This window comes from Niveispirillum sp. GW835-FHT14G11, assembly GCF_058793615.1.
The window spans coordinates 310,227-367,897 of sequence record NZ_JBXAFZ010000002.1 but is presented as its reverse complement, the minus strand read 5'-3'; the positions used below and the strand labels follow the sequence as shown (position 1 = coordinate 367,897).

At 64.6% G+C, this 57,671-nt stretch carries 27 protein-coding genes (1 of these 27 only partly in view); 15 read left to right on the top strand and 12 right to left on the bottom strand.

The features are described 5' to 3' along the window. Window positions 1-1,186: the 3' portion of an FAD-dependent monooxygenase gene (locus AC1Q7F_RS05085; RefSeq protein ID WP_492504460.1), read on the top strand. The gene continues 2 nt to the left of window position 1, outside the view; the window shows 1,186 of its 1,188 coding nt (coding positions 3-1,188); the start codon is cut by the window's left edge — 1 of its three bases falls inside, at window position 1; it ends in the stop codon at window positions 1,184-1,186. 54 nt (window positions 1,187-1,240) lie between these two features. Then, window positions 1,241-2,413, top strand: a complete 1,173-nt coding sequence (locus AC1Q7F_RS05080) for an alpha/beta hydrolase family protein (protein ID WP_492504458.1) — start codon at window positions 1,241-1,243, stop codon at window positions 2,411-2,413. A 180-nt stretch (window positions 2,414-2,593) separates the two neighbouring features. Here the strand turns inward: AC1Q7F_RS05080 and AC1Q7F_RS05075 are convergent, their stop codons facing one another. Further along, window positions 2,594-3,121, bottom strand: coding sequence for a VOC family protein (locus tag AC1Q7F_RS05075; RefSeq protein WP_492504456.1), 528 nt, complete (start codon window positions 3,119-3,121; stop codon window positions 2,594-2,596). Window positions 3,122-3,202: 81 nt separating this feature from the next. Here AC1Q7F_RS05075 and AC1Q7F_RS05070 point away from each other — a divergent pair, with 81 nt between their 5' ends. Then, the gene (locus AC1Q7F_RS05070) at window positions 3,203-3,979 is read left to right on the top strand and encodes a helix-turn-helix transcriptional regulator (protein ID WP_492504454.1); all 777 of its coding nucleotides are present in this window, start codon (window positions 3,203-3,205) and stop codon (window positions 3,977-3,979) included. On the opposite strand, the gene AC1Q7F_RS05065 is transcribed toward AC1Q7F_RS05070, so the two are convergent. Further along, entirely contained in the window at window positions 3,963-4,841 is an 879-nt protein-coding gene (locus tag AC1Q7F_RS05065) for a LysR family transcriptional regulator (protein ID WP_492504452.1), read from the bottom strand. The genes AC1Q7F_RS05070 and AC1Q7F_RS05065 overlap by 17 nt on opposite strands. A 124-nt stretch (window positions 4,842-4,965) precedes the next feature. Between AC1Q7F_RS05065 and AC1Q7F_RS05060 the strand changes: the two genes are divergently transcribed. The 9 genes from AC1Q7F_RS05060 to AC1Q7F_RS05020 all read left to right on the top strand — a co-directional run bounded on the left by AC1Q7F_RS05060 (window position 4,966) and on the right by AC1Q7F_RS05020 (window position 18,272). Further along, entirely contained in the window at window positions 4,966-5,787 is an 822-nt protein-coding gene (locus AC1Q7F_RS05060; protein ID WP_492504450.1) for an alpha/beta fold hydrolase, read from the top strand. 12 nt (window positions 5,788-5,799) lie between these two features. Further along, a complete protein-coding gene (locus tag AC1Q7F_RS05055; RefSeq protein ID WP_492504448.1) occupies window positions 5,800-6,990 on the top strand; it encodes an LLM class flavin-dependent oxidoreductase in 1,191 nt (396 codons plus the stop codon). A gap of 13 nt (window positions 6,991-7,003) precedes the next feature. Continuing rightward, a complete protein-coding gene (locus AC1Q7F_RS05050) occupies window positions 7,004-7,966 on the top strand; it encodes an alpha/beta hydrolase (RefSeq protein ID WP_492504446.1) in 963 nt (320 codons plus the stop codon). Then, the gene (locus tag AC1Q7F_RS05045; protein ID WP_492504444.1) at window positions 7,963-8,352 is read left to right on the top strand and encodes a carboxymuconolactone decarboxylase family protein; all 390 of its coding nucleotides are present in this window, start codon (window positions 7,963-7,965) and stop codon (window positions 8,350-8,352) included. Before AC1Q7F_RS05050 ends, AC1Q7F_RS05045 begins: the two co-directional genes overlap by 4 nt. Then, window positions 8,342-8,863, top strand: coding sequence for a flavin reductase family protein (locus AC1Q7F_RS05040; protein WP_492504442.1), 522 nt, complete (start codon window positions 8,342-8,344; stop codon window positions 8,861-8,863). Before AC1Q7F_RS05045 ends, AC1Q7F_RS05040 begins: the two co-directional genes overlap by 11 nt. Window positions 8,864-9,161: 298 nt before the next feature. Further along, a complete protein-coding gene (locus tag AC1Q7F_RS05035) occupies window positions 9,162-10,577 on the top strand; it encodes an efflux RND transporter periplasmic adaptor subunit (protein WP_492504440.1) in 1,416 nt (471 codons plus the stop codon). Then, the gene (locus AC1Q7F_RS05030) at window positions 10,574-13,717 is read left to right on the top strand and encodes an efflux RND transporter permease subunit (RefSeq protein ID WP_492504439.1); all 3,144 of its coding nucleotides are present in this window, start codon (window positions 10,574-10,576) and stop codon (window positions 13,715-13,717) included. The genes AC1Q7F_RS05035 and AC1Q7F_RS05030 overlap by 4 nt, the downstream gene beginning before the upstream one ends. Before the next feature lie 1,151 nt (window positions 13,718-14,868). Beyond that, on the top strand, window positions 14,869-17,670 hold the full coding sequence (locus tag AC1Q7F_RS05025) for an N-6 DNA methylase (RefSeq protein ID WP_492504437.1): 2,802 nt from the start codon (window positions 14,869-14,871) through the stop codon (window positions 17,668-17,670). Between the two features lie 56 nt (window positions 17,671-17,726). Next, window positions 17,727-18,272: an RES family NAD+ phosphorylase gene (locus tag AC1Q7F_RS05020; protein WP_492504435.1), complete on the top strand. Its 546-nt coding sequence runs from the start codon at window positions 17,727-17,729 to the stop codon at window positions 18,270-18,272. Between the two features lie 113 nt (window positions 18,273-18,385). Here the strand turns inward: AC1Q7F_RS05020 and AC1Q7F_RS05015 are convergent, their stop codons facing one another. The 5 genes from AC1Q7F_RS05015 to AC1Q7F_RS04995 all read right to left on the bottom strand — a co-directional run bounded on the left by AC1Q7F_RS05015 (window position 18,386) and on the right by AC1Q7F_RS04995 (window position 25,716). Beyond that, complete coding sequence (locus tag AC1Q7F_RS05015; protein WP_492504433.1) at window positions 18,386-19,198, bottom strand: transglutaminase-like domain-containing protein; 813 nt, start codon at window positions 19,196-19,198, stop codon at window positions 18,386-18,388. Window positions 19,199-19,453: 255 nt separating this feature from the next. Further along, a complete protein-coding gene (locus tag AC1Q7F_RS05010) occupies window positions 19,454-21,148 on the bottom strand; it encodes a glycoside hydrolase family 43 protein (protein WP_492504431.1) in 1,695 nt (564 codons plus the stop codon). A gap of 171 nt (window positions 21,149-21,319) precedes the next feature. Then, complete coding sequence (locus tag AC1Q7F_RS05005; protein WP_492504429.1) at window positions 21,320-23,248, bottom strand: glycoside hydrolase family 97 protein; 1,929 nt, start codon at window positions 23,246-23,248, stop codon at window positions 21,320-21,322. Next, window positions 23,245-24,429 carry a glycoside hydrolase family 88 protein gene (locus AC1Q7F_RS05000; protein ID WP_492504427.1) on the bottom strand — a complete coding sequence of 395 codons (1,185 nt, stop codon included), beginning with the start codon at window positions 24,427-24,429 and terminating at the stop codon, window positions 23,245-23,247. The genes AC1Q7F_RS05005 and AC1Q7F_RS05000 overlap by 4 nt, the downstream gene beginning before the upstream one ends. 9 nt (window positions 24,430-24,438) lie before the next feature. After that, window positions 24,439-25,716, bottom strand: a complete 1,278-nt coding sequence (locus tag AC1Q7F_RS04995; RefSeq protein WP_492504425.1) for an oligosaccharide MFS transporter — start codon at window positions 25,714-25,716, stop codon at window positions 24,439-24,441. A gap of 198 nt (window positions 25,717-25,914) precedes the next feature. Here AC1Q7F_RS04995 and AC1Q7F_RS04990 point away from each other — a divergent pair, with 198 nt between their 5' ends. The 3 genes from AC1Q7F_RS04990 (at window position 25,915) to AC1Q7F_RS04980 (ending at window position 31,565) form a co-directional block, all read left to right on the top strand. Then, complete coding sequence (locus tag AC1Q7F_RS04990) at window positions 25,915-26,997, top strand: LacI family DNA-binding transcriptional regulator (RefSeq protein ID WP_492504423.1); 1,083 nt, start codon at window positions 25,915-25,917, stop codon at window positions 26,995-26,997. After that, on the top strand, window positions 26,994-28,370 hold the full coding sequence (locus tag AC1Q7F_RS04985; protein WP_492504421.1) for a glycosyl hydrolase family 28 protein: 1,377 nt from the start codon (window positions 26,994-26,996) through the stop codon (window positions 28,368-28,370). Before AC1Q7F_RS04990 ends, AC1Q7F_RS04985 begins: the two co-directional genes overlap by 4 nt. A gap of 276 nt (window positions 28,371-28,646) precedes the next feature. Next, window positions 28,647-31,565, top strand: coding sequence for a TonB-dependent receptor (locus tag AC1Q7F_RS04980; protein WP_492504419.1), 2,919 nt, complete (start codon window positions 28,647-28,649; stop codon window positions 31,563-31,565). 333 nt (window positions 31,566-31,898) lie between these two features. Here AC1Q7F_RS04980 and AC1Q7F_RS04975 read toward each other — a convergent pair whose 3' ends face one another. The 5 genes from AC1Q7F_RS04975 to AC1Q7F_RS04955 all read right to left on the bottom strand — a co-directional run bounded on the left by AC1Q7F_RS04975 (window position 31,899) and on the right by AC1Q7F_RS04955 (window position 57,537). Next, complete coding sequence (locus AC1Q7F_RS04975) at window positions 31,899-33,755, bottom strand: O-linked N-acetylglucosamine transferase, SPINDLY family protein (protein WP_492504417.1); 1,857 nt, start codon at window positions 33,753-33,755, stop codon at window positions 31,899-31,901. Further along, a complete protein-coding gene (locus AC1Q7F_RS04970; RefSeq protein WP_492504416.1) occupies window positions 33,752-35,566 on the bottom strand; it encodes a glycosyltransferase in 1,815 nt (604 codons plus the stop codon). Before AC1Q7F_RS04970 ends, AC1Q7F_RS04975 begins: the two co-directional genes overlap by 4 nt. A 5-nt stretch (window positions 35,567-35,571) precedes the next feature. Beyond that, the gene (rfaD, locus tag AC1Q7F_RS04965; protein WP_492504904.1) at window positions 35,572-36,555 is read right to left on the bottom strand and encodes an ADP-glyceromanno-heptose 6-epimerase; all 984 of its coding nucleotides are present in this window, start codon (window positions 36,553-36,555) and stop codon (window positions 35,572-35,574) included. Window positions 36,556-36,582: 27 nt separating this feature from the next. Continuing rightward, window positions 36,583-37,755, bottom strand: a complete 1,173-nt coding sequence (locus AC1Q7F_RS04960) for a glycosyltransferase family 4 protein (protein ID WP_492504414.1) — start codon at window positions 37,753-37,755, stop codon at window positions 36,583-36,585. A 90-nt stretch (window positions 37,756-37,845) separates the two neighbouring features. Next, a complete protein-coding gene (locus AC1Q7F_RS04955; RefSeq protein WP_492504412.1) occupies window positions 37,846-57,537 on the bottom strand; it encodes a Calx-beta domain-containing protein in 19,692 nt (6,563 codons plus the stop codon). Window positions 57,538-57,671: the final 134 nt, after the last annotated feature.

Below are 57,671 nucleotides of genomic sequence, written 5' to 3'. Positions count from 1 at the left end.
GCGGATAGCCATTGTCGGGGCCGGGATGGGCGGATTGACCGCCGCACTGGCGCTTTTGCAGCGCGGGTACGACGTCACTGTCTATGAACAGGCCGAGGAATTGCGGGAGGTCGGGGCCGGGCTGCAGGTCAGCGCCAACGGCACCCGCGTGTTCGATGCCCTGGGCATCTTGGACCCGGTGCTGGCGCAATCCTTCTGCCCGGTGGGCAAGGAAATCCGGCTGTGGAGCACGGGCCAGACCTGGAAGCTGTTCGACCTGGGGCCGCAATCGGTGGAACGCTATGGCGCCCCCTACATCACCATCCACCGCAACGACCTGCACAGCGTGCTGGCGGCGGCCGTCCGCGCGGTGAAGCCCGACGCGATCCAACTGGCGTCCCGCTGTGTGGATGTGGAGCAAGGATCGGGCGGGGTGATGCTGTCTTTCGCGGGCAAGCCGTCGCAGCGCCATGACCTGTTGATCGGCGCCGACGGGGTGCATTCCATCATCCGGCAGAAGCTGTTCGGGGAGATGGAGGCCACATTCACCGGCATCGTGGCCTGGCGCGGCGTCATCCCCATGGAAAAGCTGCCGGCGCATCTGGTGCGCGATGTCGGCATCAACTGGATCGGGCCGGGCGGCCATATCGTCAATTATCCGATCCGGCGCGGGGAACTGATGAACTTCTCCAGCGTGGTGGAGAACCAGGATTGGAAGACGGAATCCTGGTCCAGCCCGTCGACGGTGGAAGCCTGTCTGGCCGATTATCCCGGCTGGCACGAGGATGTGCACACCTATATCCACGCCATTCCGCAACCGTTCCGCTGGGCGCTGCTGTCGCGCAAGCCGCTGGAGAACTGGACCGCCGGCCGCGTCACGCTTCTGGGAGATGCGGCGCATCCGATGCTGCCCTTCCTGGCGTCGGGTGCCTCGATGGCGATCGAGGATGCCTATGTCCTGGCCCGCGCGCTGGAGGCCTATGGCGATGATCATGTCCGGGCCCTGACGGCCTATCAGGGCGCGCGCATCGCCCGCACGACGCGGGTAGTGCAGGGGGCGGCGTCCAATGCCGAACGCTTCCACAATCCGGCCCTGGCCAGTGCCGAGGGCGCGCAGGCCTATGTCGACCGGGAATGGGACCCACAGAAGGTCGCGGAACGCTACGAATGGCTGTTCCGCCATGATGTGACGACGGTGCCGCTGTAACGCCCAAAGGGGGTCCGGCACCCGCAAGATGCAGAGAAATCGGAGAGGGATGAGATGTCTCAGACGACGGCCTGGATCAGGCAGCCGCAGGTGGTGAGCTTCCCCGACATTCGGGGCTTCAGCGAGACCTATGGGTTCGCGGGCAATTCGGGCAAGGTCAATCTGGAGGGGCAGTTGCTGTGCCCGGCCGGGGAGCGGGCGCGGACGGTCTATGTGTTCATGCATCCGACCTCGACGCTTCAGCTTCTGCCCATGCCCATGGCATTGGCCGACCGGGGGCTGCATGTTCTGTGCGCGGCCAGCCGCTATCCGCGCAATGACAACGCCCTGATCATGGAGAAGGTGGCTATCGACCTTGGCCGCTGGATCGCGCATGCGCGCGAGGTGCTGGGCTATGAACGGGTGGTGCTGGTCGGCTGGTCGGGCGGCGGGTCGCTGTCGCTGTTCTATCAGGCGCAGGCGGAAAAACCGACCATCACCCATACGCCGGCCGGCGATGCGGTGGACCTGACGACGGCCGGTCTGTCGCCCGCCGATGGGGTGATCTTCATCGCCGCCCACCTGTCGCGGGCGGAAACGCTGACCGAATGGCTGGACCCGTCGGTGATTGATGAGCTGGACCCTGACCATCGCGATATCGAATTCGACATCTATGCCGAGGAATGCCCCAACAAGGCGCCGTTCAGTGCCGATTTCATTGCGGCGTTCAGGGCACGGCAGGTGGCGCGCAACCGCCGCATCACGTCCTGGTGTCAGGAACAGCTGGACCGGCTGCGCACGAAGGGCGGGGCGGAACAGGAACGGGCTTTCGTCGTCCATCGCACCATGTGCGACGTGCGCTGGCTGGACCCGACGATCGAACCCAGCGAGCGGCGGCCGGGATGGTCCTATATGGGCGATCCGCGCACGGTGAATGTCGGGCCGGTGGGCCTGGCGCGCTTCTGCACGTTGCGGTCATGGCTGAGCCAGTGGAGCTATGACCTCTCCAACGCCAAGGGGCCAATGAATGCCGCCAAGATCCACCGCACGCCGGTGCTGCAGATCGAAAACACGGCCGACGATGCGGTGCCGGCATCGCATAATCCGATGATCCATGCGGCGCTGGCCACGCCGGACAAGGAGTATCACCGGATCGTCGGCGCCACGCATTACTATATCGGCCAGCCCGAACATCTGGAGACCTGCATGGGCCTGATCTTGGACTGGAGCCGGAAGAAGGGGTTTTGAAGGGGGAAAGCGCCTATTTCCGCCTTCCCGGCGAAGGCCGGGACCCAGGGGCCAAGTGCTCGACCTTTCAGCCGCGTTTATCGAAGCAGCGTTGAGGTTTGGTCCTGTGACCCTGGGTCCCGGCCTTCGCCGGGAAGGCGAAAAGGGTATGAATGACGACGTGAAGAGACAATGGGGCGCTTACGGACCCCGCGCCTTCAGCCGCGCCGCCTTGTCCGCCGTCCACTTGTCCAGATCGGCGCGTGCCGTGCGGGCGGCCTCATCGACATAGCCAGGGGCTTCGGTGCGGGTGGTGACTTCCAGCCGCAACCCGTTGGGATCGAAGAAGTAGATCGACTTCACGAATTCGTGATCGACCAGGCCCAGGACTTCCACCCCATGCGCCTTCAGCCGGTCGCGCATGGCCAGGACGTCGTCCACCGACCCGGTCTCCATCGCGAAATGCTGCACCCAGCCGGGGGTGTTGGGCGAGGGTAACGGCATCTGGTTTTCGCCCAGGTCGAAGAAGGCGATGTAGGATCCGTCCCGCATGGCGAAGAACATATGGGCGTAGGGCTTTTCCTCGCCCGTGCTGGGCACCCGGTCGGCGGTCATGCAATTGACCAGCGGCAGGCCGAGAATATCTTCGTAGAAATGCCTTGTCTCTTCCGCGTCGCGGCAGGGATAGGCGTAATGGTACAGGCCCTTGATCGGCGGCGGCGTGGACATGGCGGATCTCCCTTGCTTTGGTTGATTGTATCTTAGGGCGGATGAAGGTTGGCTTCGTCCCCCCGGTGGGAGGACAGGAAGATGGCGATGCGCGACGATATCGGCATGCTGGCCGGCATGGTGGCCACGGTCGGTTCCCCGGAATTTCCGGCCCGGTTCCTGTCGGCCCTGGAAACGCTGTGCGGGGCGCGGCTGTTCTCCGCCTTCAGCTTCCAGGGGGCGGGCGCGCCACGCACCCTGTTCGCGGAGGGGGAGTGCCGGGGCGCGCCGGACTTTGCCCGCACGGCCTCCACCGCCTATTCCCGCCGGTACTGGTGCCGCGACAGTGACGTGCGCCGCGCGGCCCATGGCGTCAGCGTGGTGCGGACCCGCGCCGGCGATATTGCCGATCCCGATTACCGCCGCACCTGTTACGAGGATGGCGGGATCGGGGAGCGGCTGAGTATCCAGGCCGCCGGCCGGCATCCGCTGGTCGCCAATGGCTATCGCGCCGCCAGTGACGGCGACTTCCGGCCGGGCGATATCGCCCGGCTGGAGGATCTGGCACCGCTGCTGATGGCTTCCCTGTCCCGCCATGTCGAACTGTCGGCCTGCCGGGCCGGCGATGAAACGCCGGCCTTGGTGCGGCAGACCCTGCTGTCTGCCAACGCAGGCTTGAGCGCGCGGGAGGCGGAGGTGGCGGCGGGCTTCATCCTGGGCCGGACCCAGGGGGAAATCGGGACAGAGACCGGCCTGACGCTGTCCAGCATCATCACCTATCGTCGCCGCGCCTATTGCAAGCTGGGCGTGATGGACAAACAGGAATTGCTGGCGGCGTATCGGCAGTTGCGGTTGGGCGCGTCTACCGCATCGCGTTGACGAAGCGCAGGACAGCCGGTGACGGGTCGGATTTGCGCCAGGCGAGGTGCAGACGGAAGGACACGCCCAGATCCTCCACCTCACGCAACACCACGCCCTGGCGCGGAGTGCCGCCGGTTTTCTGGGTGAAGCCGATGCCCATGCCGACGGCGACAAGCGACAACAGGATGCTATCGGTTGCCGTTTCCTGCACGATGTTGGGCGAGAAACCGTGGGACAGGCAGGCCTGCATCAGCCGGTCGAAATAGCGCGGCTGTGGCTTGCGGGCAGGGAAGAGGAAGCGTTCATCGGCCAGATCCTTCATATGGATCGGGCGCTGGGCCAGGGGATGATCCTCGTACAAGGCCAGCACGATCTCGCTGCTGCCCAGTTCGCAGCTGTCCAGCAGGCCCAGGCTTTCATCCGACAGATGAATGTCATAGACGATGGCCACATCCACCGTGCCGTTGCGTAGCCCGTCGATCTGGTTCATCGAACTCATCGGCAGCAGGTTCAGTTCGACCAGCGGTTCGTCCAGGCGGAACTGAAGCAGCTTGGCCGGGATATCGGGGTGGCGGGACGCCAGCTCGCTAAAGCCGATCTGGACGGAGCCGACCTGACCCGTGGCATAGCTTTTGGCCCGCGCCACGGAGCGCTGCAGCTTTTCCAGGATGGCGTTGGTATCTTCCAGGAAGGCCCGGCCCGCCGGTGACAGGCGCACACCGCGCGGCAGCCGTTCGAACAGTTGCACGCCCAGCTCCTCCTCCAGATCACGGACCTGCCGTGTCAGGGCCGGCTGGGCGATATGGATGGCCTGCGCGGCGCGACCGAAGTGCTCCTCGCGTGCAACTGCTTGAAAATAACGGAGATGCCGAAGTTCCATGGGCAATTGATACCGTGCCGGCATCGGTTCTGCAAGACAAAGAATTGGACGGTTAAGCCTTCCGCCGGCCAGTAATTGGGCAACGTCAATCATGCGCAAAAGCGTTCAAGAAAGGTCATGGCGGATGAATAGCGAAGCGGCGGACGCCCTCTCCCCCTCCGGAACGCGGTTCCTGCAAGTGGGCGATGTGCGTCTGGAAATGCTGGTGAAAGGCGAGGGCAGGCCCCTGCTGCTGCTGCACGGCATGGATGGGGTCGAGGCCCTGGCACCGTTGATCGACCGGCTTTGCGCCGCCTACCGGGTCTATGCCCCCTCCCATCCCGGTTTTGGCGGTTCCGATCTGCCGCGGTCTTTCTCCACGGTCGATGATCTGGGCTATTTCTATCTGGACCTGCTTGATCAACTGGACCTGCGCGATGTCGTGCTTGCCGGCTTCTCGTTCGGCGGCTGGGTCGCGGCGGAGATGCTGGTCAAGAATAGCGGGCGTATCGCCCTGTCCGTGCTGGGGGCGCCCTTCGGGATTGAGACGGCGGACCGCAAGACGCGCCGCGTTGTGGACATCTTTGTCCAGGATGGCGGTACGGTGGAACGGAAGTCGCAGGTGACGCCGATGCCGAAGCTGGATCTGTCCGCCTTGCCGGACGACGTGCTGGAACGTCGGGTGCGCAATGCCGAGGCGACGATGCTGTTCGGCTGGTCGCCCTATATGTGCAATCCCAAGCTGCGCCACCGGCTGCACCGCATCACCACCCCCACCCTGGTGCTGTGGGGGGAGGAGGATGCCATCGCGTCGCTGGATTATGGCCGCGACTATGCCGCCCTGATCCCCGGTGCCGGGTTCGAGACCATCACCGGCTGCGGCCATCGCATCTATGTCGATCGTCCCGATGCAGCGGCGAGCAGCATCGACAATTTCGCCCAGCGCGCCGTTACGGCAGCGGCTTGAGGAGCCCCCATCATGAAAGTCTGGCAATTCAGCGAACAGGCCTATCATCCCGCCTTCGAGGTGCCGGGGCCGATGCGCATCACTTTGGCCCAGAACCATTGTGATCCGGTCGAGGCGGGCCGCCTGATCAACCGCTACCTTGATGAGTATGTCCTGGCGGATGAGCTGGGCTTCAACATCATGATCAATGAGCATCATGCGGCGGCGACCTGCATGTCGACCTCCTGCATGACGACACTGGCCATCCTGGCGCGGCAGACGCGCAACGCCCGCCTGCTGGCGCTCGGTATTCCCATCGGCAACCGCGCCAATCCGGTGCGGGTGGCGGAAGAAATCGCCATGGCCGACGTCATCTCCAACGGTCGTCTGGAGGTGGGGCTGGTCAAGGGTGCCGCCTATGAGGTGTTCATGTCCAACCGCCAGCCGGTCCGGTTCATGGACCGGTTCTGGGAGGCGCATGACCTGATCAAGGAAGCGCTGAGCAATCAGGGTGAGAATTTCTCCTGGGACGGGGAATTCTTCAACTATCGCGCCGTCAGCCTGTGGCCCCGCCCCATCCAGCAGCCCACGCCCCCTATCTGGATGACGGCATCCAGCGGCAGCAGTGCGGCACAGCAGGCCAGATTGGGTTATGTCTGCGCCACCTTCCTGTCCGGTGCCGTGGCGCGGTCGGTGTTCGATGCCTACCGCAAGGCCTATCAGGAAGCGCACGGCCGGCCGGCATCGGAAGACCGGCTGGGCTATCTGGGCTTGGTTTCCGTCGCCCATGACCGCAAGACGGCGTTCGCACGGGCGGAACAGATGAAGGCCTATTTTACCACGGCGGCCCGGCTGGACCCGCAATTCCGCAATCCGGCGGGGTTCACATCGGTGAAGGACAATGTCCGCCTGCTGAAGGCCGGCCCCAACGCCATCCGTCCGCGCTTGCGCGATGGCAGCCCGCTGCCGTCCGACCCGACCATCGAGCAATATATCGATGCCGGCCTGATGTTTGTGGGCACGCCCGACGATGTGTTCGGGCAGATCAGCCGCTTCTATGCCGATGTCGGTGGGTTCGGCAACCTGCTGATGATGGGTCAGGCCGGTACGCTGGGTCACGTGGAGACGGTGGAGAACCTGTCTTTGTTCGCCAAAGAGGTCATGCCGCGCCTGTCAGAGCTGTCGGTCGCGGCACCTGACGTCAGGTACGAGGCCTTTGCCTGAGCGGGGTGACGCCATGACGGACGTCCCGGTTTTGCTGGCGGAGGGGATGGAGGCCTATCTGGCTGCCTTCCGTGCGGCGCAATCCCCGGCGGGGGGGACGCTGGCCGGCGCCCGCCTGTCCTCCGACCTGGGCGCCGACGCCTTCGCCCGGCCACCGGTGCCGGGCCTGCGGCGACATGCCAGCTTCATCGTGCTGCCGGGGCGGGAGATCGCGGTTACCATCCTGCATCCGGGCCGCACGGTCGAACGGCCGGGCATCTGCTATTTCCATGGCGGCGGCTTCGCTTTCGGCAGCATCGAGACCTTCGACATCGTGGCCCAGGCATTGGCGGAGGAGACGGGGGCCGTCGTGGTCAGCGTGCAGTACCGCCGGCTGCCGGAAAATTCCTACCACGCGGCGCAGGAGGATTGCTTCGCCGCCTTCCAATGGTTCGTCACCCATGCGGCGCTGCTGGGTGTCGATCCCAGGCGTATCGCGGTGGCGGGTGACAGTGTCGGCGCCCTGTTCGCCACTGTCACGGCGATCATGGCCCGCGATGCCGGGCTGTCCATCCGGCCCATCTGCCAAGTGCTCATGTATGGTGCCTACGCCCTGACGCCGGGGCGGCCCTCCTACCTGCGGGGGCGCGATCCGCTGTTGAGCGCGCAACGGGTGGAGGATTTCGTCCGGCTCTATCGGCAGTCGCAGGATGGCGAACCGTTCCACCCGCCGCCTTTGTCGGTACCGGACCTGTCCGGGCTGCCGCCGGCTTTGCTGATCGGGGCGGAGCATGACCCGCTCCGGGAGGAGGGGGACGAATATGCTGACCTTCTGCGGGCGGCGGGCGTCCGGGCCGAGGTGATGACCGCACCCGGCATGATCCACGGCTTCCTGCGCGCGGTGGCCCTGTCGCCCGCCGCTGCACGCGTCATGAAAGCCTTGGCCAAAGCAATAGGGCCTTCTCTGTGGCCCGATAATCAGGAGGAAACAGCATGAGTTCGTCCCACGATACCGAAGCCGCCGAACGTGGCCGGGCGCTGCGTGAACAAATCTTCGGGCCTGAAGGCATGAAGAGCCATATCGATGCCGATGATTTCACCATGCCCCTGCAGGATGCCGTCACCCGCATCTGCTTTGGCGAGGTGTGGAGCCGGCCGGCCCTGTCGCTGAAGATCCGGTCCATGCTGACCATCGCCATCCTGGTGGGGCAGACGCGTCCGGCCCAGCTGCGCAACCATGTGAAGGGCGCCATCGCCAATGGCGTGACCAAGGAGGAGATCCGCGAGATCCTTCTGCATGCTACGCTCTATGCCGGGTTGCCGGCCGGTGCCGACAGCTGGCGGGAGGCGGCCGCAGCCTTGAGGGAAATCGATGCCTACTGATATCATCACCGCCAATGACCCGGCCCTGGTCGCGGCCGCCTTACGCAAGGGATTGCGCAGTCTGGCCAAGGCTGTGGTGGTCATCACCTGCCAGTATCAGGGCCAGCGCCACGCCATGACGGCGACGGCGGTCAGCGAACTCAGCATGGACCCGCCCTCCATGCTGATCTGCGTGAACAGGACGGCCAGCCTGTTCGAGCCCCTGTCGCAGGGGGCGGATTTCTGCATCAACATCCTGGGCGCCCACCAGGCCGACATTTCCAGCCTGTGTGCGGGCAAGGAGAAGGGGGAGGCGCGGTTCGCGATCGGTGACTGGCGGCAATCCGCCTTGGGTCACGCCTATCTGGCCGATGCCCAGGCCAGCTTCTTCTGCCGCAACGTGGCGAACACCGTCTATGGCACCCACGGCGTGTTCATCGGCGAGGTGCTGGAGGTGATCGACCTCAGCCCCATCAACCCGCTGGTCTATATGGATGGCCGGTATGGGCGTTTCGCGGCGGGGCAGGGCTGAGCATTGCGTCGGGTGACGGCACGGGAACGCGGGCGCCTGCGGGCGCAGGGGTGATCCGGCCTGCCCCGCTCCGGTTGCCCTGCGGCGAAATCCGCGATCAATCGTCAAAGCAGCGAAAATGTGACGATCCCAACCATTGGCTTTCCAGCCATCCCAGACGCTATCCCCAGCATTTCCGCCATTCCACGCGCTGGCACGCCGGCTGCAATCGGTCCCCGCAATGGCGGGACCGGCACCGGGGAAGGTGTGGCCCGCCGATGCGATGCAGTGGCGGCAAGCCGGAAGACGGGGGACGGGTATGGAAAAGGTCGCGGTGATGCAGATGGGGCGGCACTGGGCGCTGCGCGGCTGGACGGATCGGCTGCGGGGGGCGCGGCTTCCCAAATGGTCGGCCCTGGGGCCGCGCACCAAGCGGGTTCTGGCCATTGGCGGCGTGTTGCTGCTGGGTGTCAGCGGCTTCACCCTGATGGTGGCCAGCAAGCCGGACGTGGCGCGGGAGGACCGGCCGGAACGAGTCTGGGCCGTGGATGCGGTCAGCGTCGCCCGTGCCGACCATCGTCCGGACATGACCCTGATGGGCACGCTGGTCGCCGGCCGGTCGGCGGAGCTGCGGCCGCTGGTGGCCGGCACGGTGAAGAATGTCTCTCCCGCACTGCGCGATGGCGGTCTGGTCAAGGCGGGTGAGGTCTTGCTGGAGATCGATCCCTGGGATTATGAGCTGACTGTGCGCGAGACCCGCGCCCAGCTGGCCGAGGCCCGTGCCCGCCTGGACGAGCTGCGCGCCAGTGCGGCGGCGGAGAAGTCGCGGGCCGAACTGGCGCGCCTGCAGATGAGCATCAAGGAGCGCGAGCAGGAACGCGCCCAGGCTTTGTATGACAAGGGCACCATCTCCATCGCCCGGCTGGAGCAGACGCAAGGCGCCCTGGCGGCAGAGCGCCAGACCCTGGCCGCCATGGAGAACGGGTCCCAGGCCGGCAGCGCCCGTGTGCGCCAGCAGGAGGCGGTGATCGACCGGCTGAAGGCGGCCCTGGACCGGGCGGAGACCGACCTGGCCCGCACCAAGCTGACCGCGCCCTTCGATGCCTTTGTCGGCCAGACGGCGGCGGAGATGGGGATGCGGGTGTCGGCCGGCGACCGCGTCGCCCTGCTGTCGGGGACCGAGGGGCTGGAGGCCCGCGTGACCCTGTCGACGGAGGCCTATGGCCGCCTGGCTGCCGATGGCGACGGCGTCGTGGGACGCAACGCCTTGGTGACCTGGAAGCTGGGCGAACAGCGCATGACCTATCCGGCCAAGGTGGAGCGCGTCATCGACCGGATCGACACAGCCACCGGCGGCGTGACCATCTTCGTGCGGCTGGAGGCACAGAGCCTGGACCAGCCGCTGCGCCCCGGCGCGTTTGTGGAGGTGGGGCTGCCCGACCGTGCCTATGCCGGCGTCCACCGCTTGCCGGTCACCGCCGTGCATGGCAATGACACGGTCTATGTCGCCAATGCCGACGGCCGGCTGGAAAGCACCAAGGTGCATGTCGCGGCCCGCACCAGTGATGCCGTGTTCATCGACAAGGGGCTGGCCGACGGGGCCAAGGTGGTGACCACACGGTTCCAGGAGATCGGGCCCGGCCTCAAGGTCTCGCTGCGCGAAGATCCGCCCGCCGCCCAGGTCGCGACCAAGGAAACCCAGGACAAGGCCGCGGCCGGGGAGAAGAGCGAATGAGCAGCGCCGGCGTGATCCGCACCTTCATCCGCCACAAGGTGGCGGCCAATATCCTGATGATCATGATGATGATTGCCGGCTTCTGGGCCTTGGCCAAGCTGGAACGGCAGATGGAACCGGACTTCGAGGTGCCGGGCATCTATGTCGGTACCGTCTGGCAAGGGGCGTCTGCCGATGATATCGACCGGTCCATCATCGAGGCCATGGAGCGCGAGGTGCGCTTCCTGGAAGGGGTGGACGAGGTCACCGGCCGGTCGCGTGAGGGCATCGGTGAGCTGTTCATCAATTTCAAGCATGGCACCGACATGGCCAAGGCCCTGTCGGAAACCGAAAGCGCCATCAACAACATCACCACCCTGCCGCAGAGTGCCGAGCGGCCGGTCATCAACCGTTTCACCATCACCGATGAGCTGATGGAACTGGCCATTTCCGGGCCGCTGCCGGAACCGGCACTGCGCGCCCTGGCCAAGCAGGTGCGTGACGGGGTGACCGCCCAGGGCGTGGACCGGGTCTATATGACCGGCCTGCGCGGGGCGGAGATCTGGGTGGAGGTGCCGGCGGCGGAGCTGGAGCGGCTGGACACCACCCTGGGTGCCGTGGCCCAGCGCCTGGCCCAGGCATCGACCGACGTGCCGTCGGGCACCCTGTCGGGCAATATCGAAAAGCAGATGCGGTCCATGGGCCGGCAGGATGATGCCGCCGGCGTGGCGGGCCTGACCCTGCGCACCGATGCCGATGGCCGCCGCGTCACCATGGGGCAGGTGGCCCAGGTCAGCGATGCCTTCGACGACCGGGGCGTCACCGGGCGGCGCAATGGCAATCCGGCCATCAACCTGTCGCTCCAGACCTCCAAGAACGGCAACCTGATCGCCATCACCGAACGGGTGGATGCCTATCTGGAAAAGCTGCGCCCGACCCTGCCGCCCGGCGTGACGGTCGAAAGCTATGACCGCAATTCCGACGCGCTGGAAGACCGTATCGGCATGCTGATGGATAATGCCGTCGGCGGCATGGTGCTGGTCATGGCGGTGCTGGTGGTGTTCCTGCGGCCCTGGGTGACCTTCTGGATCGCCATCGACATCCTGGTCAGCTTCATGGTCACCTTCGCCATCATGGTGCTGATCGGGCAATCCATCAATGTGATGAGCCTGTTTGCCCTGATCATGATGACCGGCATCATCTGTGACGATGCCATCGTGGTGGCCGAATATGGCCAGACCCTGGTGGACAAGGGGATGGAGCCGGCCAAAGCCGTGGAACGCGCCGCCCAGCGCATGTTCTGGCCCGTCACCGCCGCCGCCATCACCACCATCGCCGCCTTCGGGCCCATGCTGATGATGAGCGGGACGACAGGGCAGTATGTGATGCCGCTGCCCGCCATTTCCATCGCCGTCATCATCGCCTCGCTGCTGGGCTGTTTCCTGATGCTCCCCTCCCACATGCGCCACGCGCTGGAGAAGGGGCGGAAGTCGCCGCCGTCCAGGCTGCGCGTGGCGTTCGAGGCGAAGTTCAACGCTTTTCGCGACGGGCCCTTCACCCAGGCCATCGCCTGGGCCACGCATAATCGCGGCCTGACCGTCGCGGCGGCCGTCACCATCATGGCGCTGGCCATCGGGTTGCAGGCCGGCGGCCATGTCAAATTCGCCTTCTTCCCGCAGCCGGAGGGCCATCAGGCGCAGCTGAACCTGCTGTTCAGCCCCGGCACCCCGCGTGAGGTGGTGGCCCGGCAGATCGACGAGGCGGAGGCGGCCCTGTACCGCGTGGAGGCCGCCTATGGTCTGAAGCGCGGCGAGCTGGTGAAGATGACCTTCGGCAAGCTGGGCGTTACCACGGGCGACAATTTGCCCGAACAGGTGGGCGACTATATCGGCTCGATGAACGTTGAATTCTCCGTGGCCGACGACCGCGACCAGCGCCTGCCCGACATCATGAAGAAGTGGGAGGCGGAGACGAAGCTGCAGCCCGGCATCGATCAGGTGATCTTCTCCACCGAGCAGGACGGGTTTGGCGGCGATGGCTTCGGCTTCCGTCTGGTCCATGACGATCCCTATGTGCTGAAGGCCGCGTCGGAGGAGCTGAAGAAGATCATCATGACCTATGGCGGCGTCAGCGGCGCGCGCGACAACCTGCCGGCCGGCAAGCCGGAACTGGTGGTCAAGGTCACGCCGCGCGGCGAGGCCCTGGGCTTCACCACCGAGAATGTCGGTCGCCAGCTGCGCGACGCCATGGACGGCGCCATCGCCATGCGCTTTGCACGCGCCGACGAGGAGGTGACGGTGCGCGTCCGCCTGCCCGATGGCGACCAGACGGAGGCGCTGCTGGCCAACCTGAAACTGCGCTCGCCGGCCGGCATGCAGGTGCCGCTGGCTGACGTGGTGGAACTGTCGGAACGGCCGGGCCTGTCGCGCATCCTGCGTTCCAAGGGCCGCCGCACCGTCTCCATCTTCGCCGAGGTCGACCATCTGAAGGGCAATGGCGGCGAAATCCGCAGCGATATCGAGAAGAACCACCTGCCCGCCATCATGGAGAAGTACGGCGTCAAGAAGGACCAGAATGACGGGTCGCGTCAGGAAGAGGAATTCTGGTCGGATTTCATGATGGGCATGGGCGTCTCCTTCCTCTCCATCTATCTCGTCCTGGCCTGGATCATGGGCAGCTTCGCCCGGCCCTTCGCCGTGCTGATGATCATCCCCTTCTCCATCGCCGGCACCATCTTCGGCCATTGGGTGATGGGCGCCGACATGACCATCTGGTCCTATATCGCCATCATGGGCATGGCCGGTGTGCTGGTGAATGACAGTATCCAGGTGGTCAGCAGCATCGATGACCGCATCAAGGAGGGCGAGGCGGTGGAAAGCGCCGTGGTGCACGGCGCCGCCGAACGGCTGCGCCAGGTGCTGCTGACCTCGCTGACCACCATCTTCGGCCTGCTGCCGCTTCTGACCGAGACGGATTTCCAGGCCGCCTTCCTGGTGCCCATGGCCATCACCTTCGTCTTCGGCATCGGCACGGCCACGGTGCTGGTCCTGCTGCTGATGCCGGCGTTGCTGATGCTGGTGGAAGATGCCAAGCGGGGCATCGGCCGCCTGTCGCAGCGGTTCGGGCGGCGGGCCGTGGTGGCGGGAGAGGTGGGAGTGTGACCAGCAGCCCCTCCCGTGCGATGCCGCGCCCCCGGTGGGGATGGCGGTATCGGCGGGAGGGCGTTCGGAGCGGGTAGGGTGATTGCTCCGAAAGGTCGGGCGTTGTGAAACAGAATGCAACGCTGAAAGGGCGATGTTTCAGAGGCGGCAGGTTCACCGCTCCGAATGAACCGGCCCCCGTGAAACATTGTGCAACATAAAAACGGGGTGTTTCGGAGGGGGTGGATAGCCTGCTCCGAATACACAAGGGCTTTGCTTCAGACGCGGGTTCTGCGGTGGCTGGGGTGTGGACGTGATTGTGGTGTTGATGGGGGAAGAATAGCACATTCTTTATGGAAAAGTCAGCAGGGCGGTTCTGGGGAATGTCTTTCCGCCGCTCCGATGGATGCCCGGTGCGGCGAACCGGGTGTCCAGAAAGCCGTCCGGCAAACAACTTGTCCGGATTGCCGTTGCCAATGCATGTTTTCGGACAGATTTCGAGTTTGCCGCCAAGGGACGGTTTGGCGATCCAGTTCGGGCAATGCTTCCATCTTTCGAAGTGGAGCCAAAGCGCAATCTTCTTGAGTTCCTCGGCTAACCGGACATTTATGAGCATGACTCCGTCCTATCCATCTGAATCTTTACGAAACCAAGCGGGTGTGATACCCGTTCCCACACTGAGAAAGTGGGTACAACACCCGCTCTGACGGATGGCGGGGTCGACAGGTGATCAAGTCCAAAGATGTCCAGAGACTGACCGGATTATCCGCTGACCAGCTTCGGGAATGGACCAGTCGGCGAGGATTGATTCAGCCAGATGTTCGGCCAGCTGGGCCGGGTACTTTAGCTTTATTCTCCTGGCAGACGGTGCTAATCCTCCGACTTGCGATCCAATTTCGTGACAGTTTCCGTATGGAATTACAGGCACATCAGCCTCTGTTCGCTGCGCTAAGTGAGCAACTCCGGGGCGTGCCATTCCCTGCCCTTTGGGGACACCGTGTTGTTATTTATGCATCGGGACGCTGGGAACTCCAAGAAGCCCTCGGGCCTTCACCTCCAGCAGGGGATTTCCTGCAAGTTTGCCTGGATTCACACCTTGAGGCCCTTGCACAGACCTTTTCCCCTCAAGAACCTTCGCGGCAACTACCCCTCTTTAGGGCTGTGAACGTAAGATGAGCGCGCTAGAAGCCATTGAGCGGGGGCTTCATCGGTTGGGTTACAACCAAGAAGCAATCCGTCATGAATATGCGTTTTCCGATGTGCTTTCGCCCTCTGGTGACATCACGAGCGTAGTTCTTGCTGCCTTCACCACAGAACCATTGTCATTTAAGTCGGCTGCGTTTGGAGTCGTGAGGGAACAGGAGAGTGATGCGGGCACGCGATCCGCTGTCGCGGGCAGGCGTGCGCTTGGAGCACCGTTGTTCTTCTCGATTAGCAATGATGTTGTTAGGGTTTGGCGCGCTGCCACGAGTGGTGATCCGCTTCTATTAGACTGCGTCAATGTGGAGGACTTGGATGGGCTCTTCGAACGAAAAGCCGACCAATGGAGCCCGCAAGCCATACATCGTGCAAAGTCACTATCACCGCGGCAACAGCAAATTCAATTTGATCTTGTCGATTTAGGTCTTTTACCGGCTATCGAACGAGAAGTGCAGGCGAAGCTTAACGTAGTGCTTGATGACGTCGTGCGTCTGCTCATGGACGACAGAAAAGAATCTGGACGAGAGCGTGCCGTGTTTCAAGCAACCTTTAGGTTGCTAGCCGCCAAGATTCTTCAAGACCGTGATCATGAACGTGCCCAAAGCTGGAACAGGGGAGATGTCATTTCTGTAATGAAAGGGATTCAGGCCTATTATAACCTGGAAAAATCTCCGTCTGAAGAAATGGTGATAGGCGAGGAACGACTTGCAGCCGCTTGGAATAGGTTGCTTGGCGCAGTTAGTTTGCGAAATATTTCCGCCGATAGCTTGGCTTTCATTTACGAGAATACGCTTGTCACTACTGATACCAGAAAAACATTTGGCACACATAGCACGCCGCGCTGGCTTGCAGACTATGTACTTGAAAGAATTGATATCAGTCGTTTTGATCTAGAAAAATTGCGCATTCACGAGCCATTCGCTGGGGCTGGTGTCTTCTTGGTTTCTGCTCTGCGGCATCTGCAGGACTATTTACCCGCAGAGTGGACGCCAAAGCAGCGTCACGACTTCCTGACTGCTCGAATTTCAGGGACGGAACGGGATAGCTTCGCCTGTGAGGTCGCTAAGCTGTCGCTCATCCTTGCTGACTATCCTAATGCGAATGGTTGGAAAGTCGCGAACCGCGACCTATTCCAGCCAGGAGCGTTGGCCGAAGCCGTGCGTGGGGCTACAGTGATCCTATGCAACCCGCCTTTCGAGGATTTTTCGGTAGAAGAGCGTCAATTTTACCCCAAGACCGCCCCTCTTTTCGGTTTTTCCAAGCCGCGCTTTGTACTTAATACGGTGCTGGAAGAAAGGCCAAATGCGCTTGGTTTTATCTTGCCACACAATTTTATTCACAAATCTGACTATGAAAAGCTTCGCAGAAAAATAGCGGAGGCTTATCAAGCAGTGGAGCTTGTATCCCTGCCAGAGGGTGTTTTCTTAGAAGCTGATTATGGGTCCGCAGTGCTGATTGCCACAGAGCCTCGAAACGCTGCATTCTCTAAAGGTATCCGGCTTCGGTCAGTGGTCGTAAGTAAGAAGGACAAGGACAACTTTAGTAGGACCAGCGAAGGGACCGCAACGCGCCAGGCAGCCCGGATCATTGATACCGATGAGCTCTGGATCGGGGCTCTCGACACGTTGTGGGCTGCGCTCGCCGATCGGCCAAAGCTCGGCGAATGGGCTGAGGTTCGGCGTGGACTTAGATGGAATGATCAAGGCGAAGGTATTAGAAAAGAGCGTAAGGAAGGATTTCTGCCTGGTGTTCATCGACTTAATGGAGTGTTAAAGCCATTTCGCCTGACCCCTCAATTTGATTGGCTTAATGTCGATCCAGAGGCTCAGTACTATAGGAATAGGGTCGATTTCCCATGGCATAAGTCTAAGATTTTGGTCAATGCAAAGCGGCGCTCACGAGGACGCTGGCTGCTTACTGCTGCGGTGGACAGCAGTGGTCTCGTCGCATCTCAACAGTTTCTTGGAATTTGGATCAACACCGGTAAAATATCTTTGGATAGCCTTGTGGGTATTTTGAATGGTCCAGTTGCGAATGCCTTCATTGCAGAAAGAACAACGGATCAGGATATTCCGATCAAACTTCTTCAGGCGCTTCCTCTGCCAGAGCATGTAGACGACGCGAAGCTGGCAGCAGCCGTCCGTACTTACTCTAATACTCTCATCGCGGCAGAGGCTAAGGGGTGGCCTGCAACATCTCTCGATATTTTGCAGGATCTTCTTCGCATCATCGATGAGATCGTCTTGGACGGCTACGGGCTTTCGGAAGATCAGCGTCATGTTCTGTATGAGTATTTTTCGGAAGAACGGCATCCGGCTCCTCACCCTATAGCGCCATGGGCGCTGTCAGTGTCTGCGGGACCGGCTGAAATAAAGACTGCACGAGAACGAGCTCGGATACGTGGTCTACGTATGGCAGAACGCGATCTAGCGGCTGCGGGGGGAGGGATTCCAGCAGATCAAGTAGCCTTTCGCCTTTCGCTGTCTCTCGAAGCCATTGAAGACTTAGTAAAGGATAAGGTCCTGATTGCAGTCCAAGGGAAGGACGGCAAACTCCTATTTCCCACAGTGCAGTTTTGCGATGGCCAATTAGTAGCTGGATTAGACATGGTCTTGGCGGTATTTCCCGACCAAAACCCCTGGGCACAGCTTAATTTCCTCGTGAATGCCCACAGTCGGCTTGGGGGAGCTCGGCCAATAGACCTGCTAAACGAGGGGCAGATAGAACCAGTTATTCAAGCGGCCCAAACCTTCGGCGAACAGTTAGCCGGATGATTGCCGCGGCCCCCCTCCACTTGCCGCCGGCCGATCTGTCGGGTCGAAGGCTTCCGTTGGAAGTCTTCTCGGCAGGGAGACTACTTCATCGCATCCATGCCGCAGGATATGGGCCCATATATTTTGACAAGACTATAAAAGGTCGCTTTAATGCACCTGACGGCTCTTACGGTGTTTTATATGTTGCATGTAATGCTTGGGGCGCCGTCGCCGAAAGCTTACTCCGAAACATTGGCGAAACATCAATATCAGAGAACTTTGTTGCATCCAAAGCATATGCGCGCTTACGGCTCACGAGAGATTTAAGAGCGGTGCAGCTTCGCGGCACCGGTCAGCATATTTTAGGTGTAACCTCTGCAGTAAGCTCAATTCTTCCATATGACGCACCGCAGGCATGGTCAAAAGCATTATATCATCACCACGAGAAGCCCGATGCAATAATTTATCGATCAAGGCACAATGATGACGAATTATGCTTAGCTATTTTTGATCGTGCAATGGATGCTTTGGAGATTTTGCACGACGTCGAATCAGATCTTCTTCTGTCTAATTGGTTCTTTGATGCGTTGGAGGTTAATCAGATTGGCTTTAGCCCTCCATGATTTGCCCTAAAGGGGGGTGACCTGTCCGTCAAACCGAAGTTTGATGGACAAGCAGAAAAGGCCGCTTTCTCTGCGACCTCCCCGAAAATCCGCCCATCCCCTCCACTTCCCCATCACCCCGCCAACGGCGCCGTCCAAACCCGGAACCCGGCCAAGGTGTTCGGCCCGAACGTGTGGGTCAGCGGCACGTCGGCGGCGTCGCGGCCGGTGGCGATCAGGATGCGGCCCATGCGGGGCTGGTTGTTGCGGGGGTCGAATACGTGCCAGCGGCCGCCCAGGTAAACTTCCATCCAGGCGGCGAAATCCATCTCCGCATAGGGCGGAGGCTGGCCGATATCGCTGATATAGCCGGTGCAGTAGCGGGCGGGGATGTTCATGGCGCGGCAGAAGGCGACGGCCAGATGGGCATAGTCGCGGCACACGCCCCGCCCCTCGGCATAGGCCTCGGCCGCCGTGCGGGTGGGCCGGGAATGTTCGTACCCGAACCGGATGTGCCGGTGCACGAAGTCGCAGATGGCCTGAACCCGGCCCCAGCCGGTGGGGGCCTGTCCGAACAGGCGCCAGGCTTCGGCCGACAGATTGTCGGTCTCGCAATAGCGGCTGGGCAGCAGGTACAGCAGTGTCTCGGCCGGCAGGTCCTGTACCGCATGCTGCATCGCGTCGGGCACCACGGGGTCGGCCAGGCCGTCGTCGCGGATGACGGTATCGGTGCCCAGGGTCAGGCGGCCGGCCGGCGCCATCAGCCGGCAGCACCAGTTGCCGAAGCTGTCGCGATAGCTTTCGATGGGCACGGCCGGGCTGGTGATCAGGTGGTCCGGCCGCTCCAACTGCGCCACGCGCGAATAATGCACGTTCAGCATGACGATCATGGCGGTGGGTTGCGGAAAATCATAGGTGAGCTGACAACCCAGATGGATGCGGACCATATCGTCTCCGACGGTTGAAGGTTGGCGCCGGACAAGGGCAGCGAGGGTCCCCCTGGATGCGACCGGCGGCGGCCGGTCGCATCCCATCCCGTCATGCTAACCTTCTGAACGTGCAGGAGCCAGGAATGGTTAGCAGTAGCGGAAAACCATTTCGCTACTGCGGTCGGGCTGTTTGCGGCGATCTCGCGTGTCCGGGCGCGGCCATCCGTGGGCTTGGCTTGCGCGGCACGTGCCGCGCGGCGGCCGTTGCCGGTCCTATTCCCCCACCGTGAAGGCCCCGAATTCGGCAAAGCCCACCCGTGTGCCCGTGAAGGAAGGCGTGCCGGCGGGCGCCTGGGCGAACAAACCCGTCTGGGTGCCGACCCAGCGGCCCGGCAAGGTCTGGAACTGCTTGCCGATATTGGTGAAGGTCTCCCCGTCCAGGCTGTAGCTGAACTGCACCCTGGCATGGGTGGACCGCCGCATGGAAGGCCAGGCGTGGGGGAAGTTGGGTTCGGGTTCGGCCACAATCACCGGCTCGAACCGGGCGCGGACATGGACGGGGCCGGTGACGGCCACCGGTGCTGTCAGCACGGTTTCGGAACTGGCCTGGAATTTCCCGTCGCGTCCGCCATGGTCGGCCTTCAGCCGCGTGACCTGGACCAGCCGCAAACCGTCGGCGGTATTCTCCAGCCCGATCCAGGCATAATCATAGCCCAGGACCAGCAGGCCGGCGCGTTCCCCCAGCTGGGCCGGCGACAGGGTCAGGTTGGTGGTGGCGGCAAAGCGCATGCCGGGCAGTTTCTGGGTCAGCAGGTTGCCCGCCTCCCACAGATTGGCCGGGGAGGAGGCGGATTTCAGGCGCAGCCTGCCCTTCACCGACCGGTCCACCCAATCGTCGGCCGGATTGGCGCTCCATTGCCAGCCCAGATGATAACCATCGGCGAAATCATCGTTCACCACGGGGTTGGCGGCTTGCTGGGGGGGCAGGTCGGGCTTGGCGTGGCGGGTCACGGGCTGGCCATAGGGCTTGTTCTGCTGCCGCTCCCCGATGATCGGCCAGCCATCGCGGCCCCAGCGCAGGGGTTGCAGCAGTACGCGACGGCCATAGCTGTCGGCATCCTGGAAATGCAGGAACCAGTCCTGGCCCTTGGGCGTGGTGACCCAGGCGCCCTGGTGCGGGCCGTTCCAGGGCGTTTCGCCCTGGTCCATCACCGACCGCCCCTCATAGGGACCGGTGATGGATTTGGACCGGAACACGCCCTGCCAGCCGCCCTTCACCGAACCGGACGGGGCGAAGATGTAGTAATAACCGCCGCGCTTGTAGAGCTTCGGCCCCTCCGTCGTGAACCAGGGCTTAGGCCCCTGGGAGGTGGCGACCGGGGGCAGAACATTGCCATCCACGACCACCATGCCCGCATCCAGGGTGCTTGTGCCGTCGGGCGACAGGCGCTTCAGCACGATGCGGTTCTTCTTCTCCTGTCCGGCGCGCGAGGCGGCGTAGGCATGGACCAGCCAAGCCGTGCCATCCTCATCCCAGAAGGGGGCGGGATCGATGGCGCCGCGGGTATCGTCCACCAGGACAGGCGCGCTCCAGGGTCCTTTCGGATCGGTGGCGGTGACCAGGAAGATGCCGAAATCCGGGTCGGGATAATAGATATGGAACTTACCGTCATGGTGGCGGATGGCAGGCGCCCAGACGCCGCCGCCCCGGCGCGGGGTGGCATGATGGGCATCTGGCACCAGGCGGGGCAGGGCGTGGCCGATCAGGGTCCAGTTCACCAGATCCCTGGAATGCAGGATGGGCAGGCCGGGGGTGTTGGTGAAGCTGGATGCCGTCAGATAATAATCATCCCCCACCCGCACCACGTCGGGATCGGAATAATCGCCGTTCAGGACGGGATTGATATAGGTGCCGTCGCCCTGGTCGGGATGCCAGATGCCGGCCGGCATGGATGAATGCGCCGTCACAGCGGGTTGCTCCGCCACAGCACCTGATAGTGGTATCAAATACAGGGCGGCGGCGAGCATGGCATGGGGGCGCATGGCGCATCATCTCCGGCTTTACGGTCGTGGAAACGGTATAAAGGCAAGGCGGGCGGGATTGCCTGTGGCAGCGACGGCCCGTTGCCGCCAGCATCCTCATACCCTTTCGAAGATCATGGCCTGCCCGCCATGGGGGGAGAGTACCATTTCCAGCTGGGCCCCGGCCTTCACAATCTGGGTGGTGATCGTGACCTTGGTGCGGTTGACGGGGGCGGCGGGCGGGCCATCGGCAAAACGGCGGACCTGCCATTTGCCATCGCCCAGGAAGCCCAGATCGATGGTCAGGGTGCGGCCCATCTCATTGGTGATGGCGCCCAGGAACCAGCGGCCATCCTTTGCCCGCCGCGCCACCACCGCATGGTCGCCGATGGTCCCCGACAGAGCCCGGATATCGGTCCAGGTGGTGGGGCATTCATCGAAGAAGACCAGCTCCGGCCAGTCGCGCCCGGCATATTTGTCGGGCTTGTCGTACCAGTAAAGGAAGGTCTGCGGATTGTAATAGATCGCGGCCAGTGCCAGCTGGTGGGCGTTGGTGGTCTGGTTCTTCGGGTTGGCGAAGCAGATCGTATAGTCGATGGGGCCGGACAGCGCCCTGGTGAAGGGAAGGGTGCAGTTGTGGCGTGATGTGGGGAACTGCTCGTTGCCGCGCACGCCCTCCAGCGCCACATAGTTGGGCAGGGTGCGCTCCAGCCCGGCGGGGCGCAGATTGTCGTGCAGGTTGACCAGCAGCCGGTGCTCGCCGCAGACCTTCACCAGATTATGGATGAAGTCGACGTCCGACTGGCGCCCTTCCCAGATGAAGCCGAACTTGATGCCGGCCACGCCCCAGGCTTGGTAGGTCTTGACGATGGCGTCCAGCTGCCGCATGGCCGGCACCCGGTCGACATAGAGGATCATGCCCAGACCCTTGGACCTTGCATAGTCGATGACGCGGCGGATATCGATGGCGGGGATGGCATAGGTGGCGTCGCTGGGGTCGGTGCCGTCGCCGTACCAGTGGGCGTCCCATTCCACGAAATCCAGCTTGCGCCGTGCGGCGAAATCCACCGTGTCCAGGCCGGCCTGGGTGGTATATTCGCGGATGCGGACGGCGCGGCCGGGCTTGATCCAGCTGACATCGCCCAGGATGTTGGGCGTGGCCAGCGTGGCGATCAGATCCTGACGCTCGATCAGGCTTTTGGCATCCGGGCCGGCCATGATGACGCGCCAGGGCGTGTCGAACGGGACGGGCAGGGTGAAACTGTCCTCCTGCGGGGTCGTTCCGGGACCGGAATATCCGGTGGCGCGGCCGGGAAAACGCATCAGGTGCGTAACGATCCCGGAATTGCTGCTTTTCAGCATGGTGCGCGGATAGTGCAGCCGGTCGGATTCACTGATCAGCAGGCAGGTGCCGTCGGCCAGCAGGGCGGTGACGGGCGTGTCGGCCAGCACCTCCTGATCACAGCTTTCCGTCAGGTCGGGGTGGGGTACCGGTGTGATCAGGTTCTGCACCGTGCGCTGATACTCGCCCTCATCCCGGCTGACATAGAGCACGGCATCGGTGGGCAGGCGGAATTCGGTGGCTTCACCCGACAGGGTCAGGCTGTTGCCCGGCGCTTCCAGCAGGCGGAAGCGGATGGCGATGCCGGCATCATAGGCCCGCGCCACCAGGGCGAAGCGGATGTTGCGGGCGGCATCCCGCAGTTCGAGGACCAGTTCGTTGCAGGCCTCGGTGCTTTCGCTGCGGATGCCATAGGGCGGTGTCCAGGTGCCGGTGATGGCGCGGCGGCTGGCGGTGACGAAACCGGCATCGGGACCCAGCAGGTGACCATCGGCCAGACGCAGGGCAAGAGAGGAGGGGGCCAGGATCACCTTGCCCCGGTATGTCGCCGACCAGCGCGGGCCGGACGGGTCCAGACGCAGGCGCAGATGGCCGTCGGGGGAGGTGATGTCGTGGCCGGCCGGCTGGGCCAGGGACGGGGCGTTGGTGGCGATGGGCAGTGCGACCGCACCGGCCAGGATGCCGCGACGGGTTGGGTTGCTCACCAGTAAGGTCTCCAGACACGGCGCAGACGCATCAGCGCCTCCAGATGGAAATAATCACCCCAGATGCAGCACTCGCTGACGCCGATGCGTTTGGGCATGTGATAGACCCCATGGGCAAGCACGCCATTCGATCCCGAAAGCGGGGCGAGGTGGTCGGCATCCAGCCGATGCACGATGCCCCAGGCGGCGCGCGTATAGAGATCGCGGTCAAGATCGCTGGCCGGCAGATGCCGCACCAGTTCCAGCAGACCGCAGGCGGCGATGGCGGCGGCGGATGTGTCTGCCGGGGCGTCGCCATCGGTAAAGATCAGGTCCCAGCGGCAGACAAGGTCGTCGGGCAGCCGGTTCAGGAAATAATTGGCCAGCGAGGCCGACAGGCCCACCAAGGGCTCCCGCCCGGAATGGGCATAGCCCAGCGCGAAGCCATAGATGCCCCAGGCCTGACCACGCGCCCAGCAGCTGTCATCGCCATGGCCCTGGTGGGTGGTGCCACGCAGCGGGGCGCCGGTGGCCGTATCCATGTGGAAGGTGTGGAAGGTGGAGGCGTCGGGACGGACCAGATACTTGGCCGCCTTGGTCAGGTGACGCTCGGCGGCGTCGCGATATCTGCACTCGCCTGTCTGTTGCGCGGCCCAATAGAGCAGCGGCAGGTTCAGGTTGCAGTCGATGATCATCCGCCCGGCCTCTGCCGGGTCGGTCAGGTCACCCCAGGCCTGGATGACGCCCGACACCGGATCGAACCGTTCCAGCAGCAGGTCGGCCGCCAGCAAGCCGGCGCGGCGGGCCTGCGTATCGCCGGTCAGGCGGTGGGCGGCGCAGGCGGCCGGGGTGTAGAGGAAACCCAGATCATGGTGGGCGACATTGATCCGCCGCTCGGCCCGATCCAGGAAGGAGCGGACCTGGGTTTCGGCGGCCTGACGGTAACGATCCCGGCCCGTCAGCTCGTATGCCAGCCACAGCATGCCGGTCCAGAAACCGTTGGTCCATTCGACATTGCCGATGGCGGGATAGACCAGCCCCTCGCTGGACGGTGCGGGGAAAAGGTCGGTGAAGTCCGGCAGGGCGCGGTCGATGCGGGCCAGGACATTGGCGATGGCCAGATCCAGGTCGGCCGGCGTCGGCAGGGCCAGGGTGGCCAGCCGGGCGCGGTCGCGGATGGGTTCATGATTGATGGCGGTCATGATGCGGGCTCAGTTGGCGGCGGCGGGCTGGGCGTCCGGGGCCTGTTCACCCTCGTCCAGCGGCCGGCCCCGCGCGTCGGTGCGCGGGGTGGGGGAGAGCGCGAAGCAGGAGGCGATCCAGAAGGCCAGCGCACCGGCGGCGATCATCATATAGGTGGGTTTGAAGCCGAACAGGTCATACCCGGCGCCGACGATGGGCGACAGGATGGCCAGCCCCAGCGAATGGCCGAAGCTGACCCCCACCAGATAGACGGTCGCGGCGAAGCGGCTGTCGAAATGATAGGCGATGTAGCGGAAGATGGAGACGGCCAGGATCGGCAATTCGATCGAATGCAGCATCTTTATCGATGAGATGCCGAGCGGCGTGTCGACCAGGGCGGAACCGCCAATGCGCACGATCATGATGGCCGCCGCAATCAGCAGCCCGTTCTTGGCGCCGGTCCGCATTACGATGAAGGGCGCCACCAGCAGCATCCCCGCCTCCACAAAAATCTGCGCGGAGTTCAGATAGCCGAACATCACGTTGCCTTCCGCCGGCGTGGCGAACATGGAGGCGAAATAGACGGGGAACTGCTGATCATAGACCAGATACAGGTTGGTCACGCCCAGGATCAGCACCATGAAACCCCAGAATTTGCGCTGGCCCAGGACGGACAGCGACTGGCGTGGGGTCAGCGTCTGGGCGCGGGCCTGCTCGGCGGCGTCGGGTTCGATGCGGGCGGCCAGGATGATGGGGATCAACAGCAGGCCCGCCAACGAGGCCAGCCAGAAATTGATGTTCGGATCGATATTGTAGAGCCGGCCCGAGAAAACGGCGGCACTGGCATAACCCAGCGATCCCCAGAGCCGGGCGCGGCTATATTCGAAACCGTAGCGTCGGCCCACCCGGTCCACGAAGCTTTCCAGCGCGAAGGACCCGGCCACGAAGGTCAGACCCAGATAGAGCCCGCCCACGGCCGCCCCGATCACGACATTGGCATGCAGCAATGGCGCGTAGACGAAGGGGAAGAAAACCCCGGCCAGCAGCACCATGAAGGCGATGAACAGCGGCACGCGCGGCTTCAGCCCCACCCGGTCCAGCACATAGCCGTAAAGCGGCTGGCACAGCATGGCGGCGATGAAATTGGCGGAAAAGACGGTGCCAGCCTCCACCCCTGTCAGGCCCATCGGACCCTTCAGCCAGATGGACAGGAAGGACATGGCGACGGCCTGGGCGAAGAAGAACAGGAACAGGAACGCGCTGAGCAGCACGTAGTTCCGCCGGGCGCCGGGAGCACCAGTGGGCATCGCATCCTCTCCCTATCACCGGCCTCGTGATGGTTGGGCCGGGCATTTGCAGCTTGTTGTTGGGTATCGTTATCTGATAATCAGGGCATGTTCAAGCCTGAACCCACGGCGTTGTCGTGCCGATGACCACTGTTATCGTGAACATGCATCACAGCGCCGCCAACGGGCCGGCTTTCCAATAAAGATCGAGAGGGAAGGGTGACGACCAAGGAAAGGGGCGCTTCCCGTGCCACGGCGGAGCAGCCGGCGCGCCGCAAGGCGGCCGTGACGGTGCATGACGTGGCCGAACATGCGGGCGTGTCGCCCATGACCGTGTCCCGGGTGGTAAACGGTACCAGGGTGCGCGAACCGCTGCGCCTGAAGGTGGAAGCGGCGATCCGTGAGTTGAGCTATGTACCCAATGTCGCGGCGCGCGTTGCCCGGTCGGGCGGGTTGCGCATCGGTGTGCTGTTCAACAATCCGCGTTCGTCCAACCTGGGCGAATTCCTGATGGGCGCCTTTCATCAAGGTGGGCGCGATGGCTGCCAGCTGCTGGTGGAACCGGTGGCGGCCCATCCCACGCCTGTGGATGCCGTGCGCAAGCTGGTCGCGATGGGGGTGGACGGGGTGACCCTGCCGCCGCCGCTCTGTGACAGTCTGGAGGCGCTGGATTTGTTGTGGCAGGCGGACATCCCGGCGTTGAGCTTCGCCACGGCCGACCCGCGCTCCCACTCGTCGGCCGTGCTGATCGATGATTTCGAGGGGGCGCGGACCATGACGCGGCACCTGCTGTCGCTGGGCCATCGCGATATCGCCTTTGTGCGCGGCGATGCCCGCCATTCCCCGGCGCTCAGGCGGGAGGAGGGGTTCCGGGCCGCCATGGCCCAGGCGGGGCACCCGGTGCGGCCCGGCCGGGTGGTGCAGGGGGATTTCAGCTATCGCTCGGGGCTGGATGCCGGGCGGGCGCTGCTGTCGGCGTCGGCAGCGCGTCCGACGGCGGTGTTCGCCAGCAATGACGATATGGCCGCCGCCATCGCCGCCACCGCCTTCGGCCTGGGCCTGCGGGTCCCGGCCGATCTGTCCATTGCCGGGTTCGACGATACGCCCATCGCGTCGCTGCTGTGGCCGCAGCTGACCACGGTGCATCAGCCGATCGCAGAGATGGCGTCAACCGCCGTGGAAATCCTCAGCGAATTCATCCGCGAACGGCGCAGCGGCGGCAATCCGGCTGTACGCCACCATGTCGTGCCCTTCACCCTGCGCGAACGGGAATCGACGGGTCCCGTGACGGAGAGCGAATGATGAAAGCCTGCCTGACCGCTTTGTGTTTGGCCCTGCCGCTGGCGGCGTCGGCCGGGGAACCGTTGATCCACCCGGTGCCGGCCGGCAAGGCCTTCTGGTCCAGTGCCAATGACGATTTCACCGTCCGCGTGCGCCAGCCCGGGAGGCAATGGCGCGACCTGTATGAATATCGGGTGAAGGTCGACAATGACCAGAAGCGCGATGCCTCCATGGTGCTGTTCGACATGGACGGGCCGGTGGAAGTGTCGGTGCGCCGGAATAACGGTGATGTCAGGCGGGTGCAGGTGCGCCCGGCATCGGCGGGGGTGACGGCCAGGCTGGATGGTGACACGGCCTTCTTCACCCTGGATGGTCCACGTAAGATCTCGGTGGAGTTCGACGGCGACCGGCTGTCCAACCTGCATCTGTTCGCAGGCCGGGTCCGGCCGGCACCGCCGGAGGGGGCCTTGGTGTTCGGCCCCGGCATCCACCTGCCGCCGGAGGGGGCGGACCGGTTTCGTTTTCCGTCGGATACCGACGTGTATCTGGCGCCCGGCGCCATCCTGGAGGGCGGGATCGACCTGCGCGATGTGCAGAATGTCCGCATCATCGGCAATGGCCTGATCACCAAGGCCAAGGATGAGGGCATCGCCCTGATCCGCGCAAGGGATGTGGAGATCGACGGGCCGGTCATGGTCAATCCCGGTCACTACTCATTGTTCTGCGGTCAGTCGACAGGCGTCACCATCAAGGATTTCAAGGCCTTCAGCATGGGCAGCTGGACCGATGGCCTGGATTTCATGAGCTGTTCGGACGTGCGCATCGACGACATCTTCATGCGCAATTCCGACGACAACATCGCCATCTATGGCGGGCGGTGGGAGCATAGGGGCGACGCGCGCAACTATCTGGTCACCAACGCCATCCTGTGGGCCGATGTGGCCCACCCGATCAATATCGGCCTGCACGGCACCAAGGGGGCGGGGGAGACCATATCCAACCTGACCTTCCGCAATATCGACATATTGGAACATGACGAGGATGACCCGGACTATCAAGGCGCACTCGCCATCACCAATGGCGACGGCAACAAGGTCCGCGACGTGCTGTTCGAGAATATCCGCGTGGAGCGGATCGAGGAGGGCATGCCCTTCAATTTCCGCGTGGTGTTCAACGACAAATACAGCCACGAGCCCGGCGGCGGGATCGAGAATGTCACCCTGCGCAATGTGCGATTCCTGGGGACTGGCACCAACCGGCCCGTCATCGCCGGCCATCCCGATGGCGGTGGCGTCCGCAATGTGCGGATCGAGAATGTGATGCTGGGGGACCGCAAGCTGACGGCATCCGACATCGATGTCGGGGTGAAGGTGGATGGCCTGACAATCCGTTAGCATCGTTATCAGTGGCTTGGGGCACAGGCCGGCGCGGCGTAATCCGTAGGAAACGGTCGATGCAGCCTGATGGATGATCACGAAGCCCAACATGCGGTACAAAATCACCGTGGTCTGATAAATGGTTATTGCTAACGATACCAGAAATCGCTATACCGGTTTCAACGAGCGCAAAAAAGGTCGCAGGGAGGATTGGGTCCGGCACCCGGTTACGGGTGTATGGCAGTGACCCGAAAAGTCCGCCTTCGACCGCCTGAAATGACAAGGGAGGTCTCAATGAGTGCGGTTTCAAAGACAATGCTGTCGCGTCTGCTGATCGGGTCGGCCCTCGCCGCCCTGACGCTGCCCGCCTGGGCGCAGAATGCGGGTGTGAACGATACCCAACCGGCGGTGGAGCTGGAGGAGATCGTGGTGACCGGCCTGCGTGCCAGCCTGGCGAACGCGGCCATGATCAAGAAGAATACCGGTGAGGTGGTGGACAGCATCACCGCCGACGATATCGGCAAGCTGCCGGACCCCAATGTGGCCGAGACCCTGACCCGCATTCCGGGCGTCCAGGCCTATCGCTTTGGGGGCGAGGCGGCGTCGCCGGTGGGGGCCGGTAGCGGCCTGACCATCCGTGGCCTGTCCAACCAGACGGCGGCGCGCGCCGATGGTCGCGCCTATTTCACCGCCGGCAGCCGCGAGTTCAATATCGAAAGCGCCATTCCCGGCATCGTGGCCGGCCTTGATGTCTACAAGAACCCGTCGGCCGAGCATATCGAGGGGGCCATCGGCGGCCTGGTCAATATCAAGACCCGCAAGCCGTTGGACTTCAGGGATGATCTGGTCGTCGCCGCTTCCGTCGCCGGCCGCTACAACGACTTTTCGGAAAAGGCGCGGCCGGAGCTGTTCGGTCTGGTGGCCAAGCAGTTCGACCTTGAGAATGGCGGGCGCCTGGGCATCCTGCTGGCCGCCAATTACCAGCAGAGCGTCAATCGCGGCGACAATAATCCCGGCAATGGCGGCACGTCGCTGCGCCGGGCCGTGCGGGCCGACAGTGCCGAATATACCGCGCTTGGCCTGAACCCGGCCTATGCCGGCCGGTCCGACGTGGTCTATCTGGCCGATGTGCCAAATCCGCTGGCCCTGCCGGAAGCGCAGCGCCAGACCTTGATCTCCGCCCTCACCCAGACCACGCCGGTCAATTTCGAGCAATATACCCGCACCCGCAAGGGGGCCAACGCGGCGGTGCAGTGGCAGCCGAACGAGGAGTTCGAGTTCACGGCCACCGGCCTCTACAATTCCTATCTCTATCACCAGGAATACCGGTTCCTGGCGACCAGCGACAGCCGCTATGTCCGCAATCTGGCGACCACGCCGTTCACGGTGGACGAGGCGTTCGCCAACCGCAATGCCAATGGCGGGGCCAACGAGCTGCTGGCCGGCACGCGGCTGGCCTCGGGCACCTTCCTGCAGTCCGGTCTGGTGTCCACCGGTGGTGACGAGCATCGCAAGTATGAGACGGGTGTCATCGCTGGCAACGCAAGCTGGACCCCGACCGACGCGTTCGAACTGGCGGTCGATCTGTCCTATGTGAAGGCCGATCAGTACCAGGATAACCGCTCTTTGCAGCTGGTGCCACGTTCCGGTCTGGCCTGGGACATTACCCGCGATCTGGTGGCCACGCCGCACACGATCGACCTGTCCGGGCCCGACCTGGGTGATCCCGCCAACTGGGTCTACAACACCTACACCAACGGCACCAACCAGGTCTGGGACGATGATGGCCTGGCGGCCCAGGTGGATGGCAAATATACGTTTGAGGACAGCCCGCTGAAGGCCCTGAAGGGCGGCTTGCGCTATGCCTATCAGGCCGACCGCTACAGCAATTACAGCTTCGCCAACCGGCCGCTGACCACCGACGGGCTGGCGCTCAACGCCACGCGCAGCAATGGCATCAGTGCCGCGTCGATGCAGGATCTGGTGGAAACCGCGCCGAAGGACTTCCTGGACGGCGAAGGCGGCTATCGCGGCGGCTTCGTGGTGTTCACCCCGGACGCGCTGCTGGGCGACAATGTCCGGTCCCGCTTCACCCAGGCCGGCATCCTGCCGGAGGATGCGCTGGCGGAAAACCTGCTTCAGCGGCGGTATTTCAAGGAAGAGACGACGGGCGGCTATGTCCAGGGCGACTTCGCCTTCCTGGATGATGCCATCGAGGGCAATGTCGGTGTGCGTATCGTGCGCACCGACCTGTTCGTCCGCGCCATGGTCACCAATGTGCCGGCCGGCGGTGGGGCCACCACCATCATCCCCAACGAGCGGCGCACCGATTACACCAACGTCCTGCCCGCCTTCAACATCACCGGCCATCTGAGCGACGATACGCTGGTCCGCGCCGGCTATGGCAAGGGCCTGACCCGGCCGGATGTGGGCGCGCTGAACCCCACCATCGTTGCCGACCTGAATACCGGTATCGGCAGCCAGGGCAATGCCGCCCTGAAGCCGCAGACGGCCGACAGTTTCGACATCTCGCTGGAGCATTATTTCGGCCGCGCCAATTATGTCGCGGTGAACCCCTTCTATAAGAAGATCAAGGGCTTCTTCAGCGGGGTGGAGGAATGCATCACGGTTGCCACCGCACCTGCCTATAGGGGCGTGGTGTCCAACAACTGCCCCACCGGCCAGTACCGCATCACCCGTACCGTGAATGCCCAGAATGGCAGCGCCAAGGGCGTGGAAATCGCCGGCCAGACCTTCTTCGATTATGATTTCGTGCCGGAATTCCTGCACGGGTTCGGGGCGTCGACGTCCTTCACCTATGTGGAGACGAAGAACCCGCTGATCCTGAACGGCGTGCGCACCAACACGCGCCAGCCCTTCAGCTCCAAATACAATTACTCGCTGACCGGCATGTATGAGGATGACTTCATGCAGGCCCGCCTGGTCTATACCTACCGGTCGGACCAGATCCTGTTCGGCGTGTCGGCCAACCCGATCGACGGGCGCTATATCAAGGGCTATGGCCTGCTGGACGCGTCGGTCAGCTTCAATGTGGCGGACGATCTGTCCGTCGCCTTGAACGCATCCAACCTGACCAACGCCGCCCCCAACCGCTATGTCGGTGAACCCGGCTATGCCACCGCGGTGGAACGCCAGCACTTCGCCAATGGCCGCGTGTTCGGGGCGTCCATGCGGTACAATTTCGGGTCGTAAGTCAAGTTTCATGCGCCCTCAGGCGCCGGTCGGGCGGTCGCCGGCCTCCAACGGTCATGAAGAATGACTGTTGGTTTCTCTTCCCTCCTCTGCGGGAGCGGTCTCACGGCCGCTCCCGTTTTTTTGTCTGGAGGGGGGGGGATAGAGGCTGTCTGGTTTTAATAGAATCAATATTTTACCCGCCTTCCCGGCGAACGCCGGGACCCAGGGGCCCAGGGATCAAACCTCTCCGCAATGTCCATCAACGCTGCCGATAGGTCGGGCGCTTGGCCCCTGGGTCCCGGCCTTCGCCGGGAAGGCGGAAAATAAGATCACTTCTGAACCGGACAGGCCCTACACCCAATCCCGCCACATCTGCCGATAGGCCGCTTCCACTTGGCCCGCGAACCGATAGGGATCGCAAAGCGGGCTGGCCTGCATGCGGGGGCGCAGGCTGTGGCGCAGGGCTTCCAGCCGATCCAGGTCACCCGCCAGGCCGGCGGCGATGTCCAGATAGGCGTCGCCATCCGCGCCCGCCAGCTCATCCAGGCCGATATGGTGCAGGATGCTGCCGGTGACGCGGGCGACATGGTGGCTGCCCAGCTGCGTCACCACGGGCACGCCCATCCACAGCGCCTCGCAACTGGTCGTCGTGCCGTTATAGGGGAACGGGTCCAGGGCGATGTCCAGCCGGTCATAGGCCCGTAGATGGTCGCCCTGGTCCGGCGTCTGCGGCAGCAGGTCGACGCGGGCGTCGGCGATCTGTTTTTCCCGGAACAGGGCGCGATAGCGGGCATGGGTGGCGGGGTCGGCGAAGGACCGGCTTTTCAGCAGCAGCCGTGACCTCGGCACACGGTCCAGCAGGGCGGACCACAGCGCCACCACCTCCGGCGTGATCTTGGCATTGTTGTTGAACGACCCGAAGGTGATGAAGCCGTTGCGCCGGGCCGGCAGGTCGGGGCAGGGGGCGCTGTCGCGCGGCGGCCGGAAGCACAGGAACCCGTCCGCCAGCCGCACCAGTTTTTCCAGATGCCAGCGGTCGGTCAGGCCGGGTGGATCGGCGATGGCGTCGGTCAGGCGGTAATCCATGGCCGCCATGCCCGTGCCATCGGGATAGCCCAGCCAGGAAACCTGCACCGGGGCGGCACGCCGCGCGAAGATCAGCGGCCGGCAGTCGCAGGTATGACCCGCGACATCGACCAGGATGTCGATATGGTCGGCGCGGATGCGCTCCACCGCCTCTTCATCTGTCAGGTCGGTCAGGGGGAACCAGTGGCCGGTGATGGTTTTGAACCGGTCGGTGACCGCGTCGCTGCGCTTGGAGATCGGATAGCAGAAGATCTCCACTTGGCTCCGGTCATGGCCGCGCAGCAGCGGTTCCAGGAAACTGGAGACGGCGTGGCCGCAGAAATCCGGGGAGACATAGCCGACGCGCAGGCGCCGGCCGGAGCTGCGTTCATTGGCGAAGGCATGCGGCGGATTGGGCGCCAGGGGGGCGGCATGACGCTCCCCCCAATGCTTATGGGCACGGAAGATCACCTCCGGCGGCACATGCGGCGTGTAATGCAGGGCGAACAGCAGGTTGGAATGCAGGAGCGACAGGGTCGGGTGCTGTTCCAGCGCATGCTGGAGCAGGGTGACGGCGTCGGTGACGCGGCCCTGTTCCTTCAGCACCTCCCCCAGATTCACATAAGGCTGCGGCAGGCCCGGCTGCAGCTTCAGTGCCGTGCGGTAGCATTCCAGGGCCTGGGTCAGTTCCGATGCCGATTTATGCATGTCGCCCAGGTTGGACCAGGCCTCCGCCATGTCGGGGCGGATGCGCACGGCACGGCGATAGGCCTTGCGGGCCTGATCGGCACCGCCCAGGTTGCGCAGGATATTGCCCAGGTTGAACCAGGCTTCGGCATAGTCGGGCTTCAGCGCGATGGCCATCATCGCCACCCTGGCCGCCTGCGCGTCGCGCCCCATGTCGGACAGGACGCAGGTCAGGTTGTTCAGTACCTGGGCGTCATCCGGATTGGCGCGGATGGCGCGGGTGTAGCAGGCCACCGCCTCCTCCTGCCGCCGCTGCGCCCGCAACAGGATAGCGTAGTTGTTGTTGGCATAGGGATGGTCCGGGTTCTCCGCCAGGATTTCCCGATAGATCCGCTCCGCCTCGTGCAGATGGCCCTGCTTGTGATGGGCCAGGGCTGTTTGGAACAGGTCGGTCACGATCTCTCCCCATCGCGCAGCAGGCCGGCATCGGCCAGGATGCGGCGCAGCTTGTGCGTCGCCTGGTCCCAGGTGAAATTGCCCAAGAGGTGGGCGCTGGCATCGGGCAGGCCCTTGTCGCGGCCGGCGATGATGTCGGCAATGATGGCGCCCGCCACCTCCTCGTCCGGTTCCCACCAGTCCAGGCCGAAGAACGGCTCCCACGGATCGGTGCTGTAGGGCAGGTGGGCGGGGCCGATGGTGCAGGGGATCATGCGGGCAAAGCGGTCGTCCAGATAATCCAGATAGGCACTGTGGGCGGGCGCGATCAGGCCCATGCCCATGGCCCCGGCCTTGGACAAAGGCAGGTCCCAGCCTTCGCCGTGCGACAGGCTGACATAGTAATTGGCGGTGCGGAACAGCCCGGTCATCTCTGCCTCGCTCAGCGGTTGATCAACCAGCGCGATGGGGGCGGCGTCGGCGAAGGAACGGCCGACATGCGCCTGGGTCTGGCGCACCACCGATTGCAGGTGGCGCTGCGCCGCCTCGGTCCCACCCTTGCCGGGCTTCAGGATCAGGACGGCATCGTCGCTGCGGTTGGTGGCGCGCAGCCAGACGCGCAACAGCCCGTCCAGGTTCTTGCGCGGGATGGCGTCGGAGACATTGAGGAAACGGTGGCGGTAAGTGTCGACCCGCCGGCCGTTGGCATCGACCAGGGTCAAGGGCGGGGCATCGGATGCCGCCGGTTCGGCATCGACGCCCAGGGGGCAGACGCGGATGCGATCCTCCGGATAGCCCCGGCTGGCCCAGGCGACGCGGGAGCTTTGCGTGGGCACGATCACCAGATCAGCGGCCAGGCTCTGCCGGGCCCAGGTGGGGGAGATGCGAGGGCCTTCGAACATGGAATAGAGGATGGTGGTCAGGCCGGGGATCGGCTCCACCGCCAGCGGCACCATGATGTTGATGGCGGCCTTGGCGCCCACGGGTGCTTCCAGCGGCTCATCGGCCCAGGTCTCATGCCCGAATACGCCGATGGCCTGTACCGGCACCTGCTGTTTGCGCAGGGTCTGGATATAGCGGCGGCCCATATGGGCATAGCCGCTGGATGTCGAGAAGGGGCCGCGCAGCAGGATGCCGGTGCCGGGGCCCGGCCCCTGGGCGGCGGCCGACTGGCTGGCCGCATGATAGCGCTGGACGCGCATGGCATGCTTGATGGCGTCGTCGTTGCTGGGGTCCAGCTTCAACGCCCGGCGCAGCGGGTGCAGGGCGGCCTGCAACCGCCCCTGACGCAGCAGGGCACCCGCGCGTTGCACATAGGCGTAGCCGTTCTGCGGGTTCAGCGCGATGGTGGCATCCAGCGCCAGGATCGTCCGGTCCAGATCATGCGGCGCCCAGGCCAGGGACTGGTCGATCCGGATGCCTTCATCCTGCGGTGACAGGCGCGCGGCACGATCGGCCAGACGGGCCGCCATCTCCCGGTCGCCCCGCCAGGTGTTGCAGAGCAATCCCATCCGGTCGAAGGCGACGGCGCTGGCCGGGTTCAGGGCCGCCAGATGCCGCAGCCACCGCCAGGCGTCCTTCTGTTCGCCGGCGTTCAACAGGGCGATGGCCAGATTGGCGACCAGATGTTCATGGTCCGGCCAGCGCGCGGCGGCGGCGCGCAGGATGTCGATCCCTTCCGCCACCGGCTGGATGGCGGTCAGGCAGACGCCCAGCAGGTTATGGACCAGCGGATCGTCTGGCATCGCCACCATGGCCTGACGCGCGGCGGCGATGGCCTCGCTGCCGCGTCCGGCACGGTGATGGGCGACGGCCTGGGTATAGGCGTCCATGGCTGTCACCGATAGGGGTCGGGCTGCGACAGGAAATGGCGGACATAATGGGCGACCCCATCCTCCAGCCCGGTCAACGGCGCCGCATAGCCGGCGGCCCGCAGCCGGTCCAGATCGCCTTGCGTATAATACTGGTATCTGGCCCGCAGGTGGTCCGGCATGTCGATATAGTCGATGGCGGGTGGCTGTCCCACGGCGTGGTAGAGGGCGGTTATCAGATCGGCAAAGGACCGGGCCTGGCCGGACCCGACATTGAAGATGCCGCTGACATCGCGCCTATCCAGCAGCCAGGTGACGATATCCACGCAATCGCGGACATAGACGAAATCACGCAACTGACCGCCATCTTCATAGTCCGGCCGGTGCGATCTGAACAGGCGGACGCGACCGCCGGATGCGGCGATGGCGTGGTTCTTGGCCACCACGCTCATCATCTCACCCTTGTGATATTCGTTGGGGCCATAGGCGTTGAAGAATTTCAGGCCCACCCATTGCGGCGGCCGGCGACGGCCCCGGCGCACCTGATCCACCACGAACCGGTCAAAGGCCAGCTTGGACCAGCCATAGGCGTTCAAGGGGCGCAAGGCGGCCAGGGCCGCTGGATCGTTATCATCGCTGAAACCCTGGGTGCCGTCGCCATAGGTGGCGGCGGACGAGGCATAGACCAGTGGCACGTCGTGTGCTGCACACCAGTCCCAGATCAGGGTGGAGAATTTGATATTGGTGTCGACGATCAGGTCGGCATCGGTTTCCGTGGTGGCCGAGATCGCCCCCATATGCACGACCGCCTTCACCGACCCGGCCCGGGACGCCAGCCAGGCGGGCAGGTCCGCCGGCGCCACGAAGCCGGTGATCAAGTGCTTGGCCAGATTGCGCCACTTGTCGCCGCTGCCCAGACGGTCGCAGATCACCACCTCCTCCCCCCGCCCAGCCAGGGCGGCTGCAATGTTGGAGCCGATGAAGCCGGCGCCGCCGGTGATGAGGGTCAAGGCGGTCATCGCGTCATACCTGCCTGTTCATAACGAGGCTTCAATAAAGCTTTCAGCGAAATCGCGCCATGTCCGTTCGGTGCGGATGAAGATCTTGCCGCGGTCGGCGATGGCCTGGGCCGCTTTGCGGTCGGCATAGAGGGCTTCCAGATGCGCCACCGCCTCTTCCACCGAACTGTCGCACCAGCCCTGGCGGTTGCCGCGTTTGTCCGCCACCTGGGTCTGCTGTTTCAGGGCCAGGCAATTACCGTCGCGGATCAGGTCGCGATGGCCGGTATTGTCGGACAGGATCACCGGCACGCCGCAGGCCATGGCCTCCATCGCCACCAGATTGGTTGCCCCCTCGCACCGGTTGGGGAACAGGGCGGCGTGGCATTCGGCCAGGATGGGCGCGATCTGCGCACGGGTCAGGAAGCCCAGATCGACAAAGGCCTCGGCCGGCACGCCATGGTCGGCGGCCCAGTCGGCGATACGCAGCTTGTGCGTGGCGGTGTCGATGCGCGGTGCCTTGGGCGTCAGCGGTGACTCCGCGATGTCGGCCGAGGTGTGCGGCCAGGCATTGTGCCAAGCCGTGACCAGCAGCGCATCGGGATGGCAGGCCCGGAAGATGCGGAAGGCGGCCAGAACCACGTCCTGGGCCTTGCGATATTCGATCTTGCCGCCGGAAAAGACCACGAACCGGTCGCCGAACAGGCCGGTCCTGGGCAGCAGCGGCATTTCCGTCGGGTCCACCCCCTGGAAGGTGACGCGCACATCGGGCAGGCCACGGGCCAGCAGCAGATCACGGTTGTAATTGGAATGGACGATGATCCGGTCATATTTGCGGGCCCGGTCCAGCGTGGCCCGGTCCAGCATCGTATCCTCAAACGCGATGACGCCGATATTGGCGTTCTCACCGTGGTAAAGGTCGGATGGCGGGCCGGGGATGAAGCCGTTGCCCAGGGCGTGCAGCATGGTGCAATCGTGCAGCATCAGCTTTTTGCCGCCATGCTTGGCCGACAGTGCGCTGATCTGCTCATACCCATCCATCAGCCCTGCCAGCTTTTCCCGGGTGGAATGTCGCATGGTGATGAAGGCCGGCTTTTCCAGCAGCAGCGGCGGCTGGTTGCGGTCCACCAGACACAGGGCCGTGTGGACGCCCACCAGTCCCCAGCCATGGATCTCCGTCAATTGCCAGGTCAATGCCAGATTCTGCCCCAAGCCCGATCCCCGAAACGGTTGCCCCCTGAATGACAGAAGGGGCCGACCGATAGCTTGGCACCGGTCGGCCCCCCTTGTCAGTAGAATGGATCATCCCCCGAAGGTGATGTTACCCGTTCCCAGCTTGGCGTTGGAAAACACGCCCAGCAGCTTGATCTCGCCCGATGCGATGCTCTGCTCACCATTGGTCTTGGTCACAACGAAGACCCCGGTGTCCTTCTCATCGCTGGCCAGCACCAGCACGCTGCCCCCGGCCTGCGGGTTGTTCAGCGTGCCGATGGCGGTACGGATGGCGTTCAGGCTGTCATCGGTCAGGCTGCTGGTCGTGGTGGTCAGGCGCACCACCTCGTCCGTGGTCATGTCGATCTGGCCCGATGCGCGGTTAGCCCCTTGCACCACACCATCGCCATTGCGGTCCAGCTGGCTGCGCAGGTTGCCGGCCAGGACCAGGCTGTCCATTGCGGTCTGGAAGTTGGTGATGCGGTCGAAGCCGGTTATGGCCCCTGCCGCCGCACCGTCACCGCCATCGCGATAGACGATCTGGTCGGCGGCGTTGCCGGCGCCCAACGCGATCTGGTCGGCCCCGGCCCCGCCGTCGAAGCGGATGGCCTTGTTGTCGGCCACCGTCACGATGTCGGCACCGGCACCACCGGTCAGGGTCTCAATGGCGCTGACCCGGACGATGCCGCCCTGGCTGCCCAGGCTGATGACATCCTTCGACGCCCCACCGATCAGGGTTTCGATGCCGCTGACCAGCAGGGTGGCCCCACCATTGCCGATGGTGACGATGTCGGTTCCGGCCCCGCCCAGCAGCGTTTCCAGCCCACGCACCAGCAGGCTGTTGCCGCCATCGGCCAGTTGCAGCGCGTCGATGCCGCTGCCGCCCACCAGCACGTCGATGCCCTTGGCCCAGAGCGAGCCGCCGGCGGTGCCGGTGAAGACGAAGTCGGTGCCGGCCCCGCCGATCAGGCTTTCTATGCCTGCGACGGAGATGGTGGCACCGTTGCCAGCCAGGGTGGCCCGGTCGATGCCGGTGCCGCCGATCAGGGTCTCCAGGCCCGTCACGGCGATGTCGTTGCCGCCATTGCCCAGTGTGACGTGATCACGCTGCGCACTGCCGACCAGGCTTTCGATGCCCAGCAGCCACATGGTGCTGGCCCCGCCGCCCAGATAGATCAGGTCGGTGGCGGGCGAACCGGTCAGGCTTTCCAGCATCTGCACATTCATCGTCGATCCGATGGTGCCGGTGCTGGTGATCACTTCGCGCGCCGCACTGCCGATCAGCGTCTCCAGCTGGGTCACCGCCATGGTGGTCCCGGCGGTGCGGGCCAGGGTGATGATGTCCTGGCCGATATTGCCGATGATCGTGGCATAGCGGTCGATGCTGAGCGTGGCGCCCGACGCCGGCAAGCGCAGGACATCGTCCACCGCAGTGATGGTCAGGAGCTTTTCACTGTCAGCCGTGCGGGCATCCAGGTCGGAGGTCTGCACCAGCAAGGTCGCCGTGGTGACGTTCTCCCGCGAGGTGAACAGCAGCGACGCCAGCGTGGCATTGACATCGGCCAGGCTACCGGTGACGCGGATCACCGTATCGCTGACCTGGGTCAGGGTGGCGGCGCCCGCCAGGGTCACCGATACCGTACCGTCGGTCGGCGTCAGGGTGACGGACAGCACGGGGCTGTCGGCGTCGGTGATGCTGATGCCGGCGATGGCGGCGGCCGCCCCGCGCGGGATGGTCACCGCGTCGGGCACGATGGTTTGCGGCGGCTGCAGCACCTCGATGGTGATCAGGTCGCTGTCATTGGGCGTGACCGGGTCATGGTCATCGGTTTCGATGCGCAGGGTGGCGGTCGGCCTGCCCAGCAGGCCGGTGAACTCCACGCTGGCCAGCGACTGCCGGATGGCGGCCGTGGAGCCGGTCAGGATCAAGGCGCCATTGGCCCCTTCCGTCACTGTCACATCGCCGAAGCGGGTGACGCCGACCATGCCGTCGGTGGGCGTCAGGGTGACGGTCAGGCTGGCGCTGTCGGTGTCGGCCACGCCGATGCCGATGATTTCCCCGGCGATGCCGGCCACCAGGGTCGGCTTGACCGGCAGGATATTTTCCGGAGCCACGGCCACGCGCAGGCTGATGGTGCGATCATCGCTGAGCGGCACCGTGCCGTCGCCGGCCACGATGCGCAGCGAACCCGCCGTGCCGCTGCCATCGGGTGTGAAATACAGGCCGGCCAGTGTGGCATTCACGTCGGCCAGCGTACCGGTCAGCGTGACGGCGCCGCTGCCGCGGCTCTGGCTGGCCGGACCGACCAGGGTGATGGCACCGGCGGTGGCGGTCAGGGTGACCGTTACCGTGCCGCTGCGGGCGGCCTGGATGGCGATGCCGCCGACCAGGCTGCTGCGACCCGCCAGCACAGCGGCGGCGTCGGGGACGCTGATGCGCGGGGTGGCCGGATCCTCGTTCAGGATGGTGGCATGGGCCTGGGCGCCCGTGATGTCCATGCCGGCCGACGGGTTGGCAAGGGAGACGGTGAAGCGTTCATCCCCCTCGATATCCTGGTCGCCGCCGACCTGGATGGTGATGGTCTTCGTGGTCTCACCCGCCGCGAAGCTGACCGTTCCCGCCGGCAGGGTGCCGCCGAAATCGGCCGCATCCAGGCCGGAATTGCCGCTGACGCGGTACTCGACGGTGGCCGCGCGCAGGTCGGTGCCGGTGCGGGTGACCTGGAAGGTGAAGGCGGTGACGCCGCTGTCGCCTTCCGCCTTGGCGCTGTCCAGGGCGGTGATCGACAGGCGGGTGGGGATGATGGTCCCCACGCTGGCCCCGGCGATGGCCGCATCCAGATTGGTGCCCGTATAGGCGGCCAGGGCTGCATCCAGATTGCCGGCAATGACGCCGTCGCGCAGGGCAGTGGCGGCACCCGTCTGGGCGATGACCTGCACCTGGGCGATGGCGGTCAAGGCGGCCAGCGGATCGGCGGTGAGGGAGGCGGCCTCCACCTTGGTGTTGCCGGCGGCGATGATGGTCGCGGCGGCAACGGACAGGCCGGTGACCTTGGCGACATCGACACCGGGCAGCCTTGCGGCTGCCCCGCGCAGGATGGCGGCCAGCGTGGCGCTGTCGGTCAGGTCCAGCGTGGACCCGGCGGGCAGGGCGCGGATGCTGTCGGCCAGGGCCGCCAGGATGGCGCGGCCGGCCTGACCGGGGGCCAGCGCGGTGGTGGCCGCGCCCGTCATGACGGCCACGCCTTCGACGATCAGGTTGGCGATCTTCACCGCTTCCGCCTGGGCATCGACAGCACTGGCGACCTGCGTCGGGGAGGCGCCGGCGGCGGTGGCCGCCTGCAGCGGATCGACATTCATCAGATCCAGGCCGGCATCGATGCCCAGAGCGGCCTTCAACTGTGCCGCCGCGGCCAGATTGGCCGCATTGGTCGCCTGGGAACCGGCCAGACCGACGATAGCGCTGGTCAGCGGGTTGATGACCGTGGCGCGGGCCGGTGCCTCATAGACACCGTCGAAGCGCTGGCCGGTGGAGATGTCGGTACCGCCCACCATGATGTAGGGACCGCTGCCGCCAGCGATGGTGTAGTTGCCGGTGGCGTCGGTGACGGAATTCGCCTCGCCCGCATCCAGCACGCCATTGCCATTGGCGTCGGCGAAGACCTGGGCGCCGCTGATATAGCCGTCCACAGTCTTGCCGCGGACGACATTGACCAGCACATCGCCGAAATTCGCCCCCGACAGGCCGAAGCCGGACAAGGCGGCATTGCCCGCCGCATCGCGGATGCCGTCGGCACCGGTGATGGTGCCGGCGACGGAGATGCCGTCGCCATCGATGTCGGCCGCCCCCACCACATAGCGGAAGGTCAGGCTGGTGCCGCCCGACCCGCTGACATAGGTGGCCTGGCGGGCGGCGTCGCCCACCAGCAGGTCCAGCGCCGGGGCGCCGATGACGGTCACCGCCTCGCTGAAGGTCAGAGTGATCTCGACGCTGTCGCCAGGGAAATAGGTGCCGGTGGCCGGGGCCGCCACACCGGTGACCTGCGGCGGCAAGCGGTCGCGGTCATTGTCCAGGATGGTGCCGGACGCCGTGGACGGGTCGTTGATCCGCGGCGGCAGCACCAGGCCGGAGGAGGTCAGGCCGTCCAGGGCGACCGTGAAACTCTCGTCGCCTTCCAGCAGGGCGTCGTCGCGGACCAGGATGGTGATTACCTGGCTGGACTGGCCCGGATTGAAGGTGACAGTGCCCGACGGCAACGTGTCGCCGGCAAAGTCGAACCGGTCGATGCCGTTGCCCGCATCGATGCGCCAGTTGACGCTGACGGTGCCGTCGGTGGCCGCGGTCTGGCCCGCCGTGCGGCTGATGGTGAAGCTGTAGGCGACCATGCCGTCGCCCGTGGGTTCCACCTGCACGGACGGAGTGCCGTCGGTGACCGCGATGGCGATCAGCTGTTCCTCGGCGATGGTGATGTCCACCGCGCTGGCGATGTCGCGCTGTCCGTCGCTGACGGAATAGGTGACGCGGCCGGCCGAACCGGAGAAGCCGGCATCGACGCGGAAGGTCAGGCCCGCCAACTCCACCGCCGTCAGGGTGGCACCGGACGCGACGACGCGGCCGTCGGCATAGAGCAGGGTGCCGTTGCTCGGCAACTCGCCGATGACCACGGACAGGGTATTGCCGTCCGGATCCATAGGCATGTCGATGGACAGGCCGATAGCGCCGGAATTCTTGGCGATCGTCACCTGCTTGGGCGACTGGATGATCGGGTCGTTGTTTTCCCCATCGATGGTGATGGTGACCGTGGCCGTGGCGGTCAGGCCAGCGCGGTCGGCGATGGTGTAGCTGAAGCTGTCCTGGCCCTGGGCGCCGGCCGGCAGGAACCTGAAAGCGCCGTTGGGATCATAGACATAGGTGCCGTCGGCATTGACCTGCACCTTGGCGCCCGATGCCAGGGTGATGGTGGAACCCACGGCCTCGCCGCCATTGACGGCGACGATGGTGCGGGTATCGCCCAGGTCGATGTCGGTGTCGTTATTCAGCAGGCCGGAGCCCGACAGGATGCCGGTCTCGTTGGTGCGACCACTGTCGTTGCCGGCCACGGGGGCTTGATTGACGTCGGCGATGGTCAGGGTAAAGGTCTGCGACGCGGTGGCGCCGGCCCGGTCGGTCGCCGTGACCCGGATGCCCAGTGCGCCGGCATTCTGGAAGCCGGGCGTGCCGCTGAAGCTGCCCGTGGCGGCGTCGAAGGCCAGCCAGGAGGGCAGGGCGCTGCCATCGGACAAGGTCGCGGACAGGGTCCGCGTGTCGCCCGTGTCGGGATCGGTGAAGGCATCGGCCGGCACGGTGAAGGCGACGGCCACGCCCTCGCTCCCCGTCTGGGCAGCGGTGATGCTGCCCACCAGCGGCGCATCGTTCACCGGTGTGGCGGCCAGATTAATGGTGCCGCCCACCGGCGCGTTGCCGGGGATATTGTCGGTGATCAGCAGGAAGACGCTGGTCGACTTGTCGTTGTTGGCGACCGCCACGAAGCTGGCGGAAGACAGGGCGGCGTTGATCTGCGCCATGGTGCCGGTAGCCGTCCACACGCCGGTGGCCGCGTCATAGGAACCACCGCCCTCGATCCGGCCCAGGGCCGGGTTGGCCAGGGTCAGGGTGGCGGTCAGGACCGTGTTGGGGGCCTGGGTGAGGCTGGCGCCGGCCAGCGACACCGCACCGCTATCCTCCACATAAGTCAGGTCCTGCGACAGGCCGGTGGCCGTGATCTGCGTCTGGCCCGTGATGAAGGGGGCACCGGACACAGAACCGGACAGGTTGTTGCCGGCGATGTCGGTGATGCCCGTGCCATTGACCGTCAGGGTGACGGTGCCGCCGCCGGTCAGGCCGGTGGCCGTGACCTCCACCGTGCGCGCATCAATCTGGGTGATGGCGCCGATGCCACCCGTGGCGGTGCCGGTGGCGGTCAGGCCGAAGGCGCCGGCGGTGACATTGCCCACCGCTTCGGAGAAGGTGATGCGCCAGGTGATGCTGGCGGCATTGGTGGCCGGATTGCCCACCAGTTCCACACCCATCACGGACGGCGCCGTGCCATCCAGGGTCACGGTCGTGCCGGTGCTGGGCTCGCTGATCAGGCCGGACAGGCCGGTGGCCGTGGCACTGAACACCACGCTACCCGCCGTGCTGGCATCGACCGTGAAGCTGTAGGCGCCGTTGGCGTCGGCCAACGTGGTCAGGCCGCTGGCGGCCCCACCGATCAGCAGGTTGACGGTGGCACCCGCCTCCGCCGTGCCGGTCAGGAGCAGGCTGCCGGGCTTGGTGATGTTATCGCTGGCCGATGTGCCCAGGTCGCTGCCGGCCGCCAGGGTCGGGGCGGACGGGGCCTTGGTCTGGGCCAGGACGGTAAAGGTGAAGTTCTGCTGGCTGAGGCCGCCCTTGCCGTCGCTGGCCTGAACGGTCACGGTCTGTGCGCCGCTGATGGCGGACGTCCAGGTGACACCTTCATTGATAGAGACCACACCGGTCTTGCCGTCGATGGCCACCAGGCCGCCCGCGTCGTTCAGCAGGCTGTAGGTGACGGGGCTGTTGCCGGGGTCGGTGGCGGCGGCGGTGATACCCACAACCGTGCCCGCCGCGGTCCCGTACCTGACCTGGTTGGCGGCGCTGTCGCTGTCCATCGGGGTGGTGGGCGCGATGTTGGTGACGGCGATGGTGAAGGTCTGGGTGCTGAGGCCGCCCTTGCCGTCGCTGGCCTGAACGGTGACGGCATGGCTGTCGCCCGTCTCGAAATCCAGCTTGGTCGCATCATTGACCGTCACGACACCGGTGGTGGCGTTGATGGCGAAGCGGCCACCGGCATCATCGGTCAGGCTATAGGTGACGGGCGTGGTGCCCGGATCCGTGGCCTTGACGACCAGACCCGTGGCCGTGCCGGCCGCCGCCCCCTCGCTCACCGTATTAATGGCGCTGTCGGTATCGACGGGCGTGGTGGGGGCGAGGTTGGTAACGGCGATGGTGAAGGTCTGGCTGCTGAGCCCGCCCTTGCCGTCACTGGCCTGGACGATGATGGCATGGCTTGCCGCCGCCTCATGATCCAGCTTGGCCGCATCCTTGACCGTCACGATGCCGGTGGTGGCGTCGATGGCGAAGCGGCCGCCGGCGTCGCTGGTCAGGCTGTAGGTGACGGCCGACTTGCCGGGATCTGCGGCCAGCGCGGTGATGCCGACCGCCGTGCCGGCGGCCGCACCCTCCACCACGGCATCGATGGTGCTGTCGCTGTCCGTCGGCGTGGCGGGCGCCGCGTTGGTGACGGCGATGGTGAAGGTCTGCGTGCTGATGCCGGCCTTGCCGGCGGTGATCAGGGCGGTGATGGCATGGCTGGTCGCCGTCTCGAAGTCCAGCTTGCTGCCATCCTTGACCGTGACCACGCCCGTGGCGCTGTCGATCTGGAACCGGCCGCCGGCATCATCGGTGAGGCTGTAGACCAGCGCGCTGGTGCCGGGATGCGTGGCATTGACGGTGACGCCCGTCAGGGCCCCTGTCGCCGCCCCCTCCACCACGCTGTTGGCCGCGGGGTCGGTATCCGTCGGGATGGCCGGCGGCACGTTGGTGACGTTGATTTCCAGCGTCTGGCTGCTGGTCAGGCGCCCGTCGGACACTGACACCGTGATTGAATGGCTGGTTGCCGTGCCATAATCGAGCAGCTTGCCGTCGGCGACGGTGACCAGGCCCGTGTTCCGGTCGATCTGGAACCGGCCGCCGGCATTGTCGGACAGGCTGTAGAACACGGTGCTGACATCGAAGGACGACACATAGCCCACGGCCGTGCCGTTCGCGGCCGCTTCCACCACCGCGGTGAACTGGCCGGTGATGGAGGTCGGCGCGCGGGTGTCAACGAAATGGACGCCGTTACCTGTGGCCGCCGTGGTCAGCACATTGCCGGCCAGATCCTTGATGCCGCCGGCGAGTACATCCAGACGCAGCTGTCCTTCACCCTCGATTTGGTCCAGGTTGACAGTATAGCTGTCACCGCTGCCCGTGACCGACAGCATGTTGTAGGACACGGTGCGGTTATAGCCCGACGCGTCGGTGATGACGAAGTCCGCCAGATCGACACCGGTGACCGCCTCGGAGAACTTGACCTCGAAGGACATCGAGGTGGTTGTCGGCGTGTGGGTGTTGAGGGGTTTGGAAAGGGTAACCGTCGGCTTGACCGTGTCCACTTCGATCAGGGTCGATCCGCTGCTTTCCGTGACATAGAGATTGTCCAGCGTCAGCCCGGCGCGGCCCTGCAGCGTCACCTGCATGCTGCCGATGGTCAGCACGGCGTTGGCGCCGCTGTCGGCGATCGACATCTGGTTCTCGGCATAGACGCTGCCGCTGATGCGCAGATGCTCAGTTTCCGCGATATCCGTCACGGTGTCGCCGTCGCCCACATCGAACAGGTCGATGCCGGTACCGCCGGTCAGCGTGTCATTGCCGGTGCCGCCGATCAGCGTGTCGTTGCCGGCCCCGCCGACCAGAAGATCATTTCCGGCCCCGCCATCCAGGACGGCGTTGATGCTGCCGGCTGCCGTGAACACGCCCTTGTCTTCGGTGGCCAGCGTGACGATGTCGGCGCTGGCGCTGCCAATGACGGTTTCGATCAGCCAAGTGGTGATGGTCGACCCCGTGGACAGGGTGGCGACATCCGTGCCCGCGCCGCCGACCAGAGTTTCGATCTGCGACACCAGCAGGCTGGTACCGTTGCTGCCCATCGAGGTCACGATGTTGGTGGCGTTGTTGCCGACCAGGGTCTCGATCTGCGACACGCTCATGGTGAAGCCCAGCGTGCCATTGGCGCGGATCACGTCGGTGCCGGCGCCGCCGATGATGGCTTCCAATTGCGAAACGGCCATCGTCGTGCCGTTGCTGGCCAGGGCCGCGACGTCGCGGCCCGTATTGCCGGTCAGCGTTTCCAGCAGCGAGACCAGCATGGAGGTGCCGCTGGTGCTGGCGACGGTGACATTTTCGATATAGGAACTGCCGGCCAGCGTTTCCAGCAGTTCCACGGCGACCTTGGAGCCGGCGGTATTGTTCAGCGTGACAACATCATGGCCCACGTCGCCGACGATGGTCTGATAGGCATCGACGCTGACCGTGGCGCCGGCCGACGGCAGGTACAGGATGGTGGCGGGCACGAAGATGGTGACCGTGGTCAGCGCCCCGGCCAGATTGAGGGTCTCCGTGGGGGTGTAGACGGTCTCCAGACCCGATACCAGGATGGTAGCGCCGGTATCGGTGAAGGTGACGACGTCATTGCCGCTGTTGCCGATGACCGTTTCCAGGCCGATGGCGCTGAGGGTGTTGCCGCCGGTGCCGCCGAGATTGACAATGTCCGTCGCGCCGCTGGCGCCGACAACGCTTTCGACATTGGACACGGAAATCAGGGATTCCAGCAATGTCACGGTTACGGTCGTGCTGCCGTCCAGCTCATCCCGGTCGACCGAGGCGGCTTTCAAGACAACCACCTCATTGCCGTCGCCGCCGGTCAGCGTATCGATCAGCGAAAGGGTGAGCGTGCTGCTGCTGGTCGCGGCACTGGTCAGCCGCACGACATCAGTGCCGGTACCACCGGCCAGTTCTTCCACGGATGTGACCGTGATGGTGCTGCCGGAACTGCCGCCCAGGGTCACGGCATCGATGCCGCTGTTGCCTGACAAGGTCTCCAGGTTGGTGACGGTCAGGGTGCCGCTGGCAGACATGATGATGTGATCGGTGCCGGCGCCGGCATCGATCATTTCCATCAGCGATATCGTGACGGTTTCACCGCCACTGCCCAATGTCGCCAAGTCATAGCCCTGGCCGCCGATGAGGGTTTCGACACTGGTGACGGCCACGCTGCTGAGCAGCGTCGGGATGCTATCGACCAGCATGGTGGTGGAAACCAGCGTCACCACATCGATGCCGATGCCGCCGGTGATGGTTTCGACCTGCGACACCATGATCTGGTTGCCGCTGCTGCCCAGCGTCACGCTGTCAACGCCGCTGTTGCCGATCAGCGTTTCGATCTGTGTGACCAGCATGCTGTTGCCGCTGGTGCTGGTCAGGGTGACGGCATCGGTGCCAGACCCGCCCAGCAGCGTTTCCACCCCCAGCAGGGCCAAGGTCAGGCCGGCGGTGCCCGTGCCGGTGACAACGTCGGTGCCGCCGCCGCCGGTCAGGGTTTCCAGCAGGGCGATGGCCATGGTGCCGCTGGCCGCCGCCGTGACGATATCCGTGCCGGCGCCGCCCGTCAGGGTTTCCAGCGCCTGGACCAGCAGCGTGTTGCCGCCGCTGCCCAGGGTGATGTTGTCCAGTCCCGAGCCGCCGGTGATGGTTTCAAAATTGACCAGCGTGGTCTGATTGGTGCCGAACAGGGTGACAGCATCGGTCCCGGCGCTGCCGACAAGGGCTTCCAGCCCGGAAGCCGTGAGGGTATTGCCGCTATCCGCCAGCACGGCGGCAGCGCTGGCATTGTTACCGATCAGCGTTTCGATCAGCGATGCGGTCAGGGTGCTGCCGGCCAGGCTGACAAGGTCGGTGCCGCTGCTGCCGGTCACGGCCTCAAACCCGGTCACGGAGATCGTGTTGCCGACATTCTCCAGAAGGGCGACGTCACGGACGCCATTACCGATCAGGGTTTCGACCAGATATACCGACAGCGTGCCGCCGCCGGTATCCTGGTTCGTGATCACGTCCGTCCCGGCGTTGCCGGTGATGGTCTCGATCCGTGAAACGGCCAAACTGTTGCCGCTGCTCGTCAATATGACCTGATCAGCGTTGGCGCCGCCCGTCAGCGTTTCCAGCGCGCTGATGGTGACGGTTCCGCTGCTGGACAGGGTGATGGCGTCGACACCGCTGCCGCCGGTCAGGGACTCGAACGACGATACCAGCATCGTGGAGCCGGATGTCCCCGTGTTGCTGATGACGTCCGTTCCGCTGGTGCCGATAAGCGTTTCCAGCCGCTCGATGGTCATGGTGCTGGCCGCCGCCAGAGTGACCACGTCAACCCCGTCGCCGGTGCTGATCAGCCGTTCGAGCAGGCTCACGGTCAGTGTATTGCCTGTGCTGTCAAGCACCGCCACATCGGTGCCGATACCCCCGATCAGCGTTTCCATGAGGCGCATGGAAACGGTGCTGCCGGAGGAATTGTAGCTGATGACGTCCACGCCGGCGCCGCCCGACAGCGTTTCGATGCGGTAGATCTGAATGCTGTTGCCGGTATTGGCCAGCGTGACCACATCAAGGCCGCTGCCACCGTTGAGGGTCTCCACGCCGGACACACTGATGGTCGCACCAGAGGCGGCGAACGTGACGATGTCCGTGCCGCTGCCGCCCATCAATGTCTCAAGGCGCGAAACGAGCATTGTATTGCCACCGCTGCCCAGCGTGACCACGTCGGTGATCGACCCGATGGTGCCGACAAGGGACTCAATGTTCTCGGCGTTGATGGTGCTGCCGCCGCTGCCCAGCGTAACGACCTCGGTGCCGCTGTTGCCGATCAGGGATTCGATTGCGTCAACCGACATGGTGCCGCCACTGGTGGTGGTCATCAGCACATCCGTGCCGCTGCCGCCCAGAATCGTCTCCAGCCTGAACAGGGACAGGGTGTTTCCGCTCGATGACAGGCTGATTGATTCGGTGCCGGTATTACCGACCAGCGTTTCCAACGCGTCAATCCACACCGTGTTGCCACCGGTGCGCAGCGTAACCGCGTCCTTATCGCTGCCGCCGGTCAAGGACTCCACCAGACCGACGAAGATGGTGTTGCCCTGGTTGCTGAGCTTGACCGCGTCGGTGCTCGTTCCGCCGATCAAAGTTTCCACCGCCGACACTGTCAGGGTATTGCCGTGGCTGCTTAGACTGACAAAGTCAGTGCCGCTGCTGCCTGTCAGGGTTTCGATGCTGCCGACGACATAGGTGCCGGCGGCCGTTGCCGTCAGCACGTCGATGCCGCTGCTGGTACCCAGCAGTGTCTCGACAGCGCCAAAAGCCAAGGTTCCGCCCAGGCTGCTCAGTATGGCTGCCTGGACGCCGGTAGCGCCCACCAGCGTCTCGACCAGCGATACCTGTGTCGTGGCGCCACCGGTGGCGAAGGTGACCACATCCTTGCCGACACTGCCGGTCAAGCTTTCCAGACTCTGGATGGTGATGCTGTTGCCGCTGTCGGTCAGGGTCACAGCGTCGGTGCCGGTACCGCCAACCAGGCTTTCCACGCCCGCGACCGCCATGGTGGCGCCCTGGCTGGTAAAGCCGACGACATCCTGGCCGCTGCTGGCGATCAGGGTTTCCAGCAGGCCGACGAATACCGTGTTGCCGCTGTCCTTCAGGGTCACCAGGTCGGTGCCACTGGCGCCGATGATGGTTTCGATCTTGGCTATGGTCAGGGTGGAGCCGAGCGTGCCGGTGCCGTTGACGGCATCCGTGCCGGACGACCCGGTCAGCGTCTCGATCAGGGCGACGGCCAATGTCGTGGCCGCGGCCAGGGTCACGTCATCGGTGCCGGCCCCGCCCGTCAGCTGTTCGATCAGCGAGACGGTGGTGGTGGTGCCGGCTGTGGTCAACGAGACATTATCGAGGCCGGAGCCGCCGATCAGCGTTTCGACCCCGATGGCCAGCATGGTCGTATTCTGGCCATCGGCGAAGCGGACGACATCCTGCCCGGTGCCGGCGGTCAAGGTTTCCAGCAAGGCGACGGCAATGGTGTTGCCGGCATTGCCATCCAGCGTGACAATGTCGGTCCCGCTGTCGCCGATCAATGTATCAATGGCGCTGACGGCCAGGGTAACACCGGCAGTGCCGGTGCTGGTCACCACCTCCGTGTTGACACTGCCGGTCAGGGTTTCGATCAGCGCAATGGCGAAGGTGCTGCCGCCCGCGCCGATCGTCAGAATGTCGGTTCCGGCCCCACCCTTCAGCAGCTCAACAGCGGTGGCGGTGATGGTGTTGCCGCCCGTGGCCAGGGTTACCTGATCGCTGCCGCTGCCGCCGGTCAGGACCTCCATCGCCGAGACGGTGATCGTGTTGCCCATGTTCGACAGGGTTACGGAGTCGGTGCCGGCCCCGCCCCGCAGCGTTTCCACGCCGCCCAGGCTGACCGTATTGCCGGACGTGGCAAGGGTCAGGTCGTCGATACCCGTGCCACCGAGCAGGGTTTCAACCTCTTCCACCAGCATGGTGGAACCGGACGTGCCGGTCGTGGTGACAAACTGTTTGCCTGAGCCGCCCAGCAGGGTTTCGATAGCGCTGGACGCAAAGGTGCCGTCACCGACATGGGTCACGACATCCTTGCCGGACCCGCTGATCAGGCTTTCCAGAAGCGAAATGGCGATGGTGTTGCCCGACGCGGCCAGCAGGACCGTGTCGGTGGCCACGCCGCCGACAATCGTTTCCACCAGGGAGACGGCCATCGTGCCTGCTGTGGTGTCCAGCAGGATATGGTCCAGACCGGCGCCGCCATTCAGGCTTTCGATCAAGGAGACCAGCATGGTGGTCCCGGACGGCCCGGTGGTGGAGACCAGATCGGTGCCGCTGGAACCGATCAGGGTCTCCAGCGCCTCCACCGACATGGTGGAGGGGTTGGTGAAGGTGACGATATCGGTGCCGCCGCTGCCGATGACCGTGCGGTAGTTGTAGATATCGTTGCCGCTGGGCAGGTTGATGATCTGGTTGTTGATGACGATCTGACGGCCGTTGGTCAGGTCGGAGCCGCTGACGGTGATGGTGCCGTTGGGCGTATAGACCGTTTCGATCCCCACCACCCAGATTGTGGCTTCCGGATCGGTGAAGGTCGCGACATTGCCGCTGCCGCTGCCGATCAGCGTTTCCATGCCGGAGGCGCTGATCGAAGTGCCGGCGGTCAGGAAGGCCACGTCGGTGCCCGTGCCGCCCACCAGCTTTTCCACCAGGGAGACGGCGGCGGTGTTGCCGCCGGTGCCGAAGACGGCCGCGTCCGTGCCGCTGCCCCCCGTCAGGCTTTCCAGCAGGCTGACGGCGATGGTGTTGCCGGCGGAACCGGCGATGGTGATCTGGTCTTCACCGGCGGTGCCGGTAAACGCCTCGATGCCGTTGACGGTCAGGGTCGTGCCGGCGGAATAGGCGAACAGCTCGTCCTGGCCGGCGCCGCCGGTGATGGTTTCCACGCCCGCGACGAAGAAGGTGTTGCCGCTGTCGCCCAGGGTGACGAGGTCACCACCATTGCCGCCCAGCAGGGTTTCAAGCTGGGAGACGGCCATGGTGACGCCGGCGCTGTCGGCGATACTGACATTATCAAGGCCGATGCCGCCGATGACGGCTTCGATGCCGCTGACGGTCAGCGTGCTGTCATGGCTGGTCAGGTTGATGATGTCGGTGCTGGTGCCGCCGGTCAGCGTACTGAACTGGCCCACCATCATCGTGGTGCCGCCATTGCCCAGCAGGGCCATGTCGGTGCCGAGGCCGATAGCGCCGATCAGGGTTTCCAGGCCGCTGACCGCCAGGGTGCTGCCGGCCGTGCCCGTGTCGGTGATGATGTTCAGTGCGGCATTGCCGATGATGGTGTCCAGCAGTTCCACCGCCATGGTGAAGCCGCCGGTGCCATGGGCGCTGATGATATCGGTGCCGGAACCGCCCAGCAGGCTTTCCACGCCGGCCACCGCCAGGGTCGTGCCGCCGGACAACAGGATCTGGTCGCCGCCCGCGCCGCCGATCAGCGTTTCCAGGTCCTGGACGGTCAGGGTGGTGCCGGTCGTACCGGTGTCGGTGACGACATCCTGGCCGCTGCTGCCCAACAGGGTTTCCAGCAGCTGCGTGGCCAGGGTCGATGCCTGGGTGAAGGTGGCAACATCGTTGCCGCCTTGGCCGATGATGGTCTGATAGGCATCTACGCTGACGGTATTGCCGCCATTGCTGGGCACCGTCAGGATGGCAGTGGGCGGGTTGATGACGACGAAGGTGGTGGCGCCGGCCAGCGCCAGGGTGGCGTTGGCAGTGATGACGGTTTCCAGGCCGCTGACATAGATCGTGCCGGTGGTGTCGCCGAAGGTCACGACCTCGGTGCCCGCACCGCCGATCAGGGTTTCCAGCCCGGTGGCCGTGACCGTGTTGCCGCCGCTACCCAGTTCCACCAGATCAACACCGGTATTGCCGATGATGGTTTCCACCAGCGTGGTGGCAATGGTGTTGCCGCCGGTGCCGGCCAGCACGGCGATGTCGGTACCGGCCCCGCCGGTCAGGCTTTCCACCAGGCTGACGGACAGGGTGGCGGTGGTGCCGCTGGACGTGGCCATTGTCACCGCGTCGGTGCCGATGCTGCCGGTGACGCTGTCGACCTGGGCCACGGTCACGGTGCCGCCGAATCCGCCCAGCGTCACGCTGTCGGCACCGCTGCCACCCGTCACCGTTTCAATGGCGGAGATGGTGATGCTGGCGCCGCTGCTGCCGCCCAGGGTGATGATGTCAGAGCCGGACCCGCCGGTCAGGCTTTCGATCAGCGCCACACTCATGGTGGCGCCGTTGGTGACGGCGATGGTGGCGATGTCGGTGCCCGTACCGCCGGTCAGGCTTTCGATGAAGCCCACGGCCAGCGTGCCGCCGCCGGTGCCCATCGTCACATGGTCGACGGTGCTGCCGCTATCGCCCAGGACGCGTTCGACCGCGCTGACCGTGACGATATTCCCGTCGGTGGTGGCGTTCAGGCGGATGGTGTCGTTGCCGCTATTGCCGACGACATTTTCCACCAGACTGACCAGCAGCGTGTTGTTGCCGGCACCCAGGGCCACGGTGTCGGTGCCGCTGCCGCCCTGCACGCTTTCGATCAGCGAGACGGTCAGGGTATTGGCGCTGGACTGGTCGATGGTCACCAGATCGCTGCCACCGCCGCCGGTGACGCTTTCGACATTGGTGATGGACAAGGTCGCGCCGCTGCCGGCCGACAGCACGGCGAGGTCGTCGCCCGCTCCGCCCACGAGGCTTTCAATCAGGGAGACGGCCAGCGTGGTGCCCAGGCTGCCGACAATGGCGATGTCGGTGCCGCTGCTGCCCGTCAGGCTTTCGATCAGGGTGACGGTGACGGTGTTGCCCGCGGTATCGCTGAGGGTGGCGAGGTCGCTGCCGCTGCCGCCGATCAGGGTTTCAACCTGGGTGAGGGTGACGGTATTGCCGTTGGCCCCCAGCATGGCGAGGTCGCTGCCGGCGCCACCAACCAGGCTTTCCACCTGGGAGACGATCATGGTGCCGCCGGCGCTGCCGACGCTGACCAGATCGTTGCCCGACCCGCCGATGACGCTTTCAACCCCGGTAATGAACAGGCTGTTGCCACCGGAACCCAGGGTGGCAATGTCGGTGCCCGATCCGCCGATCAAGCTTTCGATCAGGGTCACCACCATTGTCGAACCGCCGGGAACGATGGTGACGATGTCGGTGCCGCCGCCGCCGGTCAGGCTTTCCACCAGCGATACGGCGAAAGTGCCGCCGGCGGTTCCGGCCAAGGTGACCTTGTCAAGGCCACCGGCCCCGATGACGCTTTCGACACCCGTGGCCGTCACGGTATTGCCGCTGGTCGAATAGAGCCGCGCCATGTCGGCCCCGGCGCCGCCAATCAGGCTTTCCACCGAACTCACAGCAATGGTGCCGCCCGTGGAGGCGAAGCCCACCACATCTGTACCCCCGGCACCCACAAAGCTCTCGATCAGGGAGACGGTGACGGTTGATCCGACGGTGGACGACACTTTGATGACGTCCGTGCCGCTGTTGCCCAGGACCGTTTCCAGCGCGATGAAGGTCAGGGTCGACCCGGCGCTCTGCAGGATGATCGCCGTATCCTGGCCGGCGCCACCGGTCAGTTGCTCAATGCCGGAAACGGCGATGGTGTCACCGGACGTGCCGGTCAGGAACGCCTGGTCCACGCCGCTGCTGCCGATCAGCGTTTCCAACTGGCTGACGCTGATACTGCCGGCCGCGCTCATGATGGCGACGTCGGTGCCGGCGTCGCCGACCAGGGTTTCGACGAGGCTCAAGGTGATGGTATTGCCGCTGCTTCCCAGGCCGACAATATCCCGGACGCCGGACCCGCCGATGATGGTCTCGAACTGCGAGACCATCATCGTGTTGCCGCCATCGACCAGCTTGACGATATCGTCACTGCTGTTGCCGACCAGGGTCTCGATGCGGGCAGCGAACAGGGTGGCGCCGGTCGCCCCGGTAAAGGTGACGATATCGGTGCCGGACGCACCGCCAATAATGGTTTCGATGGCGGAAACGGCAATGGTGCTGCCGAAGGTGCCCAGCGACAGCGTGTCGTCGCTGCTGCTGCCCGCCACGGCTTCGATGCCGGCGACGCTCAGGGTGTTGGCGTTTGTGCCATCCATCACCAGGGTGTCGTTGCCAGCACCACCGGTGACACTTTCCAGCAGCGAGACGTGGATGGTGCCGCCGGCGGTGCCGGTGTTGGTGATGACATTGGCGCCGGCGGTACCGATGATGGTTTCGACACCGTCGACGGCAATGGTGTAGCCGGACGCGGCCCAGGTGACGACATCATCGCCGCTGGCGCTGCCGATGATCGTTTCCACCGCCGTTAAGGCCATGCTGGTCGTGCCGGCCGCGTAGGCCACAATGTCGGTGCCGACATTGCCGATGTAGGTTTCAACCTGGCCGACCAGCATGGTGCTGCCGACCGTGCCCGTGCGCAGGATCACGTCGGTCTGCGCACTGCCGATCAGGGTTTCCAGCAGCTGGACCGCCAGGGTCGTGCCCTGGGTCTGGGTCAGGGTGACGATGTCGGTGCCGCTATCGCCGATGACGGTTTCATAGGGCAGGATGACGTTGCTGCTGCCGCCGGTGGCCGGCATGTTCAGGACGTTGGTGACGCCGCCGATGACGATGGTCTGGGCGGCACCGGCAAGGGACAGGGTCTGGGAGGCGGTCACCACGGTATCGACGCCGGACACGAAGATCGTGGCGGCGCTGTCGATGAAGGTGATGATGTTGGTGCCGCCGCTGCCGATCAGCGTTTCCACCATGGAGATACTGGTGGTGCTGCCGTCGCTGAGCAGATTGACGATATCCTTGCCGCTGCTGCCGAACAGGGTCGACAACATGCCCGCCGTGATCGTGTTGCCGCTGTCGGCCAGCAGCACGGCGCCGGCGCCGGTGCCGATCAGGGTTTCCACCATCGACACGGCGGTGGTGGAACTGTCGGTGCTCTGTCCCAGCCGTACAATGTCGGCGTAGGCGCTGCCGATCACGGTTTCGACACTCAGCAGGGCAATGTCGGTTGCGGCGGACCGCAACGTCACCACGTCCGTGAGATTTGACCCCGTCAGGGTGCCGATCATATCGACGCTCAGCGTGCTGGCCGCCGTCACCCGGATGAGGTTGCCGGCCATGCCGCCGAGCAGCGTTTCCATGCTGTTGACGACGGCGCTGGTCTGCGCGCTGGTAGCGAAGATGGCGGTGTCATTGCCGGTGCTGCCATTCAGCCTTTCGATGGCACTCACCATCAGGGTGCTGGCATTGGTGAAGGTAACCCAGTCGGTATTGCTGCTGCCAATCACCGTTTCGATACCGTCGATCAGCATCGTGTTGGCTATGCCACTAATGCTCCCCATCGTTACAATGTCGTTGCCCGACGAGCCGACCAGCGTTTCTACCAGGGTGACGGTTGTAGTGCTGCCGCCCGTATTGGTGATGCGGACATAGTCGTTGGCATTGACGATTACCGAACCCGTGATGGATTCGATCAAAGAGATATTGATGGTGTTGCCCGACGAGGAGCCGGGCGCCGACAGCGCGACCGTGTCAAAACCGCTGCTGCCGATCAGTGTTTCGACCAGTGCCACCAGCATCGTACCGTTGCTGGTGGCTGCTACCACGGCTGTGTCACCGATGATCTGGGTGGTCCGCCGTTCCTCGACGGTCACGACATCGCTGCCGCCGCTGCTGCCGATCAGCGTGTCGATATCGGCGATGGTGATCTTGGTATTGATGTCCGCCAAGATAATCGCGTCGCGGGCGCCACTGCCGCCGGCGATATATTCGATACCGGATATCAGCATCGTCATGGCGCCGGTGCGGCGATCGATCGACCCGGACTTGAACCCACCGGTCACGATGTCGTATGAGCTGCCGCCGATCAGCGTATCGACGAACGCCACGCCCAGGGTGTTGCCACCCGATCCCAGCGTGTAGGCATCGTTCTTGCTGCCATTGCCGATCAGAACCTCGGCGCCGATCACCAGGGCGGTATTGCCGCTGACGCTGGAAACGGTGGCGAAGACATCCAGGGCGCCGCCGCCGATGATGGTTTCAACCAGCCCGATGGTGGTGGTGGTGCCGATGGTGGTGGTGGTGACAATCACGTCATTACCGCTGTTGCCCACCAGCGATTCAATGAAACTGATGGCGACGGTGGTGCCGCCGGTATTGGCGAGCGTGATGAAATCGGTGCCGCTCGCCCCACCGATCAAGGTTTCAATGCTGGTAGTATTGATCGTGCCGCCCGTGACGCCCAACGTCAGGACATCCTTGCCGACATTGCCGATCAGGGTTTCAAGCTTGGCGATACCCAGCGTGTTGCCGCTGGTTCCGCCCAGGGTGATGACCTCGGGCGCCTTGAGATTGGTGCCGCCGTAAAGATGGTCGAGGTTGGTGACGGTCATGGTCTGGCCGGTGCTGTTCAGCACCAGGCCCTGCGTGCCGCCAACACCTTTGACGAAGGAATAGACGGTGCCAGTGGAGAGGGTTACGTCCGCGCCACCCGAAAGGGTCAACGTACCGCCAGCAGCCATTTCAGATCCCCACTTCTGATCACCAGCGGGTTCCCCCGCAGTATTAACCTGTTTACCCTGGCCATTAGATATACATGCTCAGGGTCTACCTCATGCTGATGTATTACATGAATATGGGGCAGTGATAAATCCAA

Bases quoted from the DNA above. Each gene is read 5' to 3' on its own strand.
- AC1Q7F_RS05000 (WP_492504427.1), bottom strand. From the start codon at position 24,429: ATGACCGCCATCAATCATGAACCCATCCGCGACCGCGCCCGGCTGGCC.
- AC1Q7F_RS04980 (WP_492504419.1), top strand. From the start codon at position 28,647: ATGAGTGCGGTTTCAAAGACAATGCTGTCGCGTCTGCTGATCGGGTCG.
- AC1Q7F_RS05025 (WP_492504437.1), top strand. From the start codon at position 14,869: ATGAGCGCGCTAGAAGCCATTGAGCGGGGGCTTCATCGGTTGGGTTAC.
- AC1Q7F_RS05060 (WP_492504450.1), top strand. From the start codon at position 4,966: ATGAATAGCGAAGCGGCGGACGCCCTCTCCCCCTCCGGAACGCGGTTC.
- AC1Q7F_RS05080 (WP_492504458.1), top strand. From the start codon at position 1,241: ATGTCTCAGACGACGGCCTGGATCAGGCAGCCGCAGGTGGTGAGCTTC.
- AC1Q7F_RS05040 (WP_492504442.1), top strand. From the start codon at position 8,342: ATGCCTACTGATATCATCACCGCCAATGACCCGGCCCTGGTCGCGGCC.
- AC1Q7F_RS05055 (WP_492504448.1), top strand. From the start codon at position 5,800: ATGAAAGTCTGGCAATTCAGCGAACAGGCCTATCATCCCGCCTTCGAG.
- AC1Q7F_RS04955 (WP_492504412.1), bottom strand. From the start codon at position 57,537: ATGGCTGCTGGCGGTACGTTGACCCTTTCGGGTGGCGCGGACGTAACC.
- AC1Q7F_RS05015 (WP_492504433.1), bottom strand. From the start codon at position 19,198: ATGGTCCGCATCCATCTGGGTTGTCAGCTCACCTATGATTTTCCGCAA.
- AC1Q7F_RS05070 (WP_492504454.1), top strand. From the start codon at position 3,203: ATGGCGATGCGCGACGATATCGGCATGCTGGCCGGCATGGTGGCCACG.
- AC1Q7F_RS04985 (WP_492504421.1), top strand. From the start codon at position 26,994: ATGATGAAAGCCTGCCTGACCGCTTTGTGTTTGGCCCTGCCGCTGGCG.
- AC1Q7F_RS04995 (WP_492504425.1), bottom strand. From the start codon at position 25,716: ATGCCCACTGGTGCTCCCGGCGCCCGGCGGAACTACGTGCTGCTCAGC.
- AC1Q7F_RS04970 (WP_492504416.1), bottom strand. From the start codon at position 35,566: ATGGACGCCTATACCCAGGCCGTCGCCCATCACCGTGCCGGACGCGGC.
- AC1Q7F_RS05065 (WP_492504452.1), bottom strand. From the start codon at position 4,841: ATGGAACTTCGGCATCTCCGTTATTTTCAAGCAGTTGCACGCGAGGAG.
- AC1Q7F_RS05035 (WP_492504440.1), top strand. From the start codon at position 9,162: ATGGAAAAGGTCGCGGTGATGCAGATGGGGCGGCACTGGGCGCTGCGC.
- AC1Q7F_RS05050 (WP_492504446.1), top strand. From the start codon at position 7,004: ATGACGGACGTCCCGGTTTTGCTGGCGGAGGGGATGGAGGCCTATCTG.
- AC1Q7F_RS05045 (WP_492504444.1), top strand. From the start codon at position 7,963: ATGAGTTCGTCCCACGATACCGAAGCCGCCGAACGTGGCCGGGCGCTG.
- AC1Q7F_RS05030 (WP_492504439.1), top strand. From the start codon at position 10,574: ATGAGCAGCGCCGGCGTGATCCGCACCTTCATCCGCCACAAGGTGGCG.
- AC1Q7F_RS05075 (WP_492504456.1), bottom strand. From the start codon at position 3,121: ATGTCCACGCCGCCGCCGATCAAGGGCCTGTACCATTACGCCTATCCC.